This is a genomic window from Enterobacter cloacae complex sp. IR5422 (assembly GCF_049238165.1).
GTDB classification, from domain to species: Bacteria; Pseudomonadota; Gammaproteobacteria; order Enterobacterales; family Enterobacteriaceae; genus Enterobacter; species Enterobacter roggenkampii.
Genome location: NZ_JBMKHT010000028.1, coordinates 1 through 57,671, shown reverse-complemented (window position 1 = coordinate 57,671; position 57,671 = coordinate 1). Strand labels below are relative to the sequence as shown.

Sequence of the window (57,671 nt, the reverse complement as noted above, 5' to 3'; positions counted from 1 at the left end):
ACGATGATCTCACATCTCGGACTTATTCGCACCTTCCTTAGCTGAATCAGGCAACCGTATCACCGGGTCTTATTGCTATATCTTCCAGAGAGGTAATCGCATCGACTGCCCGGAAGAAGATGAGCGAAATCTTAGCGGTACGATCGCGGGAAACCGTGCGAACGTAGAGTTCAACTCATCGTTTGGCGGCGCAGGCGGACGGGCTGTTCTGGAAATAAAGGGGAGTGAAATGGAATGGCGTCTGGTAACGCCTCCACAAAAAGGAAATGATTATACTCCGCTGCGTTATACGTTACGTAAAGCTGCTTCGGTTCATCACGCTGAAACCAGAAAACTGGACACCGAAAAGTTCACTATTTCTCTGATAAACAAGTGCGGGCGTTTCGAGGGTGAATGTGACCAGATGGTTTATCTCGGCGTGCGCAAAAGCGATAACAGTACGATCTCCTTAAAGGGAAAAACGTTGCACGACCCCACTGGTAAAATAATCGGCTCAACGTACAAGAATGGCGAGATCGCTTATACCGTGACGTATGCACCCGTGAAATTGCTTGTCAGCAAAGGCAGCCATGTTTTAGTCGAACAGTCAGGTCAATGGCGTAAATAATAAAACAGCCAGCCAAAGGGCCAACATGGATTGGCCTTCATGTTTCTCTCAATATTAATCATCCCGAGTTCACTTATGAAATACACCCTCCAGGAAGGTTCATTTTCCCTTTTTCCTGCTGCCTGGCAGGATAACAGCATGAACATTATTCGCGATGACGAAAGCGGGCTGTCCGTGGTGGTCAGCCGCGGCGTGATTCCCTATGGCAGCGACTACGAACAAGAGTTTCACCGCCAGTGGGATGTGTTGCGTCCTCAGATGGGTGAGATCGCCCAGAGCGAATTCCGGAACGTAAACGCCGGGCCTGACGGAAAAATTCACGGGCTGGAAGTTGAGACCACGTTTGACCGTAACGGGCAACGCCTGTGGCAAAAACAGCTGGCCGTGCAGACGCCGGGCAAACCGGTATTGATGATTTTTACCCTCTCGGCATTAAGAGCTTTTACCGAAGAGGACGAGGTGCGCTGGAGCGCGCTTAAGCAGAGTCTGACGCTAAACGACAACCGGAATGTGTAAGGCATGAGCGATAACAACGCGGCCCGTAAGGGCGACGAGATTATTCACTCCAGCATTTTTGCTGACATCACCAGCATCGTGGCGGAAGGTGCCGCCTATGCGGTGATCGGCGCGGCGGTGGGGCTGGCGGCTACGGCCGCCGCGCCACTCCTCGGTGCCGGAGCCGCCGCAGCGGGCGTGGCGGCGATTGGGTCCAGCTGTCTGTTAAGCGGGATTATCGGTGGCGTGCTGGCGAACGTGGCGGGGATCACCGACGACATCAGCAATGCCGCAGAAGGGTTAGGCAATGCGCTTTTCCCGCCGTCGCCTGCGGGTAAAATTACTACCGGTTCGAACAACGTACTGACCAACGCAATCCCCGCCGCACGTGCGGCAGGCACGCTGACGCCCGCCGATACACCGTCCCCTGAGCCGCAGTCGCCGGGCAGCTTTGCCGATTACGCGGGCATGCTGCTTTCCGCCGCCGGACAGTTTGGCAGCGAAATGTGGCAGCCGAGCGTGGCCTCTGCCGCCGCGGGAACCTCGCCGCTGGAAGAGGACAAGGTGGCGTGTGAAAAGCACTCCGGGCCGCAGTATCTGGCGGAAGGCTCCAAAAGCGTCTTCATCAATGGCCAGCCCGCTGTGCGTGCAAAAGATCGCACCACCTGCGAAGGCACCGTTTCCGACGACGTCTCCCCGAACGTGATCATCGGCGGGGACACGCTCACGGTCCGCGATATCAAAAGCGGTAAAACGCCGGGTCTGGCGCTGGGGATGATTGCGCTCTCCCTGCTGCGCGGGCGTCCGGGCAAGATCCTGAAAAATATGCCCTGCGCGCTGGCCGCAGCCGGCGGCGGGATGCTGGCGGATATGGCGGTCAACGCCGTGTTTGGCTCCTCGCACCCGGTCCACGCCGCCACTGGTGTGAAGGTGCTGAACGACGACGATGAGCTCGACTTCTCGCTGCCGGGGCGCTTTCCGCTTCGCTGGCAGCGTAGCTACAACAGCCTGACGACCCGCGAAGGGCTGTTCGGCCTGGGCTGGGCAACGACTTTTGACAGCTATCTGACGCTGGAAGATAACAATGCGACCTGGTTCGACGAAACCGGGCGCGAGCTGAGCTTTGAACTGCCGCCTGTCGACCGCGCGTTTTACAGCATCAGCGAAGGCATCATTATCCGCCGTAATGAGAACGGCGACGTGGCGATTGCCGACGATGACGGTGCGGTGTGGCGTCTGTATAAACCGACACGGGCGAATCCCTCCATCCTGCGCCTGGCCTCCCTCAGCGACGAATACGGCAACGCGCTGCTGACGGCGTGGGACGAACACGGCAGGCTGGTTGGTATCCATGATGAGCCGCGGGCCATCGACGTCACCCTGCGCTATGACGATGAACGTTTCCCGCAGCGCGTGACCGCAGCCAGCCATTTCGACGGCAACCAGACCTGGCCGCTGATGCAGTGGGGCTACGACGCGCGCGGCCAGCTGGCGAGCGCGGCGGATGCCTCCGGCGTGGTGACGCGTGAATACCGCTACAACGACCACGGCCTGATGGTCTGGCACCGGATGCCGGGCGGGCTGGAGAGCGAATACCGCTGGCAAAAATTCGACCACTGGCGCGTGGTGGAAAACCGCACCAGCACCGGCGACGGCTGCCGCTTTAGCTATGATTTAGCCGCCGGGCTGACGACCGTCGAGCACTACGATGGTCAGACGCGCCGCCACTACTGGAACGCGCAGAAACTGATTGTCCGCTACGTAGACGAGCGCGGTGAAAACTGGCGCTACGAGTGGGATGATAACGAGCTTCTCACGCGTCGCATCGATCCGCTCGGCAACGCCGTCACCTTCGTCTACGACGAGATGGGCAACCGGGTGCAGGAGACCGATGCCGACGGCAATACCCGCACCACCACCTGGCTGGAGCACCGCGCGCTTCCCGCGGCCATTATCGAAGCCGACGGCAGCGCCACCCGGTTCTGGTACGACGAACATCACGGGCTGAAGCGCGTGGTGGACCCGATGGGGCAGACGACGCAGCTGCGCCGGGACGAGTTTGGCCAGGTCGTTGAAGAGGTCGATGCCGCTGGCAACAGCCGCTACCAGGAGTACAACGAGGCCGGGCAGATTGTCCGTTCGACGGACTGTTCCGGGCGTATTACCCGCTATCGCTATCATCCGCTGGGCTGGCTGGTGGCTGAGACTGGTGCCGACGGTGAAGAGACGCGCTACCGCTACGACGCCGCAGGGCGTCCGGTGCAGCTCGATCGCCCGGAAGGCTGGACGGAATCGCTCAAATGGAACGAACGTGGCCTGCCGGTGAAGCATGCGGGTGCTGACGGGAAAGAAAGTGAGTTCAGATACGACGAGGCGGGGCGCTTAACCGCCACCCGTAATACGCAGGGTGAAGAAGTGCGCCGCAGCTGGGACAGCCGCGGGCGTCTGATTGCCCTGGAAAACGAGAACGGCGAAGCGTATCAGTTCCGCTGGGGGCCAGACTCGCTGCTGCTGGAAGAGGTGGGGCTCGATGGCGTAGCCTCGCAGTATCGCTATGATGCCTGCGGGCGCACGATTGCGCGCACCTTTGCCGCCGGTCATCCGGAGGCTATCACCCACGCCTTCGCCTGGAGCGCGAGCGGCCAGCTGGTCGCCCGCACCACGCCGGAAGGGCAGACCCGCTACCATTACACGCCGTCCGGGCTATTAAGCCGGATTGGTCTGCATCCTGCGCTTTCAGCCGACGCGTGGACCACCGAGGCAGAGCAGGAGCTCGCCTTTGAGTATGACGCGCTCGGTCGCGTGACGCGCGAAGCGGGCGAGCACGGTGAGCTGACGTGGGAGTATGACGCGCTGGGCAACCGTACCTCCGTCACGCTGCCCGATGGCCGCGAGCTGAAGCAGTTCTACTACGGTAGCGGACATCTGCTCAGCATTGCTCTCGATAAGCTGTCGGTCTCCGATTTTACTCGCGACGAACTCCACCGTGAGACCAGCCGCACCCAGGGGCTGTTGACCACCCGCAGCGAGTATGACCGCCTTGGTCGACTGCACCGCCGGGACGTCTTTACCGGCAATGCGCAGCGCCCGTCGCCGCGCCGCTGGTCCCGCCGCTGGGATTACGACTACCGCAATAATCTGGTGCGCGAAGAGCGGGACGATAACCCGTTCAGCTGGTACCGCTGGCAGTACGACAGCGCCGGGCGCCTGCTCGTTCAGGACGGCACGCTGCCTGGCCAGGAGCAGTGGCGCTGGGATGCAGCCGGTAACCCGCTCGAAGGATCTGCTGAGAAGGTCACGCACAACCGCCTGACGCAGCTGAACGGCATTCGCTGGCGTTATGACATCCACGGCCGCACCGTGGAGAAGGATAACGGCCAGACCCGCTGGCACTACCGCTACGACGGCGAACATCGCCTGACGGAAGTCATCAGCCAGCCGCGGGACCGCAACAAACCGCAGACGCAGGTCAGCTTCCGCTACGATCCGCTCGGTCGCCGCATCAGCAAAACGCGCCGCCAGATGCTGGGCGGACAGCCAACCGGCAAGCCGGTCACCACCCGGTTTGTCTGGGAAGGGTTCCGCCTGCTGCAGGAGGTGCACGGGGATGTGCCGCTGACCTACGTTTACAGCGATCAGGACAGTTACGACCCGCTGGCGCGTATTGACGGCGTTGATGCCCCGGAGATTTTCTGGTTCCACTGCCAGCCCAACGGCACGCCGGAGCGGATGACGGATATCGAAGGGCAGGTACGCTGGGAAGGTGTGAACGGCGCCTGGGGCAAGCTGCTGCGGGAAAGCGAGACGCAGATATCAGGATATTCTCAGAACCTGCGCATGCAGGGGCAATACCTGGACCGTGAGACAGGGCTGCACTACAATCTGTTCCGGTATTATGACCCGGACTGCGGACGGTTTACGCAGCAGGACCCGATAGGGTTAAATGGCGGGTTAAACCTTTACAGCTATGCTCCTAATCCTATAGTTTGGACAGATCCTTTAGGTCTTACACCTTGTAAGGGGTTACCATCAACTCGAAGGGCTGGAGGCACAGGCAAACATTATGATCCCGTAAATGGTCAAGGGTTGTATGTGCTACACGATGGAAAGAATATTATCTATGTAGGACGTGGGGATGCTCCAGCACGTTTGAATAGCCATGCGAATACACCGGGTAAATCACATTTGGAACAGTTGACCATATTTGATAATAATTTGACCAAAGCGGAAGCTAAATTCTTGGAACAAAGGATTATGGATCTTAATGGTGGAGCTAAGTCAACAAACTCTTTAACAAATCTCCTCAATAAAATCAGGTCATATAGCCCTAATAACCCAAACGCTAGCAAATATGATATTGCAGGCCATAGTAGTGATTGGGGTGGGGAAGTATTGAAAGATGCGTTATCAATTCTGAAAGGGAATGGCTTATGAAAGTAAAATATAAAGAGGGTGACATCTTTGTCATTCCAATGAGTAATGGGAAGTATGCGCTTTGCCAAGTTGTTTTTGCTCCAAAGCAAAAGTTTAAGCAAGCATTAGGTTTCTGTATTTTATCAATACAGGATACGGAGGAGTTTAAAGAGAACAGTTCACTAACACCTCTATCGTTTGAAAAATTTGGCAAAGAGATGAAGGTTCTTTTCACTGGCAACCAAAATATTAGCAAAGGCATTTGGAAAATTATTGGCCATGCTAATCTCACAGAAGAAAAAAAACAATTAAAAGTATTTAATTATGCTGGTGGCTTATATGATGGGGAGGAGGAAATCAGGCGTTTGTCTGTTGCTGAATATCCTAATTACACAACTATGGGAGTTTCAGGCTTTGAGCTTGTCGACAATGTTCTAATAAATATTTGATCATCTGGGGAAGGGTGCTTCCCCAACTAGTTTTCATACAACAGCAGCTCATCAACAGCTTTAATAAATTCACAAGTTTTTATGAGTGTCTGGCCAAATAATATTGCAACAATGCATGCTGGAGAAGAATAGCCCAAGTTTGTCCCGCAGATCTGGATATTAATATTCATACCTTCGCCCGGGGCGGGAGAGGACAGTCGGTCGTCTGCACTACGGTGGAAGGGCTGACCCACTACCACTACATCCCGTCAGGTCTGCACTACTATTTGTTATGGTATTATGACCCGACAGCGGCCGGTTTACGCAGCAGGACCCGATAGGGCTGGCGGGGGGGGGATAAATCTTTACCAGTATGCGCCGAATGAGCTGGGGTGGGTGGATCCGTGGGGTGCGACGCCTACACATTGATTAACTACACGACTGAAGAAGGCATGAAAGGTATCACGGAAAGTGGCGTGATTAGACCTTCCTCAGGAGATATACATGCTTGCTTCGGGGACGGACAATATTTCACTAATATCAGACCTGGAATGATTGGCGGACGAACACTCCAAGATATTGGAGGAGCAGGAAAGATGTCTCTCGGCCAATTAGCAGCTGATATATATGGTGATGTGAGAAAATTAAAAGGTATAAGCCATTTTGTCGAAATAGATGTTACTGGCTTATATGTGATTGAACCCCGGGAAAGCACATTCCTGATCTTAAACACGAAAGATCTCGATGTCTCTAAAAGAATTATTAAAAGTGTGAGGGATTGTGGTTGAGGTAAAAAAATATTATAAAGGAAGTGTTGATTTTATTGCAGGTGAAGGAGTTATTCTCAATGAATTCATAGGAGAGGTTGCCACACGACAAATAAATATTATAGATGGTGATAATTATGCCTCTTCCTCTTTGCTAGATAAAAACGATAAAGTTGGTTTTTTGCTGTATGATGGAAAAAAAAGCGAACTAAACTTAAATGATGCTGAAGAAATTTCGAATGAGGAATTTGAAACTTTCTGGCAAACATCAACGAGTTCATTGCAAGGAAAAAAGAAAATAAAGTACTTGTCTGGAGATGCTGCAGAACCTTTGAAAAAATCCACAGTTATCGCTCATATTGTGAATAATAAAGGGAAATGGGGTAAAGGTTTTGTTCTGTCCCTTTCAAATAAATATCCTGCTGCAAAGGAATATTATCTTAATAGCTTCAAAAGAAATAACATCCCAGAATTAGGGACGGTTGATTTTGTCAAGGTTGATGATCAAGAGCAGATATTTATTGCTAACATGTATGCGCAGAATGGTATAAAGAAAAATATCAATGATAAGAATCAATACGTATGTTATGCATCCCTTGAAGATTGCCTTGAAAAACTATCTGACTTTGCTTTAGTGAATCGCCTTTCAGTACAAATGCCAAGGATAGGCGCTGGGCTTGGTGGAGGTGATTGGAATATTATAGAGTCATTAATACTTAAAAAGATTTGCTATAAAATGATCGATTGCAATGTAATAAGTTTATAATATAAATGATAATTTAGTAATGCATTTTATTAAATTAGGTTGTTGTTTAGAAAAGGATTTTTTATTTAAAAAGACAAGCGCTTGAGTATAAAAATATCTATAACAAAAACTATTGAAAAAGGAAACGAGTTACACGACAACCAAAAATACGCCGAGGCTTTAGAACAATACCAAAAGGCCTGGCAAGCTCTTCCTGAGCCAAAGTCCGAATCGGAACTTGCTAACTGGATCTCTGCATGCATTTACAGAGCATATTTTGATCTCGCGGATTACGTTGAGGCAAAGAAATGGGGAGAGACGACATTACGGACATGTGGATCGGATATAGACACTGCACCATTAATCGACCTAGGTATGGTCTGTTATGAGCTGAATCAATTCGATGAAGCGTATAAATATTTTAACGATGCTTATAATTACGGCAAAGAACGAGCATTTCAGGATAGACCTAAAAAATACCTTGAGTTCTATCTGCGCAAGAGGGCTTAAGTTCGTTAACTTAAAAAAAATCCACGCCAAAGCGTGGATTTTTTATTGAAAACAAATCAAACGTTAAACAGGAAGTTCATTACATCGCCATCTTTAACGATGTAATCTTTCCCTTCTGCACGCATCTTGCCTGCTTCTTTCGCGCCTTGCTCACCCTTGTAGGTGATAAAGTCTTCAAACGCGATAGTCTGCGCACGAATAAAGCCTTTCTCGAAGTCGGTATGGATCTTACCAGCAGCCTGAGGCGCAGTCGCACCCACAGGAATTGTCCACGCACGCACTTCTTTCACGCCAGCGGTGAAGTAGGTCTGCAGGTTCAGCAGCTCATAGCCTGCACGAATTACGCGGTTCAGGCCCGGCTCTTCCAGACCCAGCTCGGCCATGAACTCTTCACGGTCGGCGTCGTCCAGCTCAGCGATGTCGGATTCAACGGCAGCGCACACGGCAACAACCACAGAACCTTCCGCCGCGGCGATTTCACGCACTTTGTCCAGGTACGGGTTGTTCTCGAAACCGTCTTCGTTAACGTTGGCGATGTACATGGTTGGCTTCAGGGTCAGGAAGCTCAGGTATTTGATCGCCGCTTTGTCTTCTTCAGTCAGGTTTTTCAGCGCGCGCAGCATGCCGGCGTTTTCCAGCTGTGGCAGGCATTTTTCCAGCGCAGCCAGTTCCGCTTTCGCGTCCTTGTCGCCGCCTTTGGCTTTCTTCTGCACGCGGTGAATCGCGCGTTCGCAGGTGTCGAGGTCAGAGAGCGCCAGCTCGGTGTTGATAACGTCGATGTCGTCAGCCGGATCCACTTTGTTGTTAACGTGGATGATGTTGTCGTTCTCGAAGCAGCGCACAACGTGGCCGATCGCTTCAGTTTCACGAATGTTGGTCAGGAACTGGTTACCCAGACCTTCGCCTTTGGATGCGCCTTTTACCAGGCCCGCGATGTCCACGAATTCCATGGTGGTTGGCAGAATGCGCTGCGGCTTCACGATTTCCGCGAGCTGGTCCAGACGCGGATCAGGCATTGGCACAACGCCGGTGTTCGGTTCGATGGTACAGAACGGGAAGTTCGCCGCTTCGATACCCGCTTTGGTAAGCGCGTTAAACAGGGTGGATTTGCCCACGTTTGGCAGACCGACGATACCGCATTTGAATCCCATTTCTAAATCACCTTAATATCTTGATAATCAATCCGTTAACGATAACCGACTGATGAAAAGTAAATAACTACGCCTATTATACACGTAACCCGCATGACGCGCGGTAAAAAAGCCGTATCGGGCGGATTATTGCGCTTTGAAAGCGTGTAAGCGGTTTGTCGCTTTGGTTAAGCCGTCTTGCAGCCAGATTTCCGTGCAGCGCGCCGCTTCGTCTACCGCTTCGTCAATCAGTTTCTGCTCAGAAACCGGTGGCTTACCGAGCACGAAACCGACAACTTTGTTTTTATCGCCCGGATGGCCGATTCCCACGCGCAAACGGTGGAAATTCGGGTTATTGCCCAGCTTGCTGATGATGTCTTTAAGACCGTTGTGGCCGCCGTGTCCGCCGCCCAGTTTGAATTTTGCTACGCCAGGGGGAAGATCCAGCTCATCGTGGGCGACCAGAATTTCATCCGGATTGATGCGATAAAACGTTGCCATCGCCGCCACGGCTTTACCGCTCAGGTTCATAAAGGTGGTTGGCACCAGTAAACGAACATCCGCGCCAGCAAGGTTGATACGTGAGGTATACCCGAAGAATTTAGGTTCTTCACGCAGGGGAGCACGTAACCGCTCGGCCAGCAGATCGACGTACCATGCCCCGGCATTGTGGCGGGTAGCCGCATATTCTGCGCCCGGGTTGGCGAGGCCGACAATCAGTTTAATCGTCACGATTCAATTCCTAATGGGTTCCAGATCTGGCGCGTAGTTTACTGTCTGGCGCGCCGCTTGACAAAATTCTGCGATCGTCGCAGCGAAATACGAATAATTACTTACCTGAACAATTAGAATTTCAAGCTGTTCAACGTGTTATTTGTAAACTTTTGTCTGGGCGTTATCTGTAATTGTGATCATTCACGCAACTCATAAAAGGAGCGTTGTCTATACTTTACACACAAGGATTAGGGGCTTTTCCCCTGACAACCCAAAGTTCCGGAGGTGACACATGAAACGCAAAAACGCTTCGCTACTCGGTAACGTGCTGATGGGTTTGGGGCTGTTTGTGATGGTCGTCGGCGTAGGTTATTCCATATTAAACCAGCTGCCGCAGCTTGATCTTCCGCAATACTTCGCGCATGGCGCGGTACTGAGCATCTTCCTCGGCGCGGTATTGTGGCTCGCCGGGGCGCGCGTGAGCGGACATGAGGAAGTCTGCGATAAATACTGGTGGGTGCGCCACTACGATAAACGCTGCCGTCGAGATCAGCATAAGCACAGCTAGTGCCATGTCGAAAGAATACCGAAACGACTCCCTGGGAGTCGTTTTTTTTTGCATCAAGGGTTGACCCTCACGTAACGTAAGGCGCCAGAGTGGCGGCACTGGCAAAGAAAAGGAGCAGTTATGTTGATTCAGGTGGGTGAACTGGCGAAACGGGCCGGTATCACCGTACGCACATTGCATCACTATGAGCAAACAGGAGTGTTGCTGCCTTCTGCCAGAAGCGCGGCAGGTTACCGGCTTTACAACCTGGCGGATGTTCAGCGCCTGCATATGATCCAGGCGCTGGCAAAAGCGGGGCTGGAACTTGCTGAAATCAGGGATTTCCTTGAACAGGAGTCGCTGTCGTTAACCGAGTTACTCGATGCGCAAATCACGTTGCTGGATAAACAGCTGCGCAGCATACATACGCTGCGCGACCGGCTGGTCGAACTGCGTGCCGGGCTTCTCGACGATGCGACGCCGGACCTGGAATCCTGGCTACAGACTCTGGAGTTAATGAATATGTACGATCGCTGGTTTAGCAAAGAAGAGTTACAGCAGCTGCCGTTTGCGGTGCAGAAGGACGCGCTGTCGGCTATCTGGTCAGGGCTGGTGGCAGAGGCCAACGCGCTGCTGGAGCACCATATACCCGTTACGGACGAGAGGGCGAAGGACCTGGCGACGCGCTGGATGGAGCGCCTGGAGCAGGACACGGCGGGCAAACCGGAGTTTCTTACCCGGCTGAACGAGATGCACAGCGTAGAGCCACAGATGCAGGTGCAGACCGGCATCACGCCGGAGATGACGGATTACATTACGCGCGCGTTTGCGGAATCCAAGCTCAGTATATGGGAGAAGTACCTTACTCCCGAAGAGATGGCCTTTACGCGGAAGCACTACTTTGATCGCATGATGGAGTGGCCGCCGCTGGTGGCGAAGCTGCATCAGGCGCAGCGGGAAAATCTCGACCCCGCCTCTGACGATGCCCAAAAGCTTGCCGAAAACTGGCTGGCGCTGTTCCAGTCGTACGCGGGCACCAACCCGGAGACCCAGCAAAAGTTTCGCACGGCCATGCAGCAGGAGCCGCATCTGATGAAGGGAACCTGGATGACGCCTGCCGTGCTTGCATGGCTCCAGCAGGCGATCGGGGTGCTGATGCAGAGACGTTTCTCTGCATCAGGCGGCTCACAGATCCGTTAACGCGGCTTCACGGTTAGGATAAAAAGCAAGGCGGCCAGGGATCGGCTGCACGCCTGCACGCGCCATGGTGCGCAGGGGCTGGAATTCGAGGTTACTCACCCGCAGCTCACAGCCTTCAGGCAGACGTTTCACAAAGCGCTGGAAGGCGTCCAGGCCGCCCGCATCCAGCACCGGTACGGCATCCCATTTCAGCACCACAACCCGTTTGCCCGCGATGCGAGACTCCAGATCGCTGAACAGACCTTCCGCCGCGGCGAAGAACAGCGGGCCAATCACGCGCAGAACCAGCACATCGTCAGGCACCTCCACGTTAACCGGGGAGAGGCGCGTCATCTGCGCAATACGGCGCATAAACAGCAGGGAAGCCAGCACGATCCCGACGCTGATGGCGATAACCATATCGAACAGCACGGTCAGCGACATGCAGATCAGCATCACGATGATGTCGTCTTTCGGCGCCCGACGCAGCAGGTTTACCACCTTGTGCGCCTCACTCATGTTCCAGGCCACCATCAGCAGCAGGGCGGCCATGGCGGAAAGCGGTAGCCAGGAGAGCAGTGGGGCGAGGATCAGCAGGGCGAGGATCACCAGCAGGGAGTGGATAACTGCCGAAACGGGTGACGTTGCACCCGCGCGCACGTTGGCCGCAGAACGGGCGATGGCTGCCGTGGCGGTAATACCGCCAAAGAATGGCGCGATGAGGTTGCCTAACCCCTGACCAACCAGCTCGCTGTTGGCTTTGTGCTTGGTGCCGGTCATCCCGTCCAGAACGACGGCGCAGAGCAGGGATTCAATCGCCCCCAGCATCGCCATCGAGAACGCGGCGGGCAGCAATGCGCGCAGGGAATCCCAGCTTAAGGTAAAGCTGGATCCGGGCATATCCCACGGCAGCACCAGCTGCGGCAGCAGCTGCGGAATGCCGCTGCCCTGTGACCCGTCCGCCAGAACATAGTGGAACTGCGAGCCGATAGTGGCGACATGGCCGCCGAACATATTGACGATGGCCATCACCGCACAGCCCAGCAGCAGCGCGGGCAGATGGCCCGGCAGTCGAATGCCCAGACGAGGCCAGACGATCAGCGTGCCCAGCGTCACAATCCCGATGGCGGCGTCGCCCAGGTTGGCCGTCGGCAGCGCCATAAACAGCGCACCCACTTTCTGTAAATAGTGCTCCGGAACATGGGTCATTTGCAGGCCGAGGAAATCCTTGATCTGCATGGTTCCGATGGTGATCCCAATCCCCGAGGTGAACCCCAGCGTGACGGAAAGGGGGATGTACTCAATCAGCCGCCCAAAGCGGGCCAGACCAAACAGAATCAAAAAGACGCCGGACATCAGGGTGGCGACCAGCAGGCCTGCCAGACCAAACTGCTGCGAAACGGGGTAGAGGATCACCACAAAGGCGGCGGTCGGGCCGGAGACGCTGAAGCGTGAGCCGCCGGTCAGGGCAATGACGATCCCGGCCACGGCCGAGGTGTACAGGCCATACTGCGGTGCAACGCCGCTGCCAATCGCCAGCGCCATCGCCAGCGGAATCGCGATAATGCCGACGGTGATCCCGGCAATCAGGTCACGGATAAAACGTGACGAGGTGTACTTCTCTTTCCAGCAGGCGTCGATGAGGGCGCGAAAGGGCAGAACATGTGAGGAGGTTACGTTTTTCACAATTATCTATCATCCGTATGCGCATCATCTGTCATGTGAATGGCAGGTGAAGGAGGCATTAATCATACAAATAAAACCCAGAGACAAAAAAACCCGCCGCAGCGGGTTTTTCGGCCGTGTTCGATTAGTGTTCGAACATTGCAGAGATGGATTCTTCGTTGCTGATACGACGAATCGCTTCGGCCAGCATCCCGGACAGGGTCAGGGTACGCACGTTTGGCAGTGCCTTGATCTCGTCGCTCAGTGGGATGGTATCGCATACTACAACTTCGTCAATGACGGAGTTGCGCAGGTTGTTTACGGCATTGCCGGAGAAGATCGGGTGGGTCGCGTAAGCGAATACGCGCTTGGCACCACGCTCTTTCAGCGCTTCAGCCGCTTTACACAGCGTACCGCCGGTATCGATCATGTCGTCAACCAGCACGCAGTCGCGGCCAGCTACGTCACCGATGATGTGCATCACCTGAGAAACGTTAGCGCGCGGACGACGTTTGTCGATGATCGCCATGTCGGTATCGTTCAGCAGCTTAGCGATAGCACGGGCACGTACCACGCCGCCGATGTCCGGAGAAACCACGATGGGGTTATCCAGGTTCAGCTGCAGCATGTCTTCCAGCAGGATTGGGCTGCCGAATACGTTATCAACCGGGACGTCGAAGAAGCCCTGGATCTGCTCTGCGTGCAGGTCAACGGTCAGTACGCGGTCAACGCCAACGCTGGACAGGAAGTCAGCGACAACTTTCGCGGTAATTGGCACACGCGCGGAACGGACGCGACGGTCCTGGCGGGCATAGCCGAAGTAAGGAATAACAGCAGTGATACGGCCTGCGGAAGCGCGACGCAGGGCGTCGACCATAACAACCAGTTCCATCAGGTTGTCGTTCGTTGGAGCACAGGTGGACTGGATGATGAAAATATCACCACCGCGTACATTTTCGTTAATTTGTACGCTGACTTCGCCGTCGCTAAAGCGACCTACAGCGGCGTCGCCGAGGGAAGTGTACAGGCGGTTGGCAATACGTTGTGCTAGTTCCGGGGTGGCGTTACCAGCAAAAAGCTTCATATCAGGCACGAGAAGAACCTCAGGCATGCGTCCAGTGGTGGATAGCGTTCGCCGTAAACTGTGCGGGCCAGGCAAAGGCTATCCAGGCGGTGTATTAAAGAGCGCGATGCAACGTCTGGAACAGGGTGACGTTGTCACCGAAACTCAGTCTGCGCCAGAATGGCCTGCTGTAGGGGGGAAATGTTCATCCCACGCGCTACAAAACCATGCAGCCAAACCGGCGCTTGCTCAAGCACCTGACGAGCGGCGGATTCGGTGTCAAATTCAGCAAAGACACAGGCCCCTGTACCCGTCAGGCGCGACGGCGCGTATTCTAACAGCCAGGAAAGCACCGCATCAACCTCGCGAAAACGTTTTCTTGCGATATCCTCGCAATCGTTGCTGAATTCACAATTTAATAACGTTTCTATTGACCGAATCGGGGTATTTCTTTTCAGGTCAGGATCTTTAAAGATGACCGGGGTCGGAATGCTCACGCCGGGGTGAGCAACCAGATACCATTTTTCCGGCGGGTTGACCGGGGAGAGGATTTCACCCACGCCCTCAGCAAAGGCCGCATGACCGCGAACAAACACCGGGACATCCGCACCCAGCCTCAAGCCTAAGGCGGCCAGTTCGTCCTGCGACAGCCCGCAGCCCCAAAGGTGGTTCAGTGCAACCAGCACGGTAGCGGCGTTGGATGAGCCTCCGCCCAGGCCGCCGCCCATCGGCAGACGTTTCTCGATACGGATGTCCGCACCGCTTCCCGCAGGCAGACGACACGATTCCGCAGAGGCGTTCATCAGCAGACGCGCAGCGCGCACAATCAGGTTGTCCTCATGCGCCACGCCGTCGACCGGCGTCAGGAGGCAAATCTGCCCGTCCTGGCGCAGTTCGATAGAAATTGTGTCGCCATAGTCAATAAACTGAAACAGCGTCTGCAGGGTGTGATAGCCGTCAGCGCGCTGGCCGGTAATGTATAAAAACAGATTCAGTTTTGCCGGAGAAGGCCAGTGGGTCATCATTTAACGATCCAGTTGTCCATTTTCAGCTTGATGCGCTGGCTGCCCTGGGTCAGTTCCATGTTGGATGGCAGCGACGGTTTACTCTTGCTGTCATAGTCGCTGTACACCACTTTCCAGGTCTTGCCGTTCTGGGTGTAGTTCACCTGGCTCAGACGATATTGATCGTCCAGGGTATAGTTGGTGGCGTCACCCGGCAGGCCGAGGATCCACTGGCGCAGGCTGTTCAGCGGAATTGGCATCCCTGTCAGCTTGCCAATCATCTCTTCGGCATCGGTTGCGGTGTAGTGCTGGCCTTTGTTATCGGTGATCTGCGCTTCGCCCGGTTTCGCGATAAGCTCCAGCTCGGTGCTGCCCAGCGGGTTCAGCAGCAGCAGGCGATAGTTGTCCTGCCCCGTCTGCTGCCAGAAGAAACGGGCATAAACCTTTTGTTCGTCAGAGAGATAGGCGAAGGCGCCCCGCGTCTGGTACTGCTTCAAATTAAGGACGTCCTGCTGGTGCTGACGCCACTGGGGTGAATCAGGGCTTTTGCCCGGGCCTTTTGGTTGGGTGACAGTACAGGCGGTCAGAACCAGTGCCGCCAGGGGCAGCAGGCGAATCAGTCGGGTCATAATGAGGACAAATCCTTGAGATACGTTGCAGTTATAACTGTTAATGCTAGCGCCCCGCAGTGCTACCGTCTACGTTCAAATTATCTCAAAGCGTTGAGTAACCTATTACTCCGAAAGGGGGCTGTCTCTTTTATTGATCTCGCGCATCCTGTATGATGCGTCCTGCTAACCTTATTAACGCTGGTACTACTCCCGCTCAACATGACCCTATTAGCACTCGGCATCAACCACAAAACGGCCCCGGTTTCGCTGCGAGAACGCGTAACGTTTTCGCCAGACACGCTCGACCTGGCGCTGGATAGCCTGCTTGCACAGCCGATGGTGCAGGGTGGCGTGGTGCTCTCGACGTGCAACCGTACCGAGCTCTATTTAAGCGTGGAAGAGCAGGACAACCTGCACGACGCGCTGATCCGCTGGTTATGCGACTACCACAATCTCAATGAAGACGAGCTGCGCAACAGCCTGTACTGGCATCAGGACAATGATGCCGTCAGCCATCTGATGCGCGTGGCCAGCGGGCTGGATTCGCTGGTGCTGGGCGAGCCGCAAATTCTCGGTCAGGTGAAAAAAGCCTTTGCGGATTCGCAAAAAGGGCATCTTAAGGCCAGCGAGCTGGAGCGCATGTTCCAGAAGTCATTCTCCGTGGCGAAGCGTGTGCGAACCGAAACCGACATTGGTGCCAGTGCGGTTTCTGTTGCTTTCGCGGCCTGCACCCTTGCACGCCAAATCTTTGAATCCCTCTCCACCGTCACCGTGATGTTGGTGGGCGCGGGCGAAACCATCGAACTTGTGGCGCGCCATCTGCGCGAGCATAAAGTGAAAAAGATGATTATCGCTAACCGCACCCGCGAACGCGCGCAGGTGCTGGCGGATGAAGTGGGGGCAGAGGTGGTTGCCCTGAGCGACATCGATGAACGCCTGAAGGAGGCGGACATTATTATCAGTTCGACCGCCAGCCCGCTGCCGATTATCGGCAAAGGGATGGTGGAGCGTGCGCTGAAGTCCCGCCGTAATCAGCCGATGCTGCTGGTGGATATCGCCGTCCCGCGCGATGTGGAGCCAGAAGTCGGCAAGCTGGCTAACGCCTATCTTTACAGCGTAGATGACCTGCAAAGCATCATTTCGCACAACCTCGCGCAGCGTAAAGCGGCGGCAGTGCAGGCGGAAACCATTGTCGAGCAGGAAACCAGTGAGTTTATGGCCTGGCTGCGCGCGCAAAGCGTCAGCGAGACCATCCGCGAGTACCGCGGGCAGGCGGAGCAGGTGCGTGATGACCTGACTGCCAAAGCGTTAGCGGCCCTGGAGCAGGGCGGCGACGCGCAGGCCATTATGCAGGATCTGGCGTGGAAGCTGACCAACCGCCTGATCCATGCCCCAACCAAATCTCTTCAACAGGCTGCCCGTGACGGGGATGATGAACGCCTGACTATTCTGCGCAACAGCCTCGGGCTGGAATAGCGCCCTATACCCATTTTCTAAGACAAGGTGCACTTACGCCTATGAAGCCTTCTATCGTCGCTAAACTGGAAGCTCTGCACGAGCGCCATGAAGAAGTCCAGGCGCTGCTCGGCGATGCCGGGACCATTGCGGACCAGGAACGTTTTCGCGCACTTTCACGTGAATACGCGCAGTTAAGTGATGTTTCTAAATGCTTTACCGACTGGCGACAGGTTCAGGAAGATATCGAAACCGCGCAGATGATGCTCGACGATCCTGAAATGCGCGAGATGGCGCAGGAAGAGTTGCAGGATGCGAAAGCGCGTTCTGAGGAGATGGAGCAGCAGCTTCAGGTGCTGTTGCTGCCAAAAGATCCGGACGACGAACGCAACGCGTTCGTGGAAGTCCGCGCCGGGACCGGCGGGGACGAAGCGGCGCTGTTTGCCGGGGATCTGTTCCGCATGTACAGCCGCTACGCCGAGTCGCGTCGCTGGCGCGTGGAGATCATGAGCGCCAACGAAGGCGAACACGGTGGCTACAAAGAGGTTATCGCCAAGATCAGCGGCGACGGCGTGTACGGTCGTCTCAAGTTTGAATCCGGCGGTCACCGCGTGCAGCGCGTACCGGCCACCGAATCTCAGGGCCGAATCCACACCTCCGCTTGTACGGTGGCGGTGATGCCGGAGCTGCCGGAAGCGGAGCTGCCGGACATCAATCCTGCTGACCAGCGTATTGATACCTTCCGCTCCTCCGGGGCGGGGGGGCAGCACGTTAACACCACCGACTCCGCCATCCGTATTACCCACCTGCCGACCGGCATCGTGGTGGAGTGTCAGGACGAGCGTTCCCAGCACAAAAACAAAGCCAAAGCGCTCTCCGTGCTGGGCGCACGTATCCACGCGGCCGAAATGGCGAAACGCCAGCAGGCGGAAGCGTCTACGCGTCGTAACCTGCTGGGCAGCGGCGATCGCAGCGACCGTAACCGCACCTACAACTTCCCGCAGGGGCGCGTGACTGACCACCGCATCAACCTGACGCTGTACCGTCTGGACGAAGTAATGGAAGGCAAGCTGGATATGCTGATTGAGCCTATCGTGCAGGAATACCAGGCCGACCAGCTGGCGGCACTGTCCGAGCAGGAATAATGGATTTTCAGCGCTGGTTACGTGAGGCTGCCGGTGAGCTTTCCGAAAGCGAAAGCCCGAAACGCGATGCCGAAATTTTGCTTGAGCATGTGACGGGTAAAGCCCGCACGTACCTGCTGGCCTTCGGCGAAACCGAACTGACTGCTGAACAGGAAGCCCGGCTCGCCGCGCTGCTTGCCCGCCGTAAAACCGGCGAGCCGGTGGCGCACCTGGTCGGCGAGCGCGAGTTCTGGTCGTTACCGCTTTACGTCTCGGCGGCAACGCTGATCCCGCGTCCCGACACCGAGTGTCTGGTTGAACAGGCGCTGGCGCGCTTACCCGCATCGTCCTGCCGCATTCTCGATCTCGGAACGGGGACCGGGGCCATCGCCCTGGCGCTCGCTACCGAACGGCCCGACTGCGCGATCACGGCGGTAGATGTGATGCCCGACGCGGTGGCGCTGGCGCAGCGTAACGTGGAACGTCTTGGCCTGACCAACGTGACGGTGCTGCAAAGCAGCTGGTTCAGCGCGCTGGAGAAGCAGACGTTCGGAGTGATTGTCAGTAACCCGCCCTATATTGACGAGCATGACCCGCACCTTGCGCAGGGGGATGTGCGCTTCGAACCGCTGACGGCGCTGGTCGCCGCCAGGGAGGGTTTAGCCGACCTTGATCACATTGTGACAACGTCACGACAACATTTGCTTTCCGGCGGCTGGCTGCTGGTGGAGCATGGCTGGACGCAGGGGGAAGCCGTGCGGGCGCTCTTTACCCAGGCGGGCTACGCCGGTGTCAAAACCTGCCGCGACTACGGCGGCAACGAACGCCTGACGCTGGGGCAGTGGTTATGAGCGCAGGTACTGATAAAGGCGTAAGGCTGACTGAAAGGCGGTTTGGCGTTATCATCTACATCGTTTTGAGTTTTATCTCGCCCGGGCGTCGCTGTACGCTCGGTCGTTACTGGGGTAAGTCATGAAGTCCTTAGCCGATTTCGAATTTAATAAAGTGCCGCTTTGCGATGGCATGATCCTGATTTCTGAGATGATCCGCGACGATTTTACGTCGCAGTACGTCTACGATGAGCTGGAGAATCTGGTCAGCCTGGCGCGTGAAGAGATCAATCAGGCGCGCCCGCAGGACTGGCAATTAGAGAAGCTGCTTGAGCTTTTCTACGGCGAATGGGGTTTCTGCGACACGCGGGGCGTGTATCGCCTGTCTGACGCATTATGGCTGGACCAGGTCTTAAAAAATCGTCAGGGGAGCGCCGTTGCGCTGGGTTCTATTTTGCTTTGGGTTGCGCATCGCCTGGATATTCCACTGGTGCCGGTCATTTTTCCGACGCAGATGATCCTGCGTGCGGAGTGGCTGGACGGTGAGATGTGGCTCATTAATCCCTTCAACGGCGATACGCTGGATGAACATACGCTGGACGTGTGGCTGAAAGGCAATATCAGCCCGGTGGCTGAGCTCTTCAACGAAGATCTCGACGAGGCGGATAACGCGGAAGTGATCCGCAAGCTGCTGGATACGCTGAAGTCTGCGTTAATGGAAGAGCGTCAGATGGAGCTGGCCCTGCGCGCCAGCGAAGTGCTGCTGCAGTTTAATCCGGAAGACCCGTACGAAATTCGCGACCGTGGGTTGATCTATGCCCAGCTCGATTGTGAGCACGTGGCGCTGAACGATCTGAGCTATTTCGTCGAGCAGTGTCCGGAAGATCCTATTAGCGAAATGATTCGTGCGCAGATCAACGCGATCTCGCACAAGCAAATTACACTGCATTAATCTTAATTCCGATTCACACCTGAATAAGGCGATCCTATGAAACAAAAAGTGGTTAGCATTGGTGATATCAAGGTAGCAAACGACCTGCCGTTCGTGCTGTTTGGCGGCATGAACGTGCTGGAATCCCGCGACCTCGCCATGCGTATCTGCGAGCACTACGTGACCGTGACCCAGAAGCTGGGCATCCCGTACGTGTTTAAAGCCTCTTTTGACAAAGCCAACCGCTCCTCCATCAACTCTTACCGTGGCCCGGGCCTGGAAGAAGGGATGAAGATTTTCCAGGAGCTGAAGCAGACCTTTGGCGTGAAAGTGATCACCGACGTGCATGAAGCCGCTCAGGCGCAGCCGGTGGCAGACGTGGTTGACGTGATTCAGCTCCCGGCGTTCCTGGCTCGCCAGACCGACCTGGTTGCCGCGATGGCGAAAACCGGTGCCGTGATCAACGTGAAAAAACCACAGTTCGTGAGCCCGGGCCAGATGGGGAACATCGTCGATAAATTTATCGAAGGTGGCAACGACAAAGTCATCCTGTGCGACCGTGGTTCCAACTTCGGTTATGACAATCTGGTTGTGGATATGCTGGGCTTCAGCGTGATGAAAAACGTCTCTAATCAGTCTCCGGTGATTTTCGACGTGACCCACGCGCTGCAGTGCCGCGACCCGTTTGGCGCTGCGTCCGGCGGCCGTCGTGCTCAGGTGACCGAACTGGCGCGCGCCGGTATGGCAACCGGCCTGGCTGGCCTGTTCATTGAAGCGCACCCGGATCCGGATAACGCAAAATGCGACGGCCCATCTGCGCTGCCGCTGGATAAGCTGGAGCCGTTCCTGAAACAGATCAAAGCAATTGACGATCTGGTCAAGAGCTTCGATGAGCTGGATACCAGCAAATAATAAAAAAACCCGCTTCGGCGGGTTTTTTTATGGGGCATATTGCCGGGTGGCGCTTTGCTTACCCGGCCGACAAAACCCGTAGGTCCTGCAAGCGAAGCGCCGCTGGGCAAAAAGGCTACGCAAAAATTGTCATCAAGTAAGCCACAAACAGCGCCATATGCGCCGCCCCGTTCAGCACGTTGGTGCGTCCGGTTGAGAACGAAATCTGGCACAGCAACAACGAGGCTACCATCACAATCATCTCTGGCGCACCCAGCGCGAACTGCAGTTCGTTACCGGTCATAAAGGCAATCAGCGTCACCACCGGCACGGTGAGTGAAATGGTCGCCAGCACGGAGCCGAAGAACAGGTTCATGGCGCGCTGCACCTGATTGTTTAAGACGGCTTTCAGCGCCCCCAGCCCTTCCGGGGACAAGATCAGCAGCGCCACCAGGAAACCGGTAAACGCGACCGGCGCGTTCAGTTCGGTTAATAGCGTTTCCAGCGGATTGGCGTTCATCTTGGTGACGGCAATCACCGCAATCAGATGCACGATCAGCCAAACCGTATGCCACGCGCTGCTGTGGGCCGACGGCTTACCGTGGTGCGGGTCATCGTCGTCGCTGTCGTCTTCATGCTCATACACAAACAGGCTCTGGTGCGTTTTGGTCTGAATCAACAGAAACACGCCGTACATGGCTGCGGAAATCAGCGCAACCAGCAGCGCCTGACCGGTGGAGAAGTTGGCACCCGGCAGCGCCATCGGGAAGACCAGCACGATAATCGCCAGCGGGAAGAGGGCAATCAGATACTGTTTAATGCCGAACAGGTTCATATACTGGGTCGCGAATTTACGCCCGCCCAGCAGCAGAGAGAAGCCCACCAGGCCACCCGTCACAATCATAATGATCGAATAGAGCGTGTCGCGCATCAGCGTCGGCGCGGCATCGCCGGTCGCCATAAGCGCGGAAATCAGGCTGACTTCGAGAATAACAACGGAAAGGCTGAGAATTAACGATCCGTAGGGTTCGCCCAGACGGTGGGCCAATACGTCCGCATGGCGAACGACGCTAAATGCGCTGGTTAAGATACCGACCAGGGCAAGAATATTGATACCAACCACCACTGGCAGTGACTGACTGCTTCCCCAGAAGAGCAGCACAGCCAGCGCCAGAACCGGGAAAATGAGAGACGTCTCCTTGTGGCGGGTCTTTACCGCCTCGTGTGTTGCTGTCATGTGCTTCTCCATCAATGCAGGTGCTTGTAATTATAGATAGATTTTTGAGGTCATTAAATTAACAGATCTCTGTTAAATGCCCTTTATTTTTTACTTAATTTTACCCTTTTTAATAATTATCACGCCTGATTCCTGTAATTCACCATATTCTCAGAATATTTATTTAGTAACAATAATTTAATGTTTTCGATCATTCATAAATGAAGTGTGGGTGGCACGCTGCCATATCGTCGTCCACACTTATCTCTTTAACCAAAAGAGAGGTGAGTGATGCCTTATAAAACGAAACGCGAATTACCCGATAATGTGCAAAACGTGCTGCCCGCTCACGCGCAGGATATCTACAAAGAGGCGTTTAACAGTGCCTGGGAACAGTACAAAGATAAGGACGATCGCCGGGATGATGCCAGCCGTGAAGAGACGGCACACAAAGTCGCCTGGGCCGCTGTAAAACATGAATATGTAAAAGGAGACGACGATAAATGGCATAAAAAGAAATAGCCCTGAAATAATTCGCTGCCTTCATTTTGACTTTTCAGGCGGTTGAACTGCCGTTGTATTGCAACTGGTCCGCTAATTGCTTATCGTTATTCAACTGCTGGCAAAATGACCAGCACCTAAGGCCGGGAAGGCGAATTACAGATGTCGCAAGGAAGCATGCAGTGGCGGAGGTGGAAAGTGTTAACGCGTGATTTCTTAATGAAGGCAGATTGTAAGACGGCATTTGGTGCTATTGAGGAATCGCTTCTCTGGTCAGCTGAACAACGTGCGGCGTCGCTCGCTGCCACGCTTGCCTGCCGCCCGGATGATGGCCCGGTATGGATTTTTGGCTACGGCTCCCTGATGTGGAACCCGGCGCTCGAATTTGTCGAATCGGCAACGGGCACGTTGCCCGGCTGGCATCGCGCATTTTGCCTGCGCCTGACGGCCGGACGCGGCAGCGCATGCCAGCCCGGGCGTATGCTTGCACTGAAAGAGGGCGGACGCACCACGGGCGTGGCGTATCGCCTCCCGGATGCCACCCTGGAAGAGGAGCTTACGCTGCTCTGGAAGCGTGAGATGATCACCGGCTGCTATATGCCGAGCTGGTGCAAGCTGGATCTTGACGACGGTCGCACCGTCAATGCGCTGGTGTTTATCATGGACCCGCGCCATCCGCTGTATGAAGCGGACACCCGCACGCAGGTGATTGCCCCGTTAATTGCCGCCGCCAGCGGGCCGCTGGGTACCAACGCGCAGTATCTCTTCTCTCTCGATCAGGAGCTTACCCGCCTCGGCATGAAGGACGATTGTCTGAATGAGCTGGTGGTGAAGGTGAAGGCGCTGCTGGAAGGAAACCCGCTCAACGGCACGCTGCGACCGGGTTTTGCCTGATAATACGCCCGGCTCGCCGGGCGCGTAATTTAAGCTGCTACGTAACTGACAGAATGCTCCAGAGACTGGCTGTGGCTATCGATCAGCACATCCCAGGTGCCGGTATACGGCACGGTAAGCCAGGCGTTATCATCCTGCACGGTGAGAATATCCGCCTGGGATTGTTTTTGTGCTTTCGCACTCATCAGATGAATACGGCAGCGCTCTGAGCAACGCACCACTACCGTATCCCCGCCAAACAGTTTCAAACTTGTTTTTACCAGTGCCATTTTTTACCCCGTAGTCTTAAACAACGCTCTCCCTGCTGCCATATCCGAGCGTGATGTTGTTCACAATTCACTCATGGCATAACACCAAAGGGGAGGGGGAGGGATGCTGATTTTGATCAAAAAATGGCATAACGTTTAAACAAAAATGACAAAATTCCTCAAAATTTCCGCTGACGCGCGTTTTACCCGCTAAACGCGCGCCAGTAGAAAATTAAATGCGGAAATGGCCGGCGGTTTCAGCAAGGTCGCCCGCCTGGCTCTGCAGGGCGCCCGCAGCGGCGGCGGATTGCACGACCAGCTCGGCGTTCTGCTGGACCATGCGGTCGAGGTGGGTCACCGCGTGGTTGATCTCGTGAATGCCTTTCATCTGCTCGCTGGTGGCGATGGAGATTTCGCGCATGATGCCGGAGACGCTGCCGATGCTGGAGCGGATCTCGTCCATGCTTTCCCCGGCCAGATGCACGTAGCGGGAGCCGGTGGCCACGCTGTCGGTGGTGGAATCAATCAGCGATTTGATCTCTTTCGCCGCCTGGGCGCTGCGGCTCGCCAGGTTACGCACTTCGCCCGCCACCACGGCAAACCCGCGCCCCTGCTCGCCGGCACGGGCCGCCTCGACGGAGGCGTTCAGCGCCAGAATGTTGGTCTGGAACGCGATGCCGTCAATCACGCTGGTGATGTCGCCAATTTTAGCCGACGCGACTTCGATGGACTGCATGGTGCTGATCGCCTGGGATACCACCTCGCCGCCGCGCGCCGCGGCCGCGGAGGCTTTGCTCGCCTGGTCATTTGCTTCCGCCGCCGATTCGTTCGACTGCGTCACGGAGGCGGTGATCTGCTCTACGGCGCTGGCCGTCTCGCGCAGGCTGGACGCCGCCTGCTCGGTACGTCCGGAGAGATCCTGGTTACCCGCCGCAATCTCCTGAGCGGCGTTTTTCACCGACTCGCTGGCATCACGGAGCTGCACCATCACCACCGACAGCTTATCGCTGAAGGCGTTAAAGGCCTGGGCGATCTGCGCCACCTCGTCCTCACCGCTGTCAGGCAGACGCTGCGACAGGTCGTTAGTCCCGTTGGCAATGTTGTGCATCGCGTCGCGAATGTCCGACAGGCGCTTCAGCAGACGGGCAATCAGGAGGTGAACAATGGTCGCGCTCAGCAGCGCCAGGATCACCAGCGAAATCGCCGAGGCTTTAAGCAGGGAACGCATGCCGGAAGTGGCATCACCGTTGTCGAGGGCGACGACCAGCAGCCAGTTTGTGCCCGGCACGGCGGTTGCCACGAAGGTTTTTTCGACGTCGTTCAGCGTACCGTCGACAAGGTTACCGCTTTTCAGCGCAGCAAAATCGATGCCTTTGATGGTCTCAGCAAACGGTTTAAGCGTCAGAGCCGGATCGTTAGCCGCAATCACGCTGCCGTCACTGTTCAGAAGCAAGCCGCTGCTGGACGGAGTTGGATGGATCCCGCGCACGTTCGCCACCACGCTGTCCATGGCCACATCGCCCGCCACCACCGCTTTCAGGGCGCCATTCTCTTTCACCGGCACGGCGAAGGTCACCACCAGTTTACCGGTACCGGCATCAACGTAAGGCGCGGTGACGACCGGGCCGTCCGTGCTGACCACCTGCTGATACCACGGGCGAATGGTCGGGTCATAATCCGCAGGTACGCCCGCGGGCTCAGAGAATTTCGCCGTTTTGCTGGCGTAGCCGACATAAACGTTGGTGAATCCACCCGCCTGCGCAAGCTGTTTAAACACCGGAACCGGGTCGTCACTCAGCGCAACGGTCTGGGCAGAGGCGATAACCGTCATCTTGCTTTTTACCCAGTCGGCAATCGCCATGTTATGGCTGGCGCTGGTGCTGGTCAGGATATCGCGCTGTGACTGCTGGTTATCCTGGCGTGTGACCTGGAAGTTAATAACGGTATTGAGGAGAAGGGCGACGACCAGACAGCCTGCCGTCGCCGCGATGATGCGTGCACGAATCGATCTGAACATAAGTGAAATACCTGCTGTGTTGTTTCCATGCCTATCGGCAACCCCGCAGGTAAACTTGATGCTGAAACCGCGTCCATAAGAAAATAATATTTTTACGGGTTTATTATTAAAAAGTTAATACTTTATCAGCGGACAGCGTCCACTCGGCCAGTTCAACCAGCGTACCAATTTCTACGCCATCAATCAGCGGCAGTCCGGTGATACCGCGCCCGTCGGTGCAGGTTTTGCACAGCTTCACCGGCACGTTTTGTGCGGTCAGGATCTCCAGCATCTGCTGAATGTTATAGCCCTCGGCCGGCTTTTGTCCCTTCAGCCCGGCGGTGACGGCGTCCGACATTAAAAAAAGGCGTAACGCCAGGTCGCTCTTTTTTTCACGTAGCGCGATCGCCAGGCGCAGGCTGTTGAAAAGGGATTCGCTGCCGTAGGCCGCACCGTTGGCGACGATCACAATCTTCTGCATGTTGACTCCTGTTCTTATAAAGGCACGAATATTGCTTAATTCCCCGGAGTTTCGCTGTCCGGGAGAGTAAGCATGACATTAATGGCAGGCATTTCGCCAGGCGCTGCCGAATGGCTCACGCGCGCAAAAATGATGCGCCAGGAGCAGTTCAGCAAGCTGGCACAGCTGGGCGTGCTTGTGCACGGCATTAGCCAACTGGTGCACATGTTACAGTGCGAGCGCGGGGCGTCCAACGTCTGGCTCTGCTCACAGGGCAAGCTGTACGCTCCCGAATGCAAAGCCAGCCGGGCGCTGGTGGATGAAAACCTCGCAGCCCTTTACGCCATTCTTGAAACACAGTCGCCGATTCCGGGAAGTGCCGTCTGTGAACGCATCGGCGGCGCGCTCGTGAGCCTGGAGACGCTTCCCGCGCTGCGTGACGGTGTGATTCAGCAGACGGTAACGGCACCCCAGGCGATGGAACACTACTCCCGCATGCTTCGCCATCTGCTCAGTATCGTGCCGCAGCTTAATGACAGCATTGACGATCCGCAAATCGCAGGACGTTTTGTCGCGCTTTATAGCCTGATGCAGGGCAAAGAGCTGGCGGGACAGGAGCGGGCGCTGGGGGCGATTGGCTTCACGCAGGGTTTTTTCGATGATGTGACTCGTCAGAGGCTGGTTGACCGCATTGACGGGCAGCAGGCCTGCTTTGAGATCTTTCTGTCACACAGCTCCGCTGACGTTCAGACCACCTTTTCAATGCACTGTCAGCCCGATCGTGAAACGGAGCAGCTCCGGCGCGTGGCCTGTACCCGCCAGCCCGCCGCCGATAACGGCCTTACCGCGCTGGCCTGGTTTGCTCTGCAAACCGCGCGCCTTGAGCATCTGCGCACGCTGGAGGAGACGATCATCGCCGATCTGATGGTCGCGGTGGACGAATGCATTCACCGTGACGATGAGTACGCGCTCCCCGGCGATGAACAGGATGACCCGCCGATCCGCTATCCGGAAAAACCGTTGCTTACCCTGGTTCGCCAGCAGGCGCGCGAGATAGAGCAGCTCTCACGTCAGCTTGCGTCGCTGCGCGATACGCTTGAAGAGCGCAAAATCATTGATAAAGCGAAGAGCGTGCTGATGACCCACCAGAATATGAGTGAGGAACAGGCCTGGACGGCGCTGCGCAAAATGGCGATGGACAAAAACCAAAGGATGGTGGATATCGCCCGCGCGCTGCTCATGGTGAAGAATGTATAGCAGGTAACACCAAAGGAGTAGCTGCACGGTCAGTGGGCATTTTATGCCTGTTTGCGGTGCGTAAAGGCGAGGGAATAACGGTAAGCGCCGCAAGAAACGGTGTGTTAAAACCTGGCATTCACTTTGCATTATCAGATTAACCATTTTTGACGATGCGCCAACGGCGGTGCATCCGTCTTCGGGATAAAGGCGTCCACTGGTGCTTCGGCACCGTGGGCGCTTTTTTTTGGTTTTTTTTCAGGAGTGGTCATGGCGGATTTGTCGAGACGGCGTTTTTTGCAGGCCAGCATGCTGGCGAGTGGTGCAATGCTGTTGCCGGGTGTCATGCAGGCCGCATGGGCGGCAGGCTCGGATAAACCGGAGCAGGAAACAGTGCGCATCGGGTTTATCCCGCTGACCGACTGTGCCCCGGTGGTTATCGCGGCGCTGAAAGGGTTTGATAAAAAATACGGTATTACCATCGTGCCCACCAAAGAGGCGAGCTGGGCGGCGGTGCGCGACAAGCTGGTGGCGGGCGAACTCGATGCCGCGCACATTCTTTACGGCCTGCTGTACGGACTGGAGCTGGGCATCGCCGGCAAGCCACAGCAGATGGCTAACCTGATGACCCTCAACCAGAACGGTCAGGCGATTACGCTCTCCAGCGATCTGGCAGAGAAGGGCGTTCATGACCTTGACGGGCTGAAAAAGCGGATTGGGCAGCAGGCGCCTGGCACCTATACCTTCGCGCACACCTTCCCGACCGGGACGCACGCCATGTGGCTCTACTACTGGCTGGCCAGCGCGGGCATTCACCCCTTTGACGACGTGCGCACGGTGGTGGTGCCGCCGCCGCAGATGGTGATGAACATGCGCATTGGCAACATGGTCGGCTTTTGCGTCGGCGAGCCGTGGAACGCGCGTGCCATCAACGACCGCATCGGTTTTACCGCTGCGACGTCTCAGTCCATCTGGGCCGATCATCCGGAAAAAATCCTCGGCACCCGTCGCGACTGGGTGGAGAAAAACCCGCACACCGCCCGGGCGCTGGTGAGCGCAGTGCTGGAGGCGGCGCGCTGGATTGAGGCCTCCCCGGAAAACAAACGCGAAACCGCGCAGATCCTCTCCCGCCGGGCGTGGCTCAACTGCAAAGAGCAGTATCTCACCGGACGCATGCTCGGCGAGTACGACAACGGCCTGGGCCAGCGCTGGCAGGACGCGCACCCGATCCGCTTCTTCAACGAGGGGGCCGTCAGCTACCCGTATCACTCCGACGGCATGTGGTTCTTAACCCAGTTCCGCCGCTGGGGCTTGCTCAAAGCCGCCCCGGACTACGCGGGCATCGCACAACGCATTAACCAGACGGCGGTCTGGCAGGATGCCGCCACGGCGGTGGGGGGCATTACCACACCGACTTCACCACTACGCAGCAGCACATTGATGGACGGCACCGTCTGGAACGGTACCGACCCGGAAGGATACGCCAGCCGTTTCGCCATTCACCGTAAAGGGGCCTGATTATGCAGCATCTGCAAAAGACAAAATCACACGAGACGCCGGAGAGTGGAGAGGTGATTGTCCTGCCTCCGGTGCAGGTTCGCCGCCGTACGCCGACGTTTGCGCGTCGGATTAACGCGATCCTTCAGCGCATCATTCCGGCTTTTCTGGGGCTGGGACTGCTGGTGGTGCTCTGGCAGCTGGCGGCGATTAACAGCAAAGGTTTCCCGACGCCGCTCAGCACGCTCGATTCCGCTATTACCCTGTTTGCCGATCCGTTTTATCGCGACGGGCCAAACGACATGGGCATCGGCTGGAACGTGCTCGCCTCATTACAGCGCGTGGCGGTGGGCTTTGGCCTGGCCGCGTTCGCCGGGATCCCGCTCGGTTTCCTGATTGGCCGCTTCACCTTTTTTTCGCGCATGTTCGGCCCGCTGATCGCGCTGTTACGCCCGGTTAGCCCGCTGGCCTGGCTGCCCATCGGCCTGCTGCTGTTCCAGAAAGCGGAGCCCGCGTCGAGCTGGACCATTTTTATCTGCTCCATCTGGCCGATGGTGATCAACACCGCCGAAGGCGTGCGCCGTATTCCGCAGGACTACCTCAACGTGGCCCGGGTGCTGCAGCTTTCCGAGTGGACCATCATGCGCCGCATTCTCTTCCCGGCGGTGCTGCCCGCGGTGCTGACCGGGGTGCGCCTCTCCATCGGCATCGCCTGGCTGGTGATTGTCGCCGCCGAGATGCTGACCGGCGGTTTAGGGATCGGTTTCTGGATCTGGAACGAGTGGAACAACCTCAACGTCGAAAACATTCTCATCGCCATCGTCATCATTGGCGTGGTCGGGCTGCTGCTGGAGCAGGGGCTGATGCTGATCGCCCGTCGCTTTAGCTGGCAGGAAAAATAAGGAGCGAACATGAAACCATTAATCCAGGTCCAGGCCGTGAGCCAGCGTTTTTCCACCGCCAGCGGCGAATTTCTGGCGCTGCAGAACGTCTCCTTTGATATCCATGAGGGCGAAACCGTCAGCCTGATTGGGCACTCCGGCTGCGGTAAATCGACGCTGCTGAACCTTATCGCTGGGATCACGCTGCCGACGGAAGGCGGGCTGATTTGCGACAACCGCGAAATTGCCGGGCCGGGTCCGGAGCGCGCGGTGGTATTCCAGAACCATTCGCTGCTGCCGTGGCTCACCTGCTTCGACAACGTGGCCCTGGCGGTAGATCACGTGTTTCGCCACAGCATGAGCAAGGCGGAGCGCCGGGAGTGGATTGAGCACAACCTCGACCGCGTGCAGATGGGGCACGCCCTGCACAAGCGCCCGGGGGAGATCTCCGGCGGCATGAAGCAGCGCGTCGGGATTGCCCGCGCGCTGGCGATGAAGCCGAAAGTCCTGCTGATGGATGAACCCTTCGGCGCGCTGGATGCGCTGACGCGCGCCCATCTGCAGGACTCGGTGATGCAGATCCAGCAGGCGCTGAATACCACCATCGTGCTGATTACCCACGACGTGGACGAAGCGGTGCTGCTCTCCGATCGCGTGCTGATGATGACCAACGGCCCGGCGGCGACCGTCGGGGAGATCCTGCACGTTGACCTGCCGCGCCCGCGTAACCGGGTGCAGCTGGCCGACGACAGCCGCTATCACCACATGCGCCAGCAGATCCTGCATTTCCTCTATGAAAAGCAGCCGAAAGCGGCGTAGCGAGGGGGCTTTGATGCGACTGGTCATTATCGGAAATGGCATGGCGGCCACGCGGCTGATTGCCTCGCTCACCGGGCGTGCTGCCGATCGTTTCACTATTACCGTCATCGGTGACGAGCCGGAGCATGCCTATAACCGCATCCAGCTTTCGCCGGTGCTGGGCGGTGAAAAAACGGCGGCGGGCATCTGTCTTCAGAATGACGACTGGTACCAGGAACGGGGCGTGACGGTGCTGCGGGGCGAAAAGGCGCTCGCCGTGAATGTGGACACGCGGGAAGTGCAAACCACCGCCCGCACGCTGGGCTGGGATGCGCTGGTGTTTGCCACCGGATCAACGCCCTTTGTTCCGCCGATCCCCGGCTGCGATGCGCCGCATGTCTTCACGTTCCGTACCCTGGAGGATATCCGGGCCATTCGGGCGATCGCCGGTCCGGCGGTAGTGCTGGGCGGCGGCGTGCTCGGGGTTGAGACGGCAGCAGCGCTGGCGCGCTCAGGGGACAACGTCACCCTTGTTCATCGCGGTCCGTGGCTGATGGAGCAGCAGCTGGATGAGAAGGCGGGCGTGCTGCTGGAAGAGGCGCTGGCGGCGCGGGGCGTGCGCTGTGAGCTCGCCTCTGGCATCGCGGCGATTGATGGGAATAGCGTGACGCTGCTGAACGGACGCAGCGTCGCCGCGGCGCGCGTGGTGTTGGCGACCGGCGTGCAGCCCAACGTCGTGCTGGCGCAGGCCAGCGGCATTCGCTGCGCGCGCGGCATCGTGGTGGATCACCAGATGCAAACCTCCGTGCCGGACGTCTACGCCATTGGCGAGTGCTGTGAAATTGACGGCCAGACGTTTGGCCTGGTCGCCCCCTGTCTGGCGCAGGCGGATATCCTCGCCGCACGGCTGGCCGGAGACGTTACCGCGCCATTTGCCCTGACCGACAACGGCATGCGCCTCAAGGTGACCGGCGTGGAGCTGTTCAGCCTCGGTCGCGCGGCAGAGCAGGAGGGCGATGTGGTCTGGAGCGCATGGGATCCGCTGACCCGTCACTATCGTCGCTTACTGATCCATCAGGGGGCGCTGGCTGGCGTGCTGCTGATGGGGGACTGCCGCAGCGCGGCAACATTTACCGATTTACTGGCAACGGCTGCGCCCGCGCACGCGGACTGGCTGTTCGATCGTTTCACTACGCAACCGCAGGTTGCAGGACAGAACGCTATGACAAAACCTACTCTGGTGGTGGTTGGGCACGGTATGGTCGGCCATCATTTTCTCGAAGACTGCGTTAACCGCAATCTGCATCAGCAGTATCAGATCGTTGTCTTTGGCGAGGAGCGCTATGCTGCCTACGACCGCGTGCATCTGTCGGAATATTTTGGCGGCCGCAGCGCGGCGTCGCTTTCGCTGGTGGAGGGGGATTTCTTTGCCGACAACGGCATTGAGCTGCGCCTGTCGCAGCAGATTGTCGCTATCGATCGCGACGCGCGCGTGGTGCGTAGCGCCAGCGGGCACGAAACCCACTGGGACAAGCTGGTGCTGGCGACCGGCTCATACCCGTTCGTGCCGCCCGTGCCGGGAAACGATCTGCCGGGCTGTTTTGTCTACCGCACCCTTGACGACCTGGACAAGATAGCGGCGCATGCGGCGGGCTCACGCCGCGGTGTCGTGATTGGCGGCGGGCTGCTGGGGCTGGAGGCGGCGAATGCCCTGAAGCAGCTCGGGCTGGAAACTCACGTGGTGGAGTTTGCGCCTAACCTGATGGCGGTCCAGCTCGACAGCGACGGCGCGGCGATGCTGCGCAAGAAAATCGAGGCGCTTGGCGTCGGTGTGCATACCAGTAAAGCAACGACGGAGATCGCCGCCGCGGACGGCGGGCTGGTGCTGCGCTTTGCCGATGGAGAACAGCTTGAAACAGACATGGTGGTCTTTTCTGCAGGCATTCGTCCGCAGGACGCGCTGGCGCGCAGCAGCGGGCTGGCTATCGGCGAACGCGGCGGGATCGGCATTGACGACCGCTGTCAGACCTCCGATCCGGACGTGCTGGCCATTGGTGAATGCGCCCTGTGGGAAGGGAGAATCTTCGGGCTGGTTGCGCCCGGCTACCAGATGGCGCGGGTGGCCGCCGCCGCGCTGGCGGGAGAGGAGAAAACCTTCGCCGGCGCGGATATGAGCACCAAACTCAAGCTGCTGGGCGTGGACGTGGCCTCGTTCGGCGATGCTCACGGCCGCACGCCGGGGGCGCTGAGCTACCAGTGGACGCACGGCCCGCAGCAAATCTACAAGAAAATCGTGGTCAGCCACGACGGCAAAACGCTGCTCGGCGGCGTGCTGGTGGGTGATGCCAGCGAATACGCCACGCTGGTACAGATGATGCTCAACGGGATAGCCCTGCCAAAAGAGCCGGAAACGCTGATATTACCCGCGTCGTCAGGCAGTGCGCCAAAAGCGCTCGGCGTGGCAGCGCTGCCGGAAAGCGCACAAATCTGTTCGTGTCATAACGTCAGCAAAGGCGATATCTGTCAGGCGGTAAGTGCGGGCGCAACGGATATCGGCGCGATTAAGCAGTGCACCAAAGCGGCGACCGGCTGCGGAGGATGTAGCGCACTGGTGAAGCAGGTGATGGAGTTCCAGCTGGCGGCGCAGGGCGTGGAGGTGAAAAAGGACATCTGCGAACACTTCCCGTACTCGCGTCAGGAGATTTACCACCTCGTGCGCGTCAACCATATCCGCACCTTTGACCAGCTCATTAGCCGCTACGGTCAGGGACACGGGTGCGAAATTTGTAAGCCACTGGTGGGGTCAGTGCTCGCCTCCTGCTGGAACGAGTATCTGCTGAAACCGGCACACCTGCCGCTGCAGGACACCAACGACCGCTACTTCGCCAATATCCAGAAGGACGGTACTTACTCCATCGTGCCGCGCATGCCTGCGGGGGAAGTGACCGCCGACGGGCTGATCGCCATCGGCCAGATTGCGAAACGCTACAGCCTGTACAGCAAAATCACCGGCGGCCAGCGTATCGACCTGTTTGGCGCCACGCTCGAACAGCTGCCGGAGATCTGGCAGGCGCTGGTGGAAGCCGGATTTGAAACCGGGCACGCCTACGGCAAATCCCTGCGCACGGTGAAATCCTGCGTCGGGTCGACCTGGTGTCGCTACGGCGTGCAGGACTCCACCGGCCTCGCGGTCAGGCTCGAGCACCGCTACAAAGGCCTGCGCGCGCCGCACAAAATCAAAATGGCGGTCTCAGGGTGTACCCGCGAATGCGCCGAGGCGCAGAGTAAAGACGTGGGGGTGATTGCCACGGACAAAGGCTGGAATCTCTACCTGTGCGGCAACGGCGGCATGAAGCCGCGCCATGCGGATCTCTTCGCCAGCGATCTTGATGATGACACGCTGATCCGCACCGTAGACCGTTTCCTGATGTTCTACATCCGCACGGCGGATCGCCTGCAGCGCACCAGCACCTGGATGGACAACCTGGAAGGCGGTCTCGACTACCTGCGGGAGGTCATCCTCAACGACAGCCTGGGCATCGCCCACGAGCTGGAGCTGGAGATGGCGCGGGTGGTAGAGACGTATCAGTGCGAATGGCAAACCACGCTTAACGATCCGAACCGTCTGGCGCTGTTCCGCACCGCGGTGAACGTCGCGCCGTCTGATGAAAGCAAGCGCTGGCAGGAAATCTGCGGCATCGACGATATCCCCGAGCAGGCGGGAATCGGCGCGCGGCTTGGGCGTAAGCCGATCGCGCTGTTCCGCTTTGGCAAAACCGTTTACGCCCTCGACGATCGGGAGCCTGGCAGCAGCGCGAACGTGCTTTCCCGCGGCATTCTTGGCGATGCGGCGGGGGAGCCGGTGGTAATTTCCCCGCTCTACAAGCAGCGTATCCGCCTGCGCGACGGCTGTCAGGTGGAGAACGGCGAACCCGCGGTGCGCGCCTGGCCGGTCAAAATTGAGAACGGCAAGGTGTGGGTCGGTAATGATGCCCTGGTAATGCGTGCGGAGGCCTCATGACGGAAACCCGGACAACGTGTCCCTACTGCGGGGTCGGCTGCGGCGTGGTCGCCCGCGTGGACGGTGAAACGGTCAGCGTTCGGGGGGATGAAACCCATCCTGCGAACTTTGGCCGCTTGTGCGTGAAAGGATCGGCCCTGGGGGAAACAATGGGGTTGCAGGGGCGATTGCTGCGCCCCGTTGTTGACGGTGCTGAGGTGGCCTGGGCGCAGGCGCTGGGAACGGCAGGCGAGCGCCTCCAGGACATTATCGACAAATGGGGGCCGCAGGCGGTGGCGTTTTACGCGTCCGGGCAATTGCTTACCGAGGATTATTACGCCGCCAATAAGCTGATGAAAGGGTTTATCGGCGCGGCGAACATTGATACCAACTCCCGGCTCTGCATGTCATCGGCAGTCGTTGGCTACAAGCGCGCCTTTGGTGAAGACGTCGTGCCGTGCAGCTACGAGGATGTGGAAAACAGCGATCTGGTGGTGCTGGTGGGCTCAAACGCGGCCTGGACGCATCCGGTGCTGTATCAGCGCCTGGTACAGGCAAAGCACAACAATCCGGAGATGAAAGTGGTGGTCATCGATCCGCGCAGAACCGCCTCCTGTGATATTACTGACCTGCATCTGGCGCTCACTCCCGGCAGCGACGCCGGGCTGTTCGTCGGTCTGCTTAATGTCATTCAGGGAACGGACGCGTGGCCGATATCCCGCGTGGCGGCGTTTTGCGGCCTTTCGCCGCAGGAAATCGGCGCCTTTTACGACTGGTTTATGACGGCACCCCGGGCCATCACGCTCTACACCATGGGAATCAACCAGTCCTCCAGCGGCAGCGACAAGTGCAGCGCCATCATTAACGTGCACCTTGCCAGCGGGAAATTTAACCGTCCGGGCTGCGGCCCGTTTTCGCTGACCGGACAGCCAAACGCCATGGGCGGAAGGGAAGTGGGCGGGCTGGCAAATCAGCTGGCGGCGCACATGAACTTTGAGCCGGACGATCTCTCGCGGGTGGCGCGTTTCTGGGGAACGGAACGGCTTGCGCAGACGCCGGGCTTGATGGCGGTGGAGCTGTTTGACGCCATTGCCCGCGGCGAGGTGAAGGCGGTGTGGATCATGGGCACCAATCCTGCCGTCTCGCTGCCGGACAGCCACGCGGTGTGTCAGGCGCTGGGGCGCTGCCCGCTGGTCATTGTCTCTGAGGTGATGAATGATACCGACACCAGCCGGTTTGCCCATATTCGCTTTCCGGCGCTGGCATGGGGAGAGAAGGACGGCACGGTAACCAATTCCGAGCGACGCATTTCGCGCCAGCGCGCGTTTCTGCCCGCGCCCGGTGAGGCAAAGCCGGACTGGTGGATCGTCGCGCAGGTGGCGAAACGGCTGGGGCACGGCGACGCCTTTGCCTGGCTGCATCCCCACCAGATTTTTTGCGAGCATGCGGCGCTGACGGCCTTTGAAAATGACGGCGCGCGGGCGTTAAACCTTCATGATCTGGCTACGCTTACCCGTGAGGAGTGGGAGCGGCTTGAGCCCTGGCAGTGGCCTGGGGGGGATTTTCCGCGCCGTAACATTGTTCCCGTTAACCCTCTGTCGCACGGTGCGACGGTCAGCGCGTTGTACCCGCTGATTCTCAACTCGGGGCGCATCCGCGATCAGTGGCATACCATGACGCGAACAGGATATGTGGCCAGGCTGATGCAGCATATCGCCGAACCCTTTGTTGAGGTTTGCCCCGCAGACGCCGTTCGGTTTTCCCTGTGCGACGGCCAGCTGGCGCGCATCAGTTCGCCGCGCGGCGTCATGGTAGCAAGAGTGCGCATCAGCGACGCCCAGCGTGAAGGGAACGCTTTTGCCCCGATGCACTGGAACGCTGCGTTTGCCCGCCAGGGGAAGGTGAATGCGCTGGTGGAAAGGCGCTGCGATCCGGTTTCGGGCCAGCCGGAGAGTAAACAAACCGCGGTCAGAATCCAGCCCTGGCAGCCCGTCTGGCAGGGAGAACTCTATGCCCGCGAAGGGCTGGAAATGCCCTCTTCGGTTTACTGGTGGCGTAAAGCTTCACGCCTGACGGTGGCGTGCGATAAACCGCTGCTGTCGTGGGTAATGGAACACGCCAGCGGCCGGGGCTGGCAGCTGCAGGTTGCGCAGACCGGTGAACGCAGCAGCGTGCTGGCCTGGCATGAAGGCCAGCTTATGCTGGGTTTCTGGGAAGGTACCGCGTTACCGGCGCTGGCGCATACGGTGATTGAAGCCGCTTTTCATTCACCCCCCGTGCTGCCCGCAGAACGCCACGCCCTGTTGAACGGGCAGAGCGTCGGGAAGGCGATGGATCCGGGACGCATTATCTGCAGCTGTTTCAGCGTCGGGGAAGAGGCGATACGGGAGGCGATTGCCGGAGGGTGTGATTCCGTCACCGCGCTGGGGGCGAAGCTGCGCTGTGGTACGAACTGTGGTTCCTGCGTGCCGGAGCTGAAAGGGCTGTTTCAGGATAATCCTGAAATGTCCGCCAGAACTGCATTTCAGGGCTTATCGCGTTAACATAATAAGAGTTTATTCATAAACACAGGTTCTTATTGACGACGTTGATGGCTGTATCGTCCCGCATTCGTTTGCTGTTTTTACTCCCCCTTCTTACGGCCGGAGCCGTTCACGGTGCGCCGAATTCCTTTATGCATCAGGCGCAGCACCCCTTTGATAATAATGGGGATAGTCTGCCCGATCTCGGCCTGGCGGCGCCAACGGGCGAAGGGGAGAAACACCTCGCCGAAATGGCGAAAGCCTTCGGTGAAGCCAGCATGACCGACAACGGGCTGACGACCGGCGAGCAGGCGCGTCAGTTTGCCTTTGGTCAGGTGCGCGACGCGGTAAGCGGGGAAGTGAACCAGCAGATTGAGTCCTGGCTGTCGCCCTGGGGAAACGCCAGCGTGAACGTGCTGGTGGATAATGACGGCAAATTTAACGGCAGCAGCGGGAGCTGGTTTATCCCGTGGAATGATACTAACCGTTACCTCAGCTGGAGCCAGCTTGGCCTGACGCAGCAGACGGATGGCCTGGTCAGTAACGCCGGAATCGGCCAGCGCTGGGTGGCCGGGAAATGGCTGCTGGGCTACAACACCTTTTACGATAATCTTCTCGATGAAAACCTGCAGCGTGCCGGGCTGGGCGCGGAAGCGTGGGGGGAAAATCTGCGCCTCTCAGCGAACTACTATCAGCCCTTTGCCGGATGGCGCGCGCGATCTGACGTTCAGGAGCAGCGCATGGCGCGCGGATATGACGTGACCGCTAAAGCCTGGTTGCCGTGGTTTCATCACCTGAACACCAGCGTCAGCGTTGAGCAGTACTTTGGCGATAACGTTGACCTGTTCAACAGTGGAACCGGGTACCACAACCCGGTTGCGGTCAATCTGGGGCTTAACTATACCCCCGTTCCGCTGGTCACGTTGACCGCCGGGCACAAGCAGGGCGAAAGCGGCGAGAGCCAGAATAACCTTGGGCTGAAGCTCAACTACCGCTTTGGCGTGCCGCTGGCTAAGCAGCTTTCCGCCGATGAGGTCGCCGCGACGCGATCCCTGCGCGGCAGCCGCTACGATTCACCGGAGCGCACTAGCCTGCCGGTGATGGAGTTCCGCCAGCGTAAAACGCTGTCCGTCTGGCTGGCCACGCCGCCGTGGGATCTGAAAGGGGGCGAGACCGTTATGCTGAAGCTGCAGGTTCGCAGCACGCACGGCATCCGTCAGATCCACTGGCTGGGGGATACGCAGGCATTGAGCCTGACGTCGCCGGCCAAAAGTAACAGCGCAGACGGCTGGAGCGTGATTATACCTGCCTGGAATGAAGAGGAAGGTGCGACAAACCGCTGGCACCTCTCGGCAGTGGTAGAAGATGAGAAAGGCCAGCGCGTCTCGTCCAATGAGATCACGCTTGCTGTGGTGCAGCCGCTGGTCGCATTGCCTGATGACGACCCGCGCTGGAAGCTGCTGCCGGAGGAGTAATCCTTAGAAAATGCGTTCCTGATGCACCCACACGGCGGCTTCAACGCGAGATTTTAACTTCATTTTCTTCAGCATATGCTTCACGTGCACTTTGACCGTGCTTTCGGTGATGTCCAGGCGGCGAGCGATCATTTTGTTCGGCAGGCCCTGGGCAATGAGCTTGAGAATATCGCGCTCGCGCGGCGTGAGCTGGCTGACGTCGCGGTCAGAGGTGGCGCGGTTGGCCCGCAGGCTGGCGGCCAGCACCGGCGTTAAGGCTTCGCTCAATACCATCTCGCCCGCCGCTGCCTGCTGCAGCGCCTTAAGCAGATCTTCCGGCTCCATGTCTTTCAGCAGATAGCCATCCGCCCCGCGCTTCAGCGCCGTGACCACATCCTCTTCATGGTTCGACACGCTAAAGACGACGATGCGTCCGGAAAGCGATTTTTCCCGCAGCTTGTCGAGGGTCTCCAGTCCGTTCATGCCCGGCATATTCAGATCGAGCAGGATCAGATCGGGATCGAGGGATTCGGCAAGCTCAATGCCCTGTTCGCCGTTGCTGGCTTCGCCCACCACGGTGATATCGGGCGCCATGCTGACCAGCTGTTTCACGCCAGTACGCAGCATCGGATGGTCGTCGATCAACAGGATGGATGCCGGTTCCTGATTAGTCATGGGTATCTCCTTGAGCAGTTGTAAGCGGTTTCTCGGGAATAAAGGTGACGACAACTTCCGTGCCGCCCGTCTCTCTCCGGCGAACCTGGCAATCACCGCGCAGGCTTTGGGCGCGGTCTCGCATAATGATTAAACCATAGTGGTTAGTGCGTTCGGCATTTTCCGGCACGCCGCGGCCGTTATCGTGAACCGTCAGTTTCACCTGATTGTCGTGCTGGCTGACGGTGACCGTGACCGCCGTTGCTTCAGCGTGTTTAAGCACGTTGCTCTGCGCTTCGCGGGCGATCTGCAGTAAATGTATGGCCTGATGGGAGGGGACAAAGCGCGGCGGCAGCTGGTAATCCAGCTTCACCGGGAACCCCAGCCGGGCGCTAAATTCGTGACAGCTGGATTCCAGCGCCGGGCGCAGGCCCGGCTCGGTCAACTGCAGACGGAAGGTGGTCAGCAGCTCGCGCAGCTGCACCCAGGAGGTGTTCAGCTCGTTGCGGATCTGGCTGAGCAGCTGCTTGTTGCTGTCGGGCATCTCCGCATCCTGCATCTGCAGGCAGCTCACCTGCATTTTCATACAGGAAAGCGACTGGGCGATGGAGTCGTGCAGCTCGCGGGCGATGGTCGCGCGCTCTTCCATGACGATCAGCTGCTGCTGTTTTTCCTGATGCCTGTCGAGCGCCAGCGTGGCCGTCAGCTGTTCAACCAGCGTATCCACCAGCTGCTGCTGGTCGTGGCTCAGGTGGCGTCCGGTTGGCAGGGTGGCCAGCAGAATGCCGTACTGAGTGTGGCTGTCCGTCAGGCGCCACTTCAGGGTCGTGCCGCCGGAGGTCAGCGGCGGCAGGCCGCGAGGGCAAAGATGGCAGCCTTTGTCATCGCAGGACATATCGGACTGACAGGTAAATTCCTGGTGGTTCTCTTCGTCTTCCACATCGTAGACCCGCAGCTCCAGATCGCGCAGCAGGGTCAGCGTTTGCAGGCCATTCAGCACCGGTGAGAGACGTTCACATAGCGGCACCTGCATGTGCAAGCGACGGTTGGCCTGCCAGAGGAAAGAGAGGATCTCGTTTTTCTGCTCCAGCCCGGCCGTTTTTTCCTGTACGCGCTGCTCCAGCACCGCGTAGCTCTCGGAGAGCTCTGCCGACATGGTATTGAGTGCCTGGCCGAGCATGGCCATCTCGTTGCGCCCGCTGATGTGCGTGCGCTGGGTAAAATCGCGTGCGGTGACCGCGCGGGCCATCGCCAGCAGCTGTTTCCAGGGATTCAGCAGACGCGCGCGGAGCCAGACGATGGTGAAGATCAGCAGCAGCCCCATAAACAGCGCCATGGCCCGGTGCACCATCACCACCCGGTCGATGCGTAATTCGGTCGTCTGGTCGAACGCGGAGACCAGCGCGTCAATGCGGGAGACAAACCCCGCCACGTCCTGGGCAACGGCTTCTGTACTGCGCGCCTGTTTCAGGCCTGGCTGCAGCTGGGTGTGCCAGTACCCCTGAAGGGCGTTCAACTGGGATTGCTGACCGGCACGGATGGCGGCATTTTCCAGCTCGGGGCTGAACGCCGTGCGCTCCATTTCATCGATTAAAGGTCGATCGTCCTGCGTCAGCGGAACCGCCGCCAGCAGACGGTAACTCTGCATGCGTAGCGAGCCTGCCTCGTTGATGGCATGCGCATTACCCTGTACCCCTTGTACCAGCCAGCCGGAGATCGCCATGCCGGTCACGCCGATGGCGGTGGACAGCAAAACAATCAGGGCGAGCTGATTCACGAGCGTTAGCGGAGATAAGCATCTTTTTAACATAGAGTGGGCGTGCTCCTGACGTGGCCTGCTTGCAGGAATGGCGCTATTCTGGTGCATACCCTGGAGTATACCCATACCAATAAAGGATTACCCCTAAATTGCCAACGGAGTAGGGGGAAAGAGGTGGGCGCTGCAGGGAACCGTCAGTGCCGTGAAAAACCACGTCTTTTTTACCGAATTAGCCTACTCACTAAGGATGAGGCCTTATTTTACGCCGCAAATCCTCCCACTTTTCCTTTGATTTATATCAACTTACCGCCGCCCTAAAACCCTAATGTTTGCAGCATCATTCGAGAATCAGAGGTGTCTATGAGTCACTCATCCGCTCCCGAAAGGGAAAATGGTGCCGTTATTACAGACTGGCGTCCAGAGGATCCGGCGTTCTGGCAACAGCGCGGCCATCGTGTAGCAAGCCGGAATCTGTGGATTTCCGTGCCGTGCTTGTTGTTAGCGTTTTGCGTGTGGATGTTGTTTAGCGCGGTAGCGGTAAACCTGCCCAAAGTCGGGTTTACGTTCACAACCGATCAGCTGTTTATGCTGACCGCGCTGCCGTCGCTGTCAGGCGCGCTGCTGCGCGTCCCTTACGCGTTTATGGTGCCGGTCTTCGGCGGCCGTCGCTGGACGGCGTTCAGTACGGGCATCATGATCGTCCCTTGCGTGTGGCTTGGCTTTGCGGTGCAGGATACCTCCACGCCGTTCAGCGTGTTCGTGATTATCTCCCTGCTGTGCGGCTTTGCCGGGGCGAACTTCGCATCCAGCATGGCGAACATCAGCTTCTTCTTCCCGAAAGCGAAGCAGGGCGGCGCGCTGGGGATTAACGGCGGTCTGGGCAATATGGGCGTGAGCGTGATGCAGCTGATCGCTCCCCTGGCGATCTCGGTCTCCATTTTTGCAGCCTTTGGCGGCGGTGGCGTTGAGCAGGCGGATGGTTCTTCCCTCTATCTGCAAAACGCAGCCTGGATCTGGGTGCCTTTCCTCGTGGTCTTCACCCTTGCAGCCTGGTTCTTTATGAATGACCTGTCCGCGTCGAAGGCGTCGCTGAGCGAACAGCTGCCGGTGCTGAAGCGTGGACACCTCTGGGTGATGGCGCTGCTGTATCTGGCGACCTTCGGTTCGTTTATCGGCTTCTCGGCGGGCTTCGCGATGCTGTCGAAAACGCAGTTCCCGGACGTGCAGATCCTGCAATTCGCCTTCTTCGGTCCTTTCATTGGCGCACTGGCGCGTTCGCTGGGGGGCATGATCTCCGACCGTCTGGGCGGGACCCGCGTGACGCTGGTTAACTTCGTCGTGATGGCAGTCTTCTGTGCGCTGCTGTTCCTGACGCTGCCTGCTGACGGACAGGGCGGGAGCTTCATCGCCTTCTTCGGCGTGTTTATGGTGCTGTTCCTGACGGCCGGGCTGGGGAGTGCGTCTACCTTCCAGATGATCTCCGTGATCTTCCGCAAGCTGACGATGGACCGCGTGAAGGCGCAGGGCGGAAGCGAAGAGCAGGCGATGCGTGAAGCGGCAACGGATACGGCTGCAGCCCTGGGCTTTATCTCTGCGATTGGCGCAATTGGTGGCTTCTTTATTCCGAAAGCGTTCGGCATCTCACTGGATCTGACCGGCTCTCCGGCGGGTGCAATGAAGGTCTTCCTCATCTTCTATATCGCCTGCGTTGTGATTACGTGGCTGGTATATGGCCGTAATACCAAAAAAAATAAGTAAGTGTGATTATCCGTTTACGCGGCCTTCGGGCCGCGTTTTTTTTGGCCAAAATAGTTACAACATACTGAAAACCCTGCTGAGGAAATCCGCAGGCAACACTGTGATCGCCATCGCTTTCCAGGGCGCTCTACCCCTTAATACCTGAGATGTTAAATTTTGCCTGGTCTTTTGTAGGATGAAATTGAAATAACCTTATATTTCATATAGATATGAAATTTATAAAGATACCGCTTTGGTGGTATTCGGTGTAATCCCTCGCCTGAAAGTCCCTCGTCGTCTTGATCGTTATCAATTCTCCCTCTCTTTCAGGGCGTTACCTTCGCTGCAAATCAGCAATGTCGATTTAGAGAGCCACAGGCTCCATACAGGAGATACCCGATGAGCAAGTTTTTGGACCGGTTTCGCTACTTCAAGCAGAAGGGCGAAACGTTTGCCGATGGGCACGGCCAGGTTCTGGATACCAACCGGGACTGGGAAGACGGTTACCGCCAGCGCTGGCAGCATGACAAAGTCGTCCGTTCTACCCATGGCGTAAACTGCACTGGCTCATGTAGCTGGAAGATTTTCGTTAAAAACGGTCTGGTGACCTGGGAAATGCAGCAGACCGACTATCCGCGTACCCGTCCGGATATGCCGAACCATGAACCGCGCGGCTGCCCGCGCGGCGCCAGCTACTCCTGGTATCTCTACAGCGCCAACCGTCTCAAATACCCGCTGATGCGTAAACGCCTGATGAAAATGTGGCGTGAAGCGAAAGTGCAGCACAGCGATCCGGTTGATGCGTGGGCATCCATCATCGAGGACGCCGACAAAGCGAAAAGCTTCAAGCAGGCGCGCGGTCGCGGTGGTTTCGTTCGCTCTTCCTGGAAAGAGGTGAACGAGCTGATTGCCGCCTCCAACGTCTACACCGTGAAAACCTACGGTCCTGACCGCGTGGCAGGCTTCTCGCCAATCCCGGCGATGTCGATGGTCTCTTACGCTTCCGGCGCGCGCTATCTCTCCTTAATCGGCGGTACCTGCCTGAGCTTCTACGACTGGTACTGCGACCTGCCGCCGGCGTCTCCACAGACCTGGGGCGAACAGACCGACGTGCCGGAGTCCGCCGACTGGTACAACTCCAGCTACATCATCGCCTGGGGCTCAAACGTGCCGCAGACCCGTACGCCGGACGCGCACTTCTTTACCGAGGTGCGTTACAAAGGCACCAAAACCGTGGCGGTGACCCCGGACTACGCCGAAATCGCCAAGCTGTGCGACCTGTGGCTGGCACCGAAACAGGGGACCGATGCCGCGATGGCGATGGCGATGGGCCACGTCATGCTGCGCGAGTTCCACCTGGATAAACCAAGCCAGTACTTCACCGACTACGTCCGTCGCTACACCGACATGCCGATGCTTGTGATGCTCGAAGAGCGTGACGGCTACTACGCAGCAGGCCGTACGCTGCGCGCCGCCGATCTGGTGGACGCGCTGGGCCAGGAAAATAACCCAGAGTGGAAAACCGTTGCCTATAACAGCAACGGCGAGCTGGTGGCGCCAAACGGCTCTATCGGCTTCCGCTGGGGCGAGAAGGGCAAGTGGAACCTTGAGCAGCGTAACGGCACGACCGGTGAGGAGACGGAACTGCGTCTGAGCATGCTGGGTAGCCAGGACGAGATCGCTGATGTGGGCTTCCCGTACTTTGGCGGCGAAGGTTCCGAGCACTTCAACAAGGTTGAGCTGAAAAACGTTCTGATGCACAAGCTGCCGGTGAAACGCCTGCAGCTGGCCGACGGGACTACCGCGCTGGTCACCACCGTCTATGACCTGACCATGGCGAACTACGGCCTGGAACGCGGTCTGGGTGATGAAAACTGCGCAACCGGCTATGACGACGTGAAGGCTTATACCCCGGCATGGGCGGAGCAGATCACCGGCGTTCCACGCGCGCAGATCGTGCGTATCGCCCGCGAGTTTGCGGAAAACGCCGACAAGACCCACGGTCGCTCCATGATCATCGTCGGTGCGGGTCTTAACCACTGGTATCACCTCGATATGAACTACCGTGGTCTGATCAACATGCTGATCTTCTGCGGCTGCGTCGGCCAGAGCGGCGGCGGCTGGGCGCACTACGTGGGTCAGGAAAAACTGCGTCCGCAGACCGGCTGGCAGCCGCTGGCGTTTGCCCTTGACTGGCAGCGTCCGGCACGCCACATGAACAGCACCTCCTACTTCTATAACCACTCCAGCCAGTGGCGCTACGAGACGGTCACCGCGCAGGAGCTGCTGTCGCCGATGGCGGATAAATCCCGCTACAGCGGCCATCTGATTGACTTCAACGTGCGCGCCGAGCGTATGGGCTGGCTGCCGTCTGCGCCGCAGCTGGGCACGAACCCGCTGCGCATTGCTGAAGCGGCGAAGAAAGCGGGCATGTCACCGGTGGATTACACCGTGCAATCCCTGAAGGATGGCTCAATCCGCTTCGCGGCAGAACAGCCGGAAAACGGTAAAAACCACCCGCGCAACCTGTTCATCTGGCGCTCCAACCTGCTGGGCTCGTCCGGTAAAGGCCACGAGTACATGCTGAAGTACCTGCTCGGTACCGAAAACGGTATCCAGGGGAAAGATCTCGGCAAGCAGGGCGGCGTGAAGCCGGAAGAGGTGGAGTGGAAAGACAACGGTCTCGACGGCAAGCTGGATCTGGTGGTGACCCTCGACTTCCGTCTGTCCAGCACCTGCCTGTACTCCGACATCGTGCTGCCTACCGCCACCTGGTACGAAAAAGACGACATGAATACCTCGGATATGCATCCGTTTATTCATCCGCTGTCTGCGGCCGTTGACCCGGCGTGGGAATCGAAAAGCGACTGGGAAATCTACAAAGACATCGCGAAGACCTTCTCCGAAGTCTGCGTGGGGCACCTCGGCAAAGAGACCGACGTGGTAACGCTGCCCATCCAGCACGACTCCGCTGCCGAACTGGCGCAGCCGCTGGACGTGAAGGACTGGAAAAAAGGCGAATGCGACCTGATCCCGGGCGTGACCGCACCGCACATCATTCCGGTTGAACGTGACTACCCGGCAACCTACGAGCGCTTTACCTCTATCGGCCCGCTGATGGAGAAGATCGGTAACGGCGGGAAAGGGATCGCCTGGAACACCCAGAGCGAAATGGACCTGCTGCGCAAGCTCAACTACACCAAAGCGGACGGTCCGGCGAAAGGCCAGCCCATGCTGAACACGGCGATTGATGCGGCAGAGATGATCCTGACCCTGGCCCCGGAAACCAACGGCCACGTCGCGGTGAAGGCCTGGGCGGCGCTGAGCGCGTTCACCGGTCGCGACCATACGCATCTGGCGACGAATAAAGAGGAAGAGAAAATCCGCTTCCGCGATATTCAGGCCCAGCCGCGCAAGATTATCTCCAGCCCGACCTGGTCTGGCCTGGAAGATGAACATGTGTCCTATAACGCGGGCTACACCAACGTTCACGAGCTGATCCCATGGCGCACCCTGTCCGGCCGCCAGTCGCTGTATCAGGACCACCAGTGGATGCGCGACTTCGGTGAAAGCCTGCTGGTGTACCGTCCGCCTATCGACACCCGCTCCGTGAAAGCGGTGATGGGCGCAAAATCCAACGGTAACCCGGAGAAGGCGCTGAACTTCCTGACGCCGCACCAGAAGTGGGGTATCCACTCCACCTACAGCGACAACCTGCTGATGCTGACCCTGTCGCGCGGCGGTCCGATTGTCTGGATGAGCGAAGCGGACGCCAAAGATCTGGGTATTGAAGATAACGACTGGATCGAAGTGTTCAACAGCAACGGTGCCCTGACGGCGCGTGCGGTGGTGAGCCAGCGCGTACCGGCCGGGATGACCATGATGTACCACGCGCAGGAACGTATCGTGAACCTGCCGGGGTCAGAGATCACCGAGCAGCGCGGCGGGATCCACAACTCCGTGACCCGCATTACGCCGAAGCCGACCCACATGATTGGTGGCTATGCCCAGCTGGCCTACGGCTTTAACTACTACGGCACCGTAGGATCGAACCGCGATGAGTTCGTGGTGGTACGTAAGATGAAGAATATTAACTGGTTAGACGGCGAAGGTAATGACCAGGTACAGGAGAGCGTAAAATGAAAATTCGTTCACAAGTCGGCATGGTGCTGAATCTGGATAAATGCATCGGCTGCCATACCTGCTCGGTCACCTGTAAAAATGTCTGGACCAGCCGCGAAGGTATGGAATACGCCTGGTTCAACAACGTGGAAAGCAAGCCGGGCACCGGCTTCCCGACCGACTGGGAAAACCAGGAGAAGTGGAAGGGCGGCTGGATCCGCAAAATCAACGGCAAGCTGCAGCCTCGCATGGGTAACCGCGCTTGGCTTCTGGGAAAAATCTTTGCTAACCCGCACCTGCCGGGCATCGAGGATTACTACGAGCCGTTTGACTACGACTACCAGAATCTGCACAACGCGCCGGAAGGTAAACACCAGCCGATCGCCCGTCCCCGCTCGCTGATCACCGGTCAGCGCATGGACAAAATTACCAGCGGTCCAAACTGGGAGGAGATTCTGGGCGGCGAGTTCGAAAAACGCGCCAAAGACCAGAACTTCGAGAACATGCAGAAGGCGATGTACGGCCAGTTCGAAAACACCTTCATGATGTATCTGCCGCGCCTGTGCGAGCACTGCCTTAACCCGGCGTGCGTGGCGACCTGCCCGAGCGGCGCCATCTACAAGCGTGAAGAAGACGGGATCGTGCTGATCGACCAGGACAAGTGCCGCGGCTGGCGCATGTGCATCACCGGCTGCCCGTACAAAAAAATCTACTTCAACTGGAAGAGCGGTAAGTCCGAGAAGTGCATCTTCTGCTACCCGCGTATCGAAGCCGGTATGCCGACCGTCTGCTCCGAGAGCTGCGTAGGCCGTATTCGCTACCTCGGCGTGCTGCTGTACGACGCGGACGCGATTGAAAACGCCGCGAGCACCGAGAACGAGAAGGATCTGTATCAGCGTCAGCTGGATGTCTTCCTCGACCCGAACGATCCGAAAGTGATTGAGCAGGCGCTGAAGGACGGCATTCCGCAGAGCGTAATCGACGCCGCGCAGCAGTCTCCGGTGTACAAAATGGCGATGGACTGGAAGCTGGCCCTGCCGCTGCATCCGGAATACCGCACGCTGCCGATGGTCTGGTACGTGCCGCCGCTGTCGCCGATTCAGTCTGCCGCTGACGCGGGTGAGCTGGGCAGCAACGGCATTCTGCCGGACGTGGAGAGCCTGCGTATTCCGGTTCAGTACCTGGCCAACCTGCTGACCGCAGGGGATACCCAGCCCGTACTGCTGGCGCTGAAGCGTATGCTGGCGATGCGCCACTTCAAGCGTGCCGAAACCGTGGACGGCGTAACCGACACCCGCGCGCTGGAAGAGGTCGGTCTGACCGAAGCGCAGGCGCAGGAAATGTACCGCTATCTGGCGATTGCCAACTACGAAGACCGTTTCGTGGTGCCGAGCAGCCACCGTGAGCTGGCCCGCGAGGCCTTCCCGGAGAAAAACGGCTGTGGCTTTACCTTTGGCGACGGCTGCCACGGGTCAGACAGCAAATTCAACCTGTTCAACAGCCGCCGCATCGACGCCATGGATGTGACCAGTAAAACGGAGCCGCACTCATGATTGAACTCGTCATTGTTTCGCGTCTGCTCGAGTACCCGGATGCTGCGCTGGCGCAGCATCAACAGGAGCTCTTTGATGCGCTTGCGGCATCTGAAAACCTGGATAAAGAAGATGCCCAGAAGCTGGGCGTTTTCCTCCGTGACCTGCTGGCGCGCGATCTTCTTGATGCGCAGGCGGACTACAGTCAGCTGTTTGATCGGGGGCGTGCGACCTCGCTGCTGCTGTTCGAACACGTTCACGGTGAATCCCGCGACCGCGGTCAGGCGATGGTTGACCTGATGGCACAGTACGAGCAGCACGGCCTGCAGCTCGACAGCCGCGAGCTGCCGGATCACCTGCCGCTCTATCTGGAATATCTGGCGCAGCTGCCAAAAGAAGAGGCGCTGGGCGGTCTGCAGGACATCGCGCCGATCCTGGCGCTGCTCGGCGCGCGTCTTCAGCAGCGTGAGAGCCGCTACGCGGTGCTGTTCGATCTGCTGGTGAAGCTCGCCAACGCCTCTGTCGACAGTGAAAAAGTGGCGGAGAAAATCGCCGATGAGGCCCGTGACGATACGCCACAGGCGCTGGATGCGGTCTGGGAAGAAGAGCAGGTCAAATTCTTTGCTGACCAGAACTGCGGCGAGTCTGAAATCGCTGCTCACCAGCGCCGTTTTGCCGGCGCGGTTGCCCCGCAATATTTGAATATCTCTAACGGAGGACGGCACTAATGCACTTCCTGAATATGTTCTTCTTTGACATTTACCCGTATATCGCGGGCACCGTGTTCCTGGTGGGAAGCTGGCTGCGTTACGATTATGGCCAGTACACCTGGCGTGCCGCCTCCAGCCAGATGCTGGACCGCAAGGGGATGCACGTCGCGTCTAACCTGTTCCACATCGGGATTCTGGGCATTTTTGCCGGTCACTTCCTCGGGATGCTGACGCCGCACTGGATGTATGAAGCGTGGCTGCCGATTGAGGTGAAGCAGAAGATGGCGATGATCGCGGGCGGTGCCTGCGGCGTGATGACCCTTGTTGGCGGCCTGCTGCTGCTCAAGCGTCGTCTGTTCAGCCCGCGCGTGCGTGCGACCACAACCGCAGCGGATATCCTGATCCTCTCCCTGCTGATGGTACAGTGCGCGCTGGGTCTGCTGACCATTCCGTTCTCGGCGCAGCATATGGACGGAAGCGAAATGATGAAGCTGGTCGGCTGGGCGCAGTCCGTGGTGACCTTCCACGGCGGAGCATCTGAGCACCTGGACGGCGTGGCGTTTATCTTCCGCGTTCACCTGGTGCTGGGGATGACGCTGTTTGTGCTGTTCCCGTTCTCCCGCCTGGTCCACATCTGGAGCGCGCCGGTGGAGTACCTGACGCGCAAATACCAGATTGTACGCGCCCGTCGCTAATTCGCCGTTTTGATACTAACCCCGCGCTCGCGGGGTTTTTTTTCGCCCCAGCCCAGGTTGTTGCCCGCGGCAGCAAACAGGATCAGCGTGCCGCCCGCCAGCTGCGTCAGGTTAAGCGCGTGTCCGAACACCAGATTATCGACAACAATTGCTACCACCGGATAGATAAACGACAGGGAGCCGGTGATGGGCGTAGGCAGCTTCTGAATTGCGCTGTAGAGCAGCTGGTACATAATGCCGGTATGGACAATGCCGAGCGTCAGCAGCATCGGCCAGGGGAAATCGCCGGAAAATGACGGCAGGCTGGCAAACGGCAAAAGCATCACGACGCCGGTCAGCACCTGGATAAAGGCAATATGCTGCGGTGCGATTGTTTTCAGTTTGCGCGCAATGATTGCCGTCAGCGCGTAGAAGAAGGCCGCGGCCATGGCCAAACCTATTCCGGTGAGCCATTCGCTGCCATGCGCGCCGGTCAGCTCGCTGGAGAGCAGGATCACCACGCCGCCAAAGGCGAGGAATAGCCAGCCCCATTTCACCAGGCTGACGCGTTCGCCCAGAAACATCCCCATCAAGACCAGCATAAAAGGCTGGGTGTTATAGACCACGGTTGAAAGACCAATTGAGATGCGCTCATAGGCCGCGAAGAGCAGCAGCCAGTTCACCACGAGCGCCACGCCGCCAAGAATAGCCAGCAGCAGCGTGGTGCGGGTGAGGGGGCTGAAGGGCTTTTGACTGACCCGGATAAAAATAAAAAGCGCCATAGCCCCGATAAGACAGCGCCAGAACACCACTTCCGTCACCGGCAGACCGGAGAGCAAAACAAACGCGCCGATAGAGCCGGAAATTAACATCGCCAGACTCATTTGCCAGACGCCTTTATGGAAATCACGCATCATCCACCTCCTGATTAATGACGCTATTGTCGAAAATCGCTGTCGGGTTTTACAGGGGTGAGATAAGGTTGAAAAGGTAAATGACTTTTTAAAATTAGGTGAAAAGAATGGAATGCCTTATCGATGATATCGACCGACAAATTTTAGCCTGCCTGGTTGAGGATGCGCGCATGTCGTTGAAGGTGCTCAGCGGCCGCATCGGTCTGACGTCCCCCAGTACGGCAGAGCGCCTGAAGCGGCTGGAAGAGCGCGGTGTGATTCAGGGGTATGGTGCACGGGTGAATCTGGCGGCGCTGGGGTATACGCTGCAGGCGCTGGTGCGCGTACGGCCGTTGCCAGGGCTGTTGCATAAGGTGGATAAGTATATTCAGGCGATGCCGGAGTGTATTGAGAGCGACAAAGTCACCGGGGAGGACTGCTTCGTCATCAGGCTGGTGGTGCGGTCAATCGAACAGCTTGATGCGCTGCTGGACGGCCTGGCGGAACATGCCCAGTGTAATACGTCGATTGTGAAGAGTTCGCCGGTCAGGCGTCGTTTGCCTCCGATGTAGGTTTCTGTCGCCGTGTGGCGGCTGCGCCTTACCCGGCCTACAAGGGCGGACTCGGTTTTTTTATGTTGGGGAAGTGATGGTGGTGGGGGAAGGATGACCCGGCGCGTTGCGCCACGCCCTTCGGGTCGTTGCCTTCGGCAACGCTTTCTCGCTGCGCTCGAATCGAACCTTAGTCGAAGCTTCTCTTCCTTCCCCGTTACGGAAATGCATGATGCCCGGTGCGAACAGAAGATTTGGAGTTATTTGAAAGTGATGGTGGTGGGGGAAGGATTCGAACCTTCGAAGTCGATGACGGCAGATTTACAGTCTGCTCCCTTTGGCCGCTCGGGAACCCCACCAGGGGTAATTCAAATTTTGAGGTCGTGCTGAGAGATGGTGGTGGGGGAAGGATTCGAACCTTCGAAGTCGATGACGGCAGATTTACAGTCTGCTCCCTTTGGCCGCTCGGGAACCCCACCACGGGGTAATGCTTTTTTACTGGCCTGCTTCCTGCTGGAAGCGGGGCGCATCATATCAAATGAGACGCCCCTGTAAAGCTTTCCTTTAGGGAAATGAAGTTGTTTGCCTGCTTTTTATCCGTAAAGGCGCAAAGCTAATCAATTCATTTTCCGAAAGATTAAAGAATGATGGTTCTGTTGCCGTAAACGAAGACACGCTGGGCCAGTACCTGATACAGCGCGCGGCTTAACACATTCTTCTCAACGTCACGCCCTGCACGCATCATGTCCTCAGCGGTGTATGTGTGATCCACATGAATCACGTCCTGCATGATGATGGGACCTTCGTCCAGGTTGTCATTCACGTAGTGGGCTGTCGCGCCGATGATCTTCACGCCGCGCTCGTAGGCCTGGTGGTATGGACGCGCACCAATAAAGGCCGGCAGGAACGAGTGGTGGATGTTGATGATCTTGTTCGGGAAACGCGCCACGAAAGACGGCGTTAACACGCGCATGTATTTCGCCAGCACCACGTAGTCCGGGTTATGCGCTTCAATGGCCTGCGCCATCAGATCGTCGTGCTCTTCACGCGTATGGCCTTCATGGCTAACCAGCTCGAACGGAATATCAAAGCGCTCGACCAGCGAGCGCAACGTCTCGTGGTTACCAATAACAGCCGCAATTTCGACATCCAGACCGCCGTAGTTGGCTTTCATCAGCAGGTCACCCAGGCAATGTGCTTCTTTAGTCACCAGGATCACGATGCGGCGTCGGCCCGCAGGGGTCAACTCGCGCACGGAGCCTTCCGGAAGCGCGCTGTCCAGATCGGCCAGCAGCGTGGTGTCGTTGAAAATACCTTCCAGTTCGGTACGCATGAAGAAGCGGCCGGTACGGTGGTCAACGAACTCGTTGTTCTGCACGATATTCAGTTCATGTTTGTAGCAAATGTTGGTAATTCGTGCGATCAGCCCTTTTTGATCGGGACAGATGGTGCGCAGAACTTTACGTTGTAATGATTGCATCGCCGGGAAATCCTGTTTGTATTTGCGAAGTCTGGGTTGTCAGGCATTACTGCCCGCAACACTTTTTAAATTTTTTACCTGAACCACACGGGCAGGGATCGTTACGACCAAACTGTGGACGCGTTCCGTCAATATAATACCATTGCCCGCGTTCCTTTAAGAACCGGGAACGCTCGATAATGGCGCCAGGCTTAGCGTTCTCGGTAAAACAGGCAACAAAGCTGACGTAACCTTCATCTTGATGACTGCCTGGAGAGGATTCATAGACGGTGAGGCCGAGCCACTGCGTGTTCGCAAACCCGGCTTCGATGTCCTGTTTGAAATCGGCTGCGTGGCAGGATGGATGCCAGGTTTTAATCAGGTAGTCTGCGTCTTTGATCACAAAAGCAGTGTACCGTGAACGCATAAGGTGTGACGGGTCTGGTGCAACCTGATCGCCAGAAAGATATCGCTGGCAACATAGGCTATACTCCAGAGCGCTACCACAAGGGCAGAGTTGAGACACGATTCTCTTCCTGGAACAAAAAATAAAGGCGTAAAACGCTTCGGGTAGCACTATGTTAACTGAGGCGTTGCGTTGATGCCATGTCAGGAATCCAGGGGACGTAAAACAGGACTAATGAGAAAGGTTAAAATTGGGCTGGCGCTGGGTTCAGGTGCCGCCCGGGGATGGTCACACATCGGCGTGATTAATGCCTTAAATCAGATGGGCATTACTGTCGATATTGTTGCAGGGTGCTCAATCGGATCGCTTGTCGGCTCCGCTTACGCGTGCGGAAAGCTACCGGAGCTCGAGACGTGGGTGCGCTCCTTCAGCTACTGGGACGTGCTGCGTCTGATGGACCTCTCCTGGCAGCGTGGTGGACTGCTGCGCGGCGAACGCGTCTTTAACCAGTTCCGCCAGGTTATGCCCCTCGAAGACTTCACTGATTGTCAGATGCCTTTCGGCGCCGTCGCGACGAACCTCAGTACAGGTCGCGAACTCTGGCTAACCGAAGGGGATATCCATCTTGCCGTGCGTGCCTCCTGCAGTATGCCGGGACTCATGGCGCCTGTCCCACACAACGGTTACTGGCTTGTCGATGGTGGCGTCGTTAACCCGGTTCCCATCTCTCTGACGCGTGCAATGGGTGCTGACATCGTGATTGCCGTCGACCTGCAGCACGACGCCCACCTGATGCAACAGGATCTCATGCCGGTCAACCTCCAGAGCGAAGATGCTGAGGGCGAGAAACTGGCCTGGCACGAGCGCCTGCGCGGAAGAATCGGGCGTATGACCGCACGTCGTTCGGTTGCTGCGCCGACGGCGATAGAAATCATGACCACGTCAATTCAGGTACTCGAGAATCGCCTTAAACGTAACCGTATGGCAGGCGATCCTCCGGATATTCTTATTCAGCCGTACTGTCCGCAAATCTCTACTCTTGATTTCCATCGGGCTGAGGCCGCCATCGCAGCGGGCTCGTTAGCCGTCGAAAAGAAAATGGACGAATTGTTGCCTTTTGTGCAAACCGCACGTTAAGCACCTTTTTTTGACTACTTCAGCAAAATCTGACAGGCGATAGTGCCGATCGCATGCCACTATTTAGTTACTGTCAGCCAGGGGAGGAACCATGACACAGCCATTGGCCGGAAAACACATTTTGATTGTTGAAGACGAGCCCGTTTTCCGATCGCTACTGGATTCGTGGTTATCCTCGCTGGGCGCAATGACGTCACTGGCTGAAGATGGCATCGACGCCCTGGAAAAAATGATCAGCATTACGCCCGATTTGATGATTTGCGACATTGCGATGCCGCGCATGAATGGACTGAAGCTGGTTGAGCATCTGCGTAACGAAGGCAATCAGACGCCGATTCTGGTGATCTCTGCCACCGAAAACATGGCGGATATCGCAAAAGCATTACGTCTTGGGGTACAGGATATTCTGCTTAAACCGGTTAAAGATTTGAACCGGCTGCGAGAAACGGTCTTAGCGTGCCTTTATCCGAATATGTTTAATTCCCGGGTAGAGGAAGAGGAGCGTCTTTTCCAGGACTGGGACGCTCTGGTGAGTAATCCGCCTGCTGCGGCGAAACTGTTGCAAGAGCTCCAGCCGCCCGTCCAGCAAACTATTTCCCACTGTCGCGTAAATTATCGGCAGCTGGTGGCCGCTGACCAGCCTGGACTGGTGCTGGATATTGCGCCACTGTCAGATTCCGACCTTGCGTTTTATTCTCTGGATGTCACCCGGGCGGGGGATAACGGTGTATTAGCGGCGTTGCTTCTTCGTGCGCTATTTAATGGTTTGTTGCAGGAACAGTTATCCCATCAGGGACAACGGTTGCCGGAGTTAGGCAGTTTACTCAAACAGGTAAACCAGCTTTTTCGTCAGGCCAATTTGCCTGGACAGTTTCCGCTATTGGTCGGCTATTACCACAGCGGTTTAAAAAATCTGATCCTCGTTTCAGCCGGTCTCAATGCATCACTGAATACCGGTGAACACCATATTCAGGTGAGTAACGGTGTACCGCTTGGGACGTTGGGAACGGCGTATCTTAATCAAATTAGCCACCGCTGTTCCTCCTGGCAGTGCCAAATTTGGGGCGCCGGGGGGCGGCTACGCTTAATGTTGTCCACGGAATAAGCAATTGGATCGTCATTTTAAGATTGCTTTACCTGTGTTTTGCGGGGAGTGCTACTATCGCTGCCCGGTTTCATGCGTATTTATCCTAATTGATCGGCAACGCGTTCTTTTCAGACCCGGACTGCGGGGCGAGGCTGATATACTCAACGCGTTATTTATTGCATAAAAGTTCAAAACTTGAACAGCTCAGGAGAATTTGAATGGCTGCCCTAAATTCGAAAGTCAGAAAGGCCGTTATCCCGGTAGCGGGATTGGGGACCAGGATGTTACCAGCAACCAAGGCGATTCCTAAAGAGATGCTGCCTCTGGTTGATAAGCCATTAATCCAGTATGTCGTGAATGAATGTATCGCAGCCGGCATCACTGAAATTGTGCTGGTTACGCATTCATCTAAAAACTCTATCGAAAACCATTTCGATACAAGCTTTGAACTTGAAGCCATGCTGGAAAAGCGCGTTAAGCGTCAGCTGTTAGAAGAAGTTCAGTCTATTTGCCCTCCACACGTCACCATTATGCAGGTTCGTCAGGGGCTGGCTAAAGGTCTGGGCCACGCTGTTATGTGCGCGCACCCTGTCGTGGGTGATGAGCCTGTAGCGGTAATTCTGCCTGACGTTATTCTGGACGAATACGAATCCGATCTTTCTCAGGATAACCTGGCTGAAATGATCAAGCGTTTCGACGAAACCGGCAGCAGCCAGATTATGGTTGAGCCTGTTGAAGACGTAACGGCATACGGTGTGGTTGACTGCAAAGGCGTTAACCTTGAGCCGGGTGAGAGTGTGCCAATGGTTGGCGTCGTAGAGAAGCCTAAAGCCGACGTAGCGCCTTCAAACCTTGCCGTTGTAGGTCGCTATGTCCTGAGTGCTGAGATCTGGCCTCTGCTGGCGAAAACGCCTCCAGGAGCGGGTGATGAGATCCAGCTGACGGATGCCATCGATATGCTGATCGAGAAAGAGACCGTTGAGGCCTACCATATGAAAGGTAAGAGCCATGACTGCGGTAATAAGCTCGGTTATATGCAGGCGTTTGTTGAATATGGTATCCGCCACAATACCCTCGGCGAAGAATTTAAAACCTGGCTCAAAGAGAGCGTAGGTATTAAGAAATAAGCCACCGCTGCAAATGTTCAAACCGGTGAGGCGTTGCCCACCGGTTTTTTTATGCCCGTAACACTCCCGAAAACCTGTCTTAAAGTACAGTCGATGAAATTGCTAAATAATGCTTTATGACAGAGTGTAAGAGGATGTTTGCGACAAATTTAGGTTAAAAAAAATCCCGCAATAAGCGGGATTTTTCTGAATAAGGCTCGATTAATCCTTGATCAGGAAGTCGTCCAGCTGTTTACCTTGCTCATCCATCGCTTTCTTGATAACAGCAGGAGTACGACCCTGGCCAGTCCAGGTTTTAGTTTCGCCGTTCTCATCAACGTAGCTATATTTAGCAGGACGGGCAGCACGCTTTGCTTTAGTACCGGTTTTAGCGGCAGCCATGCTGTTCAGCAATTCATTTGGATCGATACCATCAGCAATCAGCATTTCACGATATTGCTGCAGTTTACGAGTACGTTCTTCGATTTCAGCCGCAGCAGCGCTTTCTTCTTCGCGACGTTCATTAACTACAACTTCTAATTTTTCCAGCATTTCTTCAAGCGTTTCGAGGGTGCATTCTCTTGCCTGCGCACGAAGAGTACGGATGTTGTTCAGAATTTTAAGTGCTTCGCTCATTGTAGTAATCTCAAACTTATAATGGGGGGTGGTTTGTTGACCTAATAATAGAGCCATAAATTCAGTTGTGCAATAGCCAGGAATGTAAGGAATTCAAAAAATACTAAATATTGCCGCTATTATTAATTACGCTAACTTAAATTCCGCCACCCAGCAGTCTCGGTTGTTATCATCTGAGCATGCTAAAACAGGCCGCCTGCATCTTTTTTTTGTGACATTTCCCGCAGGAATTATAGTTGCGGCGGAGAAATATCAGCCTTTTGTATTAGGGAAGTTGCGATTAAGTGGTCCGCAGCTCCCGATATGACGCCCCAAACCGTCCTTTATCGACGTCCTGTGGCTCAATTTTCCAATTTTCAGCCCAAAATCGTCTCTTCGTGGCTGATTTTGGCCCTG

48 protein-coding genes, 2 tRNA genes, 1 other RNA gene and 1 pseudogene are annotated in these 57,671 nt (G+C 57.1%); 33 read left to right on the top strand and 19 right to left on the bottom strand.

The genetic code is table 11. The features are described 5' to 3' along the window. The first annotated feature begins 229 nt into the window (after positions 1-229). The 8 genes and pseudogenes from ACOTXT_RS14545 (at position 230) to ACOTXT_RS14510 (ending at position 7,965) form a co-directional block, all read left to right on the top strand. A complete protein-coding gene (locus tag ACOTXT_RS14545; RefSeq protein WP_421625332.1) occupies positions 230-607 on the top strand; it encodes a hypothetical protein in 378 nt (125 codons plus the stop codon). Between the two features lie 75 nt (positions 608-682). Continuing rightward, positions 683-1,123 carry a DcrB-related protein gene (locus ACOTXT_RS14540; RefSeq protein WP_333165897.1) on the top strand — a complete coding sequence of 147 codons (441 nt, stop codon included), beginning with the start codon at positions 683-685 and terminating at the stop codon, positions 1,121-1,123. Between the two features lie 3 nt (positions 1,124-1,126). Beyond that, positions 1,127-5,536: an RHS repeat-associated core domain-containing protein gene (locus tag ACOTXT_RS14535; RefSeq protein WP_333165901.1), complete on the top strand. Its 4,410-nt coding sequence runs from the start codon at positions 1,127-1,129 to the stop codon at positions 5,534-5,536. Next, on the top strand, positions 5,533-5,964 hold the full coding sequence (locus ACOTXT_RS14530) for an immunity 26/phosphotriesterase HocA family protein (protein WP_048223657.1): 432 nt from the start codon (positions 5,533-5,535) through the stop codon (positions 5,962-5,964). The genes ACOTXT_RS14535 and ACOTXT_RS14530 overlap by 4 nt, the downstream gene beginning before the upstream one ends. A gap of 248 nt (positions 5,965-6,212) precedes the next feature. Continuing rightward, positions 6,213-6,354: pseudogene (locus ACOTXT_RS14525) on the top strand (RHS repeat-associated core domain-containing protein); the annotation flags it as partial. Continuing rightward, the gene (locus ACOTXT_RS14520) at positions 6,336-6,731 is read left to right on the top strand and encodes an HYD1 signature containing ADP-ribosyltransferase family protein (RefSeq protein WP_084832392.1); all 396 of its coding nucleotides are present in this window, start codon (positions 6,336-6,338) and stop codon (positions 6,729-6,731) included. The pseudogene ACOTXT_RS14525 and the gene ACOTXT_RS14520, both read left to right, overlap by 19 nt. Then, positions 6,724-7,476, top strand: a complete 753-nt coding sequence (locus tag ACOTXT_RS14515; protein ID WP_084832434.1) for a macro domain-containing protein — start codon at positions 6,724-6,726, stop codon at positions 7,474-7,476. Before ACOTXT_RS14520 ends, ACOTXT_RS14515 begins: the two co-directional genes overlap by 8 nt. Before the next feature lie 81 nt (positions 7,477-7,557). Then, complete coding sequence (locus ACOTXT_RS14510; protein ID WP_055322407.1) at positions 7,558-7,965, top strand: hypothetical protein; 408 nt, start codon at positions 7,558-7,560, stop codon at positions 7,963-7,965. Positions 7,966-8,021: 56 nt separating this feature from the next. On the opposite strand, the gene ychF is transcribed toward ACOTXT_RS14510, so the two are convergent. After that, a complete protein-coding gene (ychF, locus tag ACOTXT_RS14505; protein ID WP_010432886.1) occupies positions 8,022-9,116 on the bottom strand; it encodes a redox-regulated ATPase YchF in 1,095 nt (364 codons plus the stop codon). A 126-nt stretch (positions 9,117-9,242) separates the two neighbouring features. Beyond that, a complete protein-coding gene (gene pth / locus ACOTXT_RS14500; RefSeq protein ID WP_008499504.1) occupies positions 9,243-9,827 on the bottom strand; it encodes an aminoacyl-tRNA hydrolase in 585 nt (194 codons plus the stop codon). Between the two features lie 274 nt (positions 9,828-10,101). Here pth and ychH point away from each other — a divergent pair, with 274 nt between their 5' ends. Both ychH and ACOTXT_RS14490 read left to right on the top strand, forming a co-directional pair. Further along, complete coding sequence (gene ychH, locus ACOTXT_RS14495; RefSeq protein ID WP_008499505.1) at positions 10,102-10,377, top strand: stress-induced protein YchH; 276 nt, start codon at positions 10,102-10,104, stop codon at positions 10,375-10,377. 120 nt (positions 10,378-10,497) lie between these two features. Next, positions 10,498-11,556 (top strand): MerR family transcriptional regulator, encoded by a 1,059-nt coding sequence (locus tag ACOTXT_RS14490; RefSeq protein WP_196094369.1) that lies wholly within the window; start codon positions 10,498-10,500, stop codon positions 11,554-11,556. Here the strand turns inward: ACOTXT_RS14490 and dauA are convergent. The 4 genes from dauA to lolB form a co-directional block, all read right to left on the bottom strand. Then, the gene (gene dauA / locus ACOTXT_RS14485; protein WP_196094368.1) at positions 11,542-13,221 is read right to left on the bottom strand and encodes a C4-dicarboxylic acid transporter DauA; all 1,680 of its coding nucleotides are present in this window, start codon (positions 13,219-13,221) and stop codon (positions 11,542-11,544) included. The genes ACOTXT_RS14490 and dauA overlap by 15 nt on opposite strands. A 124-nt stretch (positions 13,222-13,345) precedes the next feature. Continuing rightward, a complete protein-coding gene (gene prs / locus ACOTXT_RS14480) occupies positions 13,346-14,293 on the bottom strand; it encodes a ribose-phosphate diphosphokinase (RefSeq protein ID WP_003856663.1) in 948 nt (315 codons plus the stop codon). 125 nt (positions 14,294-14,418) lie between these two features. Next, positions 14,419-15,288 carry a 4-(cytidine 5'-diphospho)-2-C-methyl-D-erythritol kinase gene (gene ispE, locus ACOTXT_RS14475; RefSeq protein WP_333165908.1) on the bottom strand — a complete coding sequence of 290 codons (870 nt, stop codon included), beginning with the start codon at positions 15,286-15,288 and terminating at the stop codon, positions 14,419-14,421. Then, positions 15,285-15,896 (bottom strand): lipoprotein insertase outer membrane protein LolB, encoded by a 612-nt coding sequence (gene lolB, locus ACOTXT_RS14470; RefSeq protein WP_333165911.1) that lies wholly within the window; start codon positions 15,894-15,896, stop codon positions 15,285-15,287. The genes ispE and lolB overlap by 4 nt, the downstream gene beginning before the upstream one ends. Positions 15,897-16,097: 201 nt before the next feature. On the opposite strand from lolB, the gene hemA reads away from it, so the two are divergent. The 5 genes from hemA to kdsA all read left to right on the top strand — a co-directional run bounded on the left by hemA (position 16,098) and on the right by kdsA (position 21,130). Next, complete coding sequence (gene hemA, locus ACOTXT_RS14465) at positions 16,098-17,354, top strand: glutamyl-tRNA reductase (protein ID WP_021240361.1); 1,257 nt, start codon at positions 16,098-16,100, stop codon at positions 17,352-17,354. Between the two features lie 41 nt (positions 17,355-17,395). After that, on the top strand, positions 17,396-18,478 hold the full coding sequence (prfA, locus tag ACOTXT_RS14460; protein WP_421625331.1) for a peptide chain release factor 1: 1,083 nt from the start codon (positions 17,396-17,398) through the stop codon (positions 18,476-18,478). Further along, positions 18,478-19,308: a peptide chain release factor N(5)-glutamine methyltransferase gene (gene prmC / locus ACOTXT_RS14455; RefSeq protein ID WP_333165920.1), complete on the top strand. Its 831-nt coding sequence runs from the start codon at positions 18,478-18,480 to the stop codon at positions 19,306-19,308. The genes prfA and prmC overlap by 1 nt, the downstream gene beginning before the upstream one ends. A 121-nt stretch (positions 19,309-19,429) precedes the next feature. Further along, on the top strand, positions 19,430-20,239 hold the full coding sequence (gene sirB1, locus ACOTXT_RS14450) for an invasion regulator SirB1 (RefSeq protein ID WP_008499515.1): 810 nt from the start codon (positions 19,430-19,432) through the stop codon (positions 20,237-20,239). A 36-nt stretch (positions 20,240-20,275) separates the two neighbouring features. Beyond that, on the top strand, positions 20,276-21,130 hold the full coding sequence (kdsA, locus tag ACOTXT_RS14445) for a 3-deoxy-8-phosphooctulonate synthase (RefSeq protein WP_008499516.1): 855 nt from the start codon (positions 20,276-20,278) through the stop codon (positions 21,128-21,130). A gap of 115 nt (positions 21,131-21,245) precedes the next feature. Here kdsA and chaA read toward each other — a convergent pair whose 3' ends face one another. Beyond that, positions 21,246-22,346 carry a sodium-potassium/proton antiporter ChaA gene (gene chaA / locus ACOTXT_RS14440; RefSeq protein WP_008499517.1) on the bottom strand — a complete coding sequence of 367 codons (1,101 nt, stop codon included), beginning with the start codon at positions 22,344-22,346 and terminating at the stop codon, positions 21,246-21,248. Between the two features lie 270 nt (positions 22,347-22,616). Here chaA and chaB point away from each other — a divergent pair, with 270 nt between their 5' ends. Both chaB and ACOTXT_RS14430 read left to right on the top strand, forming a co-directional pair. After that, positions 22,617-22,847 carry a putative cation transport regulator ChaB gene (gene chaB / locus ACOTXT_RS14435; RefSeq protein WP_333165923.1) on the top strand — a complete coding sequence of 77 codons (231 nt, stop codon included), beginning with the start codon at positions 22,617-22,619 and terminating at the stop codon, positions 22,845-22,847. A gap of 177 nt (positions 22,848-23,024) precedes the next feature. Then, entirely contained in the window at positions 23,025-23,720 is a 696-nt protein-coding gene (locus tag ACOTXT_RS14430) for a gamma-glutamylcyclotransferase (RefSeq protein ID WP_023292215.1), read from the top strand. 29 nt (positions 23,721-23,749) lie between these two features. Here ACOTXT_RS14430 and ACOTXT_RS14425 read toward each other — a convergent pair whose 3' ends face one another. From ACOTXT_RS14425 to ACOTXT_RS14415, 3 genes are all read right to left on the bottom strand, one after another. Beyond that, a complete protein-coding gene (locus ACOTXT_RS14425) occupies positions 23,750-23,989 on the bottom strand; it encodes a DUF1883 domain-containing protein (protein ID WP_008499520.1) in 240 nt (79 codons plus the stop codon). Positions 23,990-24,200: 211 nt separating this feature from the next. Continuing rightward, complete coding sequence (locus tag ACOTXT_RS14420; protein WP_059363549.1) at positions 24,201-25,985, bottom strand: methyl-accepting chemotaxis protein; 1,785 nt, start codon at positions 25,983-25,985, stop codon at positions 24,201-24,203. A gap of 106 nt (positions 25,986-26,091) precedes the next feature. Further along, the gene (locus tag ACOTXT_RS14415) at positions 26,092-26,445 is read right to left on the bottom strand and encodes a DsrE/DsrF/TusD sulfur relay family protein (protein WP_193940698.1); all 354 of its coding nucleotides are present in this window, start codon (positions 26,443-26,445) and stop codon (positions 26,092-26,094) included. A 72-nt stretch (positions 26,446-26,517) separates the two neighbouring features. On the opposite strand from ACOTXT_RS14415, the gene nasR reads away from it, so the two are divergent. The 7 genes from nasR (at position 26,518) to ACOTXT_RS14380 (ending at position 38,833) form a co-directional block, all read left to right on the top strand. After that, positions 26,518-27,681, top strand: coding sequence for a nitrate regulatory protein NasR (gene nasR / locus ACOTXT_RS14410; RefSeq protein ID WP_421625330.1), 1,164 nt, complete (start codon positions 26,518-26,520; stop codon positions 27,679-27,681). A gap of 249 nt (positions 27,682-27,930) precedes the next feature. Then, entirely contained in the window at positions 27,931-29,178 is a 1,248-nt protein-coding gene (locus ACOTXT_RS14405; protein WP_063616065.1) for a CmpA/NrtA family ABC transporter substrate-binding protein, read from the top strand. A gap of 2 nt (positions 29,179-29,180) precedes the next feature. Next, positions 29,181-30,059, top strand: a complete 879-nt coding sequence (gene ntrB, locus ACOTXT_RS14400; RefSeq protein WP_008499525.1) for a nitrate ABC transporter permease — start codon at positions 29,181-29,183, stop codon at positions 30,057-30,059. Positions 30,060-30,068: 9 nt separating this feature from the next. Beyond that, positions 30,069-30,857 carry an ABC transporter ATP-binding protein gene (locus tag ACOTXT_RS14395; protein ID WP_021240347.1) on the top strand — a complete coding sequence of 263 codons (789 nt, stop codon included), beginning with the start codon at positions 30,069-30,071 and terminating at the stop codon, positions 30,855-30,857. Between the two features lie 13 nt (positions 30,858-30,870). Then, positions 30,871-34,857: a nitrite reductase large subunit NirB gene (gene nirB / locus ACOTXT_RS14390; protein WP_333165932.1), complete on the top strand. Its 3,987-nt coding sequence runs from the start codon at positions 30,871-30,873 to the stop codon at positions 34,855-34,857. After that, complete coding sequence (locus ACOTXT_RS14385; RefSeq protein ID WP_333165935.1) at positions 34,854-37,379, top strand: molybdopterin-dependent oxidoreductase; 2,526 nt, start codon at positions 34,854-34,856, stop codon at positions 37,377-37,379. Before nirB ends, ACOTXT_RS14385 begins: the two co-directional genes overlap by 4 nt. 47 nt (positions 37,380-37,426) lie before the next feature. Then, complete coding sequence (locus tag ACOTXT_RS14380; protein ID WP_055322396.1) at positions 37,427-38,833, top strand: YchO/YchP family invasin; 1,407 nt, start codon at positions 37,427-37,429, stop codon at positions 38,831-38,833. Between the two features lie 3 nt (positions 38,834-38,836). Here the strand turns inward: ACOTXT_RS14380 and narL are convergent, their stop codons facing one another. Next, the gene (gene narL, locus ACOTXT_RS14375) at positions 38,837-39,487 is read right to left on the bottom strand and encodes a two-component system response regulator NarL (protein WP_008499531.1); all 651 of its coding nucleotides are present in this window, start codon (positions 39,485-39,487) and stop codon (positions 38,837-38,839) included. Beyond that, the gene (narX, locus tag ACOTXT_RS14370; RefSeq protein WP_333165938.1) at positions 39,480-41,276 is read right to left on the bottom strand and encodes a nitrate/nitrite two-component system sensor histidine kinase NarX; all 1,797 of its coding nucleotides are present in this window, start codon (positions 41,274-41,276) and stop codon (positions 39,480-39,482) included. Before narX ends, narL begins: the two co-directional genes overlap by 8 nt. A gap of 309 nt (positions 41,277-41,585) precedes the next feature. Here narX and ACOTXT_RS14365 point away from each other — a divergent pair, with 309 nt between their 5' ends. From ACOTXT_RS14365 to narI, 5 genes are all read left to right on the top strand, one after another. After that, positions 41,586-42,983, top strand: coding sequence for a NarK family nitrate/nitrite MFS transporter (locus tag ACOTXT_RS14365; protein ID WP_032652255.1), 1,398 nt, complete (start codon positions 41,586-41,588; stop codon positions 42,981-42,983). A gap of 378 nt (positions 42,984-43,361) precedes the next feature. Beyond that, complete coding sequence (locus tag ACOTXT_RS14360) at positions 43,362-47,105, top strand: nitrate reductase subunit alpha (protein WP_055322395.1); 3,744 nt, start codon at positions 43,362-43,364, stop codon at positions 47,103-47,105. After that, complete coding sequence (narH, locus tag ACOTXT_RS14355) at positions 47,102-48,637, top strand: nitrate reductase subunit beta (protein WP_021240341.1); 1,536 nt, start codon at positions 47,102-47,104, stop codon at positions 48,635-48,637. Before ACOTXT_RS14360 ends, narH begins: the two co-directional genes overlap by 4 nt. After that, positions 48,634-49,344 carry a nitrate reductase molybdenum cofactor assembly chaperone gene (narJ, locus tag ACOTXT_RS14350; RefSeq protein ID WP_008503001.1) on the top strand — a complete coding sequence of 237 codons (711 nt, stop codon included), beginning with the start codon at positions 48,634-48,636 and terminating at the stop codon, positions 49,342-49,344. Before narH ends, narJ begins: the two co-directional genes overlap by 4 nt. Continuing rightward, positions 49,344-50,021, top strand: a complete 678-nt coding sequence (gene narI, locus ACOTXT_RS14345) for a respiratory nitrate reductase subunit gamma (RefSeq protein WP_021240339.1) — start codon at positions 49,344-49,346, stop codon at positions 50,019-50,021. The genes narJ and narI overlap by 1 nt, the downstream gene beginning before the upstream one ends. Here the strand turns inward: narI and ACOTXT_RS14340 are convergent. Next, positions 50,018-50,914, bottom strand: a complete 897-nt coding sequence (locus ACOTXT_RS14340; RefSeq protein WP_055322393.1) for a DMT family transporter — start codon at positions 50,912-50,914, stop codon at positions 50,018-50,020. The two genes, narI and ACOTXT_RS14340, sit on opposite strands and share 4 nt — an antisense overlap. A gap of 107 nt (positions 50,915-51,021) precedes the next feature. On the opposite strand from ACOTXT_RS14340, the gene ACOTXT_RS14335 reads away from it, so the two are divergent. Continuing rightward, the gene (locus ACOTXT_RS14335) at positions 51,022-51,465 is read left to right on the top strand and encodes an Lrp/AsnC family transcriptional regulator (protein WP_021240337.1); all 444 of its coding nucleotides are present in this window, start codon (positions 51,022-51,024) and stop codon (positions 51,463-51,465) included. Between the two features lie 77 nt (positions 51,466-51,542). On the opposite strand, the gene ACOTXT_RS14330 is transcribed toward ACOTXT_RS14335, so the two are convergent. From ACOTXT_RS14330 to ACOTXT_RS14310, 5 genes are all read right to left on the bottom strand, one after another. Then, a non-coding RNA gene (locus ACOTXT_RS14330) (RtT sRNA) lies at positions 51,543-51,673 on the bottom strand. Between the two features lie 45 nt (positions 51,674-51,718). Next, positions 51,719-51,803 (bottom strand) — tRNA-Tyr (locus ACOTXT_RS14325). A gap of 35 nt (positions 51,804-51,838) precedes the next feature. Next, positions 51,839-51,923: transfer RNA gene (locus tag ACOTXT_RS14320), tRNA-Tyr, on the bottom strand. A 158-nt stretch (positions 51,924-52,081) separates the two neighbouring features. Next, positions 52,082-52,924 carry a formyltetrahydrofolate deformylase gene (gene purU / locus ACOTXT_RS14315; RefSeq protein ID WP_021240336.1) on the bottom strand — a complete coding sequence of 281 codons (843 nt, stop codon included), beginning with the start codon at positions 52,922-52,924 and terminating at the stop codon, positions 52,082-52,084. 46 nt (positions 52,925-52,970) lie between these two features. Continuing rightward, on the bottom strand, positions 52,971-53,429 hold the full coding sequence (locus tag ACOTXT_RS14310) for a YchJ family protein (protein WP_055322392.1): 459 nt from the start codon (positions 53,427-53,429) through the stop codon (positions 52,971-52,973). Between the two features lie 114 nt (positions 53,430-53,543). Here ACOTXT_RS14310 and rssA point away from each other — a divergent pair, with 114 nt between their 5' ends. The 3 genes from rssA (at position 53,544) to galU (ending at position 56,660) form a co-directional block, all read left to right on the top strand. Then, complete coding sequence (rssA, locus tag ACOTXT_RS14305; RefSeq protein ID WP_021240334.1) at positions 53,544-54,446, top strand: patatin-like phospholipase RssA; 903 nt, start codon at positions 53,544-53,546, stop codon at positions 54,444-54,446. A 91-nt stretch (positions 54,447-54,537) separates the two neighbouring features. Continuing rightward, positions 54,538-55,551 carry a two-component system response regulator RssB gene (gene rssB / locus ACOTXT_RS14300; RefSeq protein ID WP_021240333.1) on the top strand — a complete coding sequence of 338 codons (1,014 nt, stop codon included), beginning with the start codon at positions 54,538-54,540 and terminating at the stop codon, positions 55,549-55,551. Positions 55,552-55,751: 200 nt separating this feature from the next. Next, positions 55,752-56,660, top strand: coding sequence for a UTP--glucose-1-phosphate uridylyltransferase GalU (gene galU, locus ACOTXT_RS14295; protein ID WP_008502780.1), 909 nt, complete (start codon positions 55,752-55,754; stop codon positions 56,658-56,660). Between the two features lie 201 nt (positions 56,661-56,861). Here the strand turns inward: galU and hns are convergent, their stop codons facing one another. Next, entirely contained in the window at positions 56,862-57,275 is a 414-nt protein-coding gene (gene hns / locus ACOTXT_RS14290; protein ID WP_008502781.1) for a histone-like nucleoid-structuring protein H-NS, read from the bottom strand. Positions 57,276-57,671 lie beyond the last annotated feature (396 nt).

Bases quoted from the DNA above. Each gene is read 5' to 3' on its own strand.
- rssB (WP_021240333.1), top strand. From the start codon at position 54,538: ATGACACAGCCATTGGCCGGAAAACACATTTTGATTGTTGAAGACGAG.
- narX (WP_333165938.1), bottom strand. From the start codon at position 41,276: ATGTTAAAAAGATGCTTATCTCCGCTAACGCTCGTGAATCAGCTCGCC.
- ACOTXT_RS14490 (WP_196094369.1), top strand. From the start codon at position 10,498: ATGTTGATTCAGGTGGGTGAACTGGCGAAACGGGCCGGTATCACCGTA.
- lolB (WP_333165911.1), bottom strand. From the start codon at position 15,896: ATGACCCGACTGATTCGCCTGCTGCCCCTGGCGGCACTGGTTCTGACC.
- ACOTXT_RS14425 (WP_008499520.1), bottom strand. From the start codon at position 23,989: ATGGCACTGGTAAAAACAAGTTTGAAACTGTTTGGCGGGGATACGGTA.
- kdsA (WP_008499516.1), top strand. From the start codon at position 20,276: ATGAAACAAAAAGTGGTTAGCATTGGTGATATCAAGGTAGCAAACGAC.
- ACOTXT_RS14545 (WP_421625332.1), top strand. From the start codon at position 230: ATGGAATGGCGTCTGGTAACGCCTCCACAAAAAGGAAATGATTATACT.
- nirB (WP_333165932.1), top strand. From the start codon at position 30,871: ATGCGACTGGTCATTATCGGAAATGGCATGGCGGCCACGCGGCTGATT.
- narJ (WP_008503001.1), top strand. From the start codon at position 48,634: ATGATTGAACTCGTCATTGTTTCGCGTCTGCTCGAGTACCCGGATGCT.
- prmC (WP_333165920.1), top strand. From the start codon at position 18,478: ATGGATTTTCAGCGCTGGTTACGTGAGGCTGCCGGTGAGCTTTCCGAA.
- narL (WP_008499531.1), bottom strand. From the start codon at position 39,487: ATGACTAATCAGGAACCGGCATCCATCCTGTTGATCGACGACCATCCG.
- ispE (WP_333165908.1), bottom strand. From the start codon at position 15,288: ATGATGACCCACTGGCCTTCTCCGGCAAAACTGAATCTGTTTTTATAC.
- sirB1 (WP_008499515.1), top strand. From the start codon at position 19,430: ATGAAGTCCTTAGCCGATTTCGAATTTAATAAAGTGCCGCTTTGCGAT.
- hemA (WP_021240361.1), top strand. From the start codon at position 16,098: ATGACCCTATTAGCACTCGGCATCAACCACAAAACGGCCCCGGTTTCG.
- ACOTXT_RS14380 (WP_055322396.1), top strand. From the start codon at position 37,427: ATGGCTGTATCGTCCCGCATTCGTTTGCTGTTTTTACTCCCCCTTCTT.
- narI (WP_021240339.1), top strand. From the start codon at position 49,344: ATGCACTTCCTGAATATGTTCTTCTTTGACATTTACCCGTATATCGCG.
- rssA (WP_021240334.1), top strand. From the start codon at position 53,544: ATGAGAAAGGTTAAAATTGGGCTGGCGCTGGGTTCAGGTGCCGCCCGG.
- ACOTXT_RS14385 (WP_333165935.1), top strand. From the start codon at position 34,854: ATGACGGAAACCCGGACAACGTGTCCCTACTGCGGGGTCGGCTGCGGC.
- ACOTXT_RS14340 (WP_055322393.1), bottom strand. From the start codon at position 50,914: ATGCGTGATTTCCATAAAGGCGTCTGGCAAATGAGTCTGGCGATGTTA.
- ntrB (WP_008499525.1), top strand. From the start codon at position 29,181: ATGCAGCATCTGCAAAAGACAAAATCACACGAGACGCCGGAGAGTGGA.
- galU (WP_008502780.1), top strand. From the start codon at position 55,752: ATGGCTGCCCTAAATTCGAAAGTCAGAAAGGCCGTTATCCCGGTAGCG.
- ACOTXT_RS14365 (WP_032652255.1), top strand. From the start codon at position 41,586: ATGAGTCACTCATCCGCTCCCGAAAGGGAAAATGGTGCCGTTATTACA.
- ACOTXT_RS14395 (WP_021240347.1), top strand. From the start codon at position 30,069: ATGAAACCATTAATCCAGGTCCAGGCCGTGAGCCAGCGTTTTTCCACC.
- ACOTXT_RS14405 (WP_063616065.1), top strand. From the start codon at position 27,931: ATGGCGGATTTGTCGAGACGGCGTTTTTTGCAGGCCAGCATGCTGGCG.
- purU (WP_021240336.1), bottom strand. From the start codon at position 52,924: ATGCAATCATTACAACGTAAAGTTCTGCGCACCATCTGTCCCGATCAA.
- ychH (WP_008499505.1), top strand. From the start codon at position 10,102: ATGAAACGCAAAAACGCTTCGCTACTCGGTAACGTGCTGATGGGTTTG.
- ACOTXT_RS14335 (WP_021240337.1), top strand. From the start codon at position 51,022: ATGGAATGCCTTATCGATGATATCGACCGACAAATTTTAGCCTGCCTG.
- chaA (WP_008499517.1), bottom strand. From the start codon at position 22,346: ATGACAGCAACACACGAGGCGGTAAAGACCCGCCACAAGGAGACGTCT.
- ACOTXT_RS14420 (WP_059363549.1), bottom strand. From the start codon at position 25,985: ATGTTCAGATCGATTCGTGCACGCATCATCGCGGCGACGGCAGGCTGT.
- ACOTXT_RS14540 (WP_333165897.1), top strand. From the start codon at position 683: ATGAAATACACCCTCCAGGAAGGTTCATTTTCCCTTTTTCCTGCTGCC.
- ACOTXT_RS14535 (WP_333165901.1), top strand. From the start codon at position 1,127: ATGAGCGATAACAACGCGGCCCGTAAGGGCGACGAGATTATTCACTCC.
- prfA (WP_421625331.1), top strand. From the start codon at position 17,396: ATGAAGCCTTCTATCGTCGCTAAACTGGAAGCTCTGCACGAGCGCCAT.
- hns (WP_008502781.1), bottom strand. From the start codon at position 57,275: ATGAGCGAAGCACTTAAAATTCTGAACAACATCCGTACTCTTCGTGCG.
- narH (WP_021240341.1), top strand. From the start codon at position 47,102: ATGAAAATTCGTTCACAAGTCGGCATGGTGCTGAATCTGGATAAATGC.
- chaB (WP_333165923.1), top strand. From the start codon at position 22,617: ATGCCTTATAAAACGAAACGCGAATTACCCGATAATGTGCAAAACGTG.
- nasR (WP_421625330.1), top strand. From the start codon at position 26,518: ATGACATTAATGGCAGGCATTTCGCCAGGCGCTGCCGAATGGCTCACG.
- ACOTXT_RS14360 (WP_055322395.1), top strand. From the start codon at position 43,362: ATGAGCAAGTTTTTGGACCGGTTTCGCTACTTCAAGCAGAAGGGCGAA.
- ACOTXT_RS14415 (WP_193940698.1), bottom strand. From the start codon at position 26,445: ATGCAGAAGATTGTGATCGTCGCCAACGGTGCGGCCTACGGCAGCGAA.
- ychF (WP_010432886.1), bottom strand. From the start codon at position 9,116: ATGGGATTCAAATGCGGTATCGTCGGTCTGCCAAACGTGGGCAAATCC.
- ACOTXT_RS14530 (WP_048223657.1), top strand. From the start codon at position 5,533: ATGAAAGTAAAATATAAAGAGGGTGACATCTTTGTCATTCCAATGAGT.